General features: G+C 72.2%; 52 protein-coding genes and 1 tRNA gene (1 of these 53 only partly in view). 31 read left to right on the top strand and 22 right to left on the bottom strand.

Features of this window, described 5'->3' with window-relative positions; all coding sequences use genetic code 11:
• Together AB0I22_RS15710 and AB0I22_RS15705 are read right to left on the bottom strand one after the other, a co-directional pair.
• Positions 1-364, bottom strand: the 5' portion of a protein-coding gene (locus AB0I22_RS15710) for a DUF4190 domain-containing protein (protein ID WP_363131299.1). 2 nt of this gene lie to the left of the window's left edge; the window shows 364 of its 366 coding nt (coding positions 1-364); its start codon is at positions 362-364; only part of the stop codon is in view: it crosses the left edge, with 1 base visible at position 1.
• A gap of 3 nt (positions 365-367) precedes the next feature.
• Positions 368-517 carry a hypothetical protein gene (locus AB0I22_RS15705; RefSeq protein ID WP_363131298.1) on the bottom strand — a complete coding sequence of 50 codons (150 nt, stop codon included), beginning with the start codon at positions 515-517 and terminating at the stop codon, positions 368-370.
• A 141-nt stretch (positions 518-658) separates the two neighbouring features.
• On the opposite strand from AB0I22_RS15705, the gene AB0I22_RS15700 reads away from it, so the two are divergent.
• Positions 659-1,279, top strand: a complete 621-nt coding sequence (locus tag AB0I22_RS15700) for a TetR family transcriptional regulator (RefSeq protein ID WP_363131297.1) — start codon at positions 659-661, stop codon at positions 1,277-1,279.
• Positions 1,280-1,391: 112 nt separating this feature from the next.
• Here the strand turns inward: AB0I22_RS15700 and AB0I22_RS15695 are convergent, their stop codons facing one another.
• On the bottom strand, positions 1,392-2,303 hold the full coding sequence (locus AB0I22_RS15695) for a universal stress protein (RefSeq protein ID WP_363131296.1): 912 nt from the start codon (positions 2,301-2,303) through the stop codon (positions 1,392-1,394).
• Between AB0I22_RS15695 and AB0I22_RS15690 the strand changes: the two genes are divergently transcribed.
• Positions 2,188-2,553 carry a CGNR zinc finger domain-containing protein gene (locus tag AB0I22_RS15690; protein ID WP_363131295.1) on the top strand — a complete coding sequence of 122 codons (366 nt, stop codon included), beginning with the start codon at positions 2,188-2,190 and terminating at the stop codon, positions 2,551-2,553. The two genes, AB0I22_RS15695 and AB0I22_RS15690, sit on opposite strands and share 116 nt — an antisense overlap.
• A gap of 24 nt (positions 2,554-2,577) precedes the next feature.
• Here AB0I22_RS15690 and AB0I22_RS15685 read toward each other — a convergent pair whose 3' ends face one another.
• Positions 2,578-3,900: a M6 family metalloprotease domain-containing protein gene (locus AB0I22_RS15685; RefSeq protein WP_363131294.1), complete on the bottom strand. Its 1,323-nt coding sequence runs from the start codon at positions 3,898-3,900 to the stop codon at positions 2,578-2,580.
• A gap of 127 nt (positions 3,901-4,027) precedes the next feature.
• On the bottom strand, positions 4,028-5,293 hold the full coding sequence (locus tag AB0I22_RS15680) for a M6 family metalloprotease domain-containing protein (protein WP_363131293.1): 1,266 nt from the start codon (positions 5,291-5,293) through the stop codon (positions 4,028-4,030).
• 730 nt (positions 5,294-6,023) lie between these two features.
• On the opposite strand from AB0I22_RS15680, the gene AB0I22_RS15675 reads away from it, so the two are divergent.
• Both AB0I22_RS15675 and AB0I22_RS15670 read left to right on the top strand, forming a co-directional pair.
• On the top strand, positions 6,024-6,680 hold the full coding sequence (locus AB0I22_RS15675; protein ID WP_363131292.1) for a helix-turn-helix domain-containing protein: 657 nt from the start codon (positions 6,024-6,026) through the stop codon (positions 6,678-6,680).
• Between the two features lie 181 nt (positions 6,681-6,861).
• Positions 6,862-8,379, top strand: coding sequence for an MFS transporter (locus AB0I22_RS15670; RefSeq protein ID WP_363131291.1), 1,518 nt, complete (start codon positions 6,862-6,864; stop codon positions 8,377-8,379).
• A 430-nt stretch (positions 8,380-8,809) separates the two neighbouring features.
• Here the strand turns inward: AB0I22_RS15670 and AB0I22_RS15665 are convergent, their stop codons facing one another.
• Positions 8,810-9,307 carry a MarR family transcriptional regulator gene (locus AB0I22_RS15665; RefSeq protein ID WP_363131290.1) on the bottom strand — a complete coding sequence of 166 codons (498 nt, stop codon included), beginning with the start codon at positions 9,305-9,307 and terminating at the stop codon, positions 8,810-8,812.
• Positions 9,308-9,478: 171 nt separating this feature from the next.
• Between AB0I22_RS15665 and AB0I22_RS15660 the strand changes: the two genes are divergently transcribed.
• Complete coding sequence (locus AB0I22_RS15660; RefSeq protein ID WP_363131333.1) at positions 9,479-10,246, top strand: class III extradiol ring-cleavage dioxygenase; 768 nt, start codon at positions 9,479-9,481, stop codon at positions 10,244-10,246.
• A gap of 136 nt (positions 10,247-10,382) precedes the next feature.
• On the opposite strand, the gene AB0I22_RS15655 is transcribed toward AB0I22_RS15660, so the two are convergent.
• The 3 genes from AB0I22_RS15655 to AB0I22_RS15645 form a co-directional block, all read right to left on the bottom strand.
• Entirely contained in the window at positions 10,383-11,453 is a 1,071-nt protein-coding gene (locus AB0I22_RS15655; RefSeq protein ID WP_363131289.1) for a hypothetical protein, read from the bottom strand.
• A 149-nt stretch (positions 11,454-11,602) separates the two neighbouring features.
• Positions 11,603-12,016, bottom strand: coding sequence for a hypothetical protein (locus tag AB0I22_RS15650; RefSeq protein ID WP_363131288.1), 414 nt, complete (start codon positions 12,014-12,016; stop codon positions 11,603-11,605).
• 127 nt (positions 12,017-12,143) lie between these two features.
• Positions 12,144-12,674 (bottom strand): N-acetyltransferase family protein, encoded by a 531-nt coding sequence (locus AB0I22_RS15645; protein WP_363131332.1) that lies wholly within the window; start codon positions 12,672-12,674, stop codon positions 12,144-12,146.
• A gap of 163 nt (positions 12,675-12,837) precedes the next feature.
• On the opposite strand from AB0I22_RS15645, the gene AB0I22_RS15640 reads away from it, so the two are divergent.
• Positions 12,838-13,839: a sigma-70 family RNA polymerase sigma factor gene (locus AB0I22_RS15640; RefSeq protein ID WP_363131286.1), complete on the top strand. Its 1,002-nt coding sequence runs from the start codon at positions 12,838-12,840 to the stop codon at positions 13,837-13,839.
• Between the two features lie 133 nt (positions 13,840-13,972).
• Here the strand turns inward: AB0I22_RS15640 and AB0I22_RS15635 are convergent, their stop codons facing one another.
• Positions 13,973-14,902 carry a YafY family protein gene (locus AB0I22_RS15635; protein ID WP_363131285.1) on the bottom strand — a complete coding sequence of 310 codons (930 nt, stop codon included), beginning with the start codon at positions 14,900-14,902 and terminating at the stop codon, positions 13,973-13,975.
• A gap of 108 nt (positions 14,903-15,010) precedes the next feature.
• Entirely contained in the window at positions 15,011-15,799 is a 789-nt protein-coding gene (locus AB0I22_RS15630; protein WP_363131284.1) for a VWA domain-containing protein, read from the bottom strand.
• A 318-nt stretch (positions 15,800-16,117) separates the two neighbouring features.
• Between AB0I22_RS15630 and AB0I22_RS15625 the strand changes: the two genes are divergently transcribed.
• The 5 genes from AB0I22_RS15625 (at position 16,118) to AB0I22_RS15605 (ending at position 19,916) form a co-directional block, all read left to right on the top strand.
• A complete protein-coding gene (locus tag AB0I22_RS15625) occupies positions 16,118-16,426 on the top strand; it encodes a hypothetical protein (protein ID WP_363131283.1) in 309 nt (102 codons plus the stop codon).
• A gap of 268 nt (positions 16,427-16,694) precedes the next feature.
• Positions 16,695-17,162 carry a GntR family transcriptional regulator gene (locus AB0I22_RS15620; RefSeq protein WP_363131282.1) on the top strand — a complete coding sequence of 156 codons (468 nt, stop codon included), beginning with the start codon at positions 16,695-16,697 and terminating at the stop codon, positions 17,160-17,162.
• Between the two features lie 17 nt (positions 17,163-17,179).
• Entirely contained in the window at positions 17,180-18,085 is a 906-nt protein-coding gene (locus AB0I22_RS15615) for an ABC transporter ATP-binding protein (protein ID WP_363131331.1), read from the top strand.
• On the top strand, positions 18,082-19,032 hold the full coding sequence (locus AB0I22_RS15610; RefSeq protein ID WP_363131281.1) for a transporter: 951 nt from the start codon (positions 18,082-18,084) through the stop codon (positions 19,030-19,032). The genes AB0I22_RS15615 and AB0I22_RS15610 overlap by 4 nt, the downstream gene beginning before the upstream one ends.
• A 122-nt stretch (positions 19,033-19,154) precedes the next feature.
• Positions 19,155-19,916: a class I SAM-dependent methyltransferase gene (locus AB0I22_RS15605; RefSeq protein ID WP_363131330.1), complete on the top strand. Its 762-nt coding sequence runs from the start codon at positions 19,155-19,157 to the stop codon at positions 19,914-19,916.
• A gap of 39 nt (positions 19,917-19,955) precedes the next feature.
• Here the strand turns inward: AB0I22_RS15605 and AB0I22_RS15600 are convergent, their stop codons facing one another.
• Positions 19,956-21,041 (bottom strand): P1 family peptidase, encoded by a 1,086-nt coding sequence (locus tag AB0I22_RS15600; protein ID WP_363131280.1) that lies wholly within the window; start codon positions 21,039-21,041, stop codon positions 19,956-19,958.
• A 59-nt stretch (positions 21,042-21,100) separates the two neighbouring features.
• A complete protein-coding gene (locus tag AB0I22_RS15595; RefSeq protein ID WP_363131278.1) occupies positions 21,101-22,243 on the bottom strand; it encodes a low temperature requirement protein A in 1,143 nt (380 codons plus the stop codon).
• Positions 22,244-22,553: 310 nt separating this feature from the next.
• Here AB0I22_RS15595 and AB0I22_RS15590 point away from each other — a divergent pair, with 310 nt between their 5' ends.
• Positions 22,554-22,739 carry a hypothetical protein gene (locus tag AB0I22_RS15590; RefSeq protein WP_363131277.1) on the top strand — a complete coding sequence of 62 codons (186 nt, stop codon included), beginning with the start codon at positions 22,554-22,556 and terminating at the stop codon, positions 22,737-22,739.
• Positions 22,740-22,837: 98 nt separating this feature from the next.
• On the opposite strand, the gene mscL is transcribed toward AB0I22_RS15590, so the two are convergent.
• The 6 genes from mscL to AB0I22_RS15560 form a co-directional block, all read right to left on the bottom strand.
• A complete protein-coding gene (mscL, locus tag AB0I22_RS15585; RefSeq protein WP_363131276.1) occupies positions 22,838-23,359 on the bottom strand; it encodes a large conductance mechanosensitive channel protein MscL in 522 nt (173 codons plus the stop codon).
• A gap of 230 nt (positions 23,360-23,589) precedes the next feature.
• A complete protein-coding gene (locus AB0I22_RS15580) occupies positions 23,590-23,832 on the bottom strand; it encodes a hypothetical protein (protein WP_363131275.1) in 243 nt (80 codons plus the stop codon).
• Between the two features lie 125 nt (positions 23,833-23,957).
• Positions 23,958-24,791 (bottom strand): S-methyl-5'-thioadenosine phosphorylase, encoded by an 834-nt coding sequence (locus AB0I22_RS15575; RefSeq protein WP_363131274.1) that lies wholly within the window; start codon positions 24,789-24,791, stop codon positions 23,958-23,960.
• Positions 24,792-24,876: 85 nt separating this feature from the next.
• Entirely contained in the window at positions 24,877-25,233 is a 357-nt protein-coding gene (locus tag AB0I22_RS15570; protein WP_363131273.1) for an FmdB family zinc ribbon protein, read from the bottom strand.
• A 66-nt stretch (positions 25,234-25,299) separates the two neighbouring features.
• Complete coding sequence (locus tag AB0I22_RS15565; protein ID WP_363131272.1) at positions 25,300-26,613, bottom strand: MFS transporter; 1,314 nt, start codon at positions 26,611-26,613, stop codon at positions 25,300-25,302.
• Positions 26,614-26,790: 177 nt separating this feature from the next.
• Positions 26,791-28,557, bottom strand: coding sequence for a potassium/proton antiporter (locus tag AB0I22_RS15560; RefSeq protein WP_363131329.1), 1,767 nt, complete (start codon positions 28,555-28,557; stop codon positions 26,791-26,793).
• Positions 28,558-28,921: 364 nt separating this feature from the next.
• Between AB0I22_RS15560 and AB0I22_RS15555 the strand changes: the two genes are divergently transcribed.
• Positions 28,922-31,726 carry a penicillin acylase family protein gene (locus AB0I22_RS15555; RefSeq protein ID WP_363131271.1) on the top strand — a complete coding sequence of 935 codons (2,805 nt, stop codon included), beginning with the start codon at positions 28,922-28,924 and terminating at the stop codon, positions 31,724-31,726.
• Positions 31,727-31,774: 48 nt separating this feature from the next.
• Here AB0I22_RS15555 and AB0I22_RS15550 read toward each other — a convergent pair whose 3' ends face one another.
• A complete protein-coding gene (locus AB0I22_RS15550; protein WP_363131270.1) occupies positions 31,775-32,377 on the bottom strand; it encodes a 5-formyltetrahydrofolate cyclo-ligase in 603 nt (200 codons plus the stop codon).
• Positions 32,378-32,458: 81 nt separating this feature from the next.
• Here AB0I22_RS15550 and galU point away from each other — a divergent pair, with 81 nt between their 5' ends.
• The 14 genes from galU to AB0I22_RS15480 all read left to right on the top strand — a co-directional run bounded on the left by galU (position 32,459) and on the right by AB0I22_RS15480 (position 45,892).
• Positions 32,459-33,361, top strand: a complete 903-nt coding sequence (gene galU, locus AB0I22_RS15545; RefSeq protein WP_363131269.1) for a UTP--glucose-1-phosphate uridylyltransferase GalU — start codon at positions 32,459-32,461, stop codon at positions 33,359-33,361.
• Between the two features lie 115 nt (positions 33,362-33,476).
• Positions 33,477-34,760 (top strand): gephyrin-like molybdotransferase Glp, encoded by a 1,284-nt coding sequence (gene glp, locus AB0I22_RS15540; RefSeq protein WP_363131328.1) that lies wholly within the window; start codon positions 33,477-33,479, stop codon positions 34,758-34,760.
• Positions 34,761-34,835: 75 nt separating this feature from the next.
• Positions 34,836-35,363 carry a cyclic pyranopterin monophosphate synthase MoaC gene (gene moaC / locus AB0I22_RS15535; RefSeq protein ID WP_363131327.1) on the top strand — a complete coding sequence of 176 codons (528 nt, stop codon included), beginning with the start codon at positions 34,836-34,838 and terminating at the stop codon, positions 35,361-35,363.
• Complete coding sequence (locus tag AB0I22_RS15530) at positions 35,360-35,872, top strand: MogA/MoaB family molybdenum cofactor biosynthesis protein (protein WP_363131268.1); 513 nt, start codon at positions 35,360-35,362, stop codon at positions 35,870-35,872. Before moaC ends, AB0I22_RS15530 begins: the two co-directional genes overlap by 4 nt.
• Complete coding sequence (locus AB0I22_RS15525; protein WP_363131326.1) at positions 35,869-36,492, top strand: GNAT family protein; 624 nt, start codon at positions 35,869-35,871, stop codon at positions 36,490-36,492. The genes AB0I22_RS15530 and AB0I22_RS15525 overlap by 4 nt, the downstream gene beginning before the upstream one ends.
• A gap of 151 nt (positions 36,493-36,643) precedes the next feature.
• On the top strand, positions 36,644-37,708 hold the full coding sequence (locus AB0I22_RS15520) for a hypothetical protein (protein ID WP_363131267.1): 1,065 nt from the start codon (positions 36,644-36,646) through the stop codon (positions 37,706-37,708).
• Positions 37,709-37,797: 89 nt separating this feature from the next.
• A tRNA-Ala gene (locus tag AB0I22_RS15515) sits at positions 37,798-37,871 on the top strand.
• 423 nt (positions 37,872-38,294) lie between these two features.
• Positions 38,295-39,707: a family 2B encapsulin nanocompartment shell protein gene (locus AB0I22_RS15510; protein WP_363131266.1), complete on the top strand. Its 1,413-nt coding sequence runs from the start codon at positions 38,295-38,297 to the stop codon at positions 39,705-39,707.
• A gap of 245 nt (positions 39,708-39,952) precedes the next feature.
• Entirely contained in the window at positions 39,953-41,191 is a 1,239-nt protein-coding gene (locus tag AB0I22_RS15505) for a family 2 encapsulin nanocompartment cargo protein terpene cyclase (protein ID WP_363131265.1), read from the top strand.
• A gap of 3 nt (positions 41,192-41,194) precedes the next feature.
• Positions 41,195-42,091, top strand: coding sequence for a geranyl diphosphate 2-C-methyltransferase (locus AB0I22_RS15500; protein ID WP_363131264.1), 897 nt, complete (start codon positions 41,195-41,197; stop codon positions 42,089-42,091).
• 336 nt (positions 42,092-42,427) lie between these two features.
• A complete protein-coding gene (locus AB0I22_RS15495) occupies positions 42,428-43,162 on the top strand; it encodes an SDR family oxidoreductase (RefSeq protein ID WP_363131263.1) in 735 nt (244 codons plus the stop codon).
• A 54-nt stretch (positions 43,163-43,216) separates the two neighbouring features.
• The gene (locus AB0I22_RS15490) at positions 43,217-43,921 is read left to right on the top strand and encodes an SDR family NAD(P)-dependent oxidoreductase (RefSeq protein WP_363131262.1); all 705 of its coding nucleotides are present in this window, start codon (positions 43,217-43,219) and stop codon (positions 43,919-43,921) included.
• A 316-nt stretch (positions 43,922-44,237) separates the two neighbouring features.
• Positions 44,238-44,645: a MarR family transcriptional regulator gene (locus tag AB0I22_RS15485; RefSeq protein ID WP_363131261.1), complete on the top strand. Its 408-nt coding sequence runs from the start codon at positions 44,238-44,240 to the stop codon at positions 44,643-44,645.
• Positions 44,646-44,959: 314 nt separating this feature from the next.
• Complete coding sequence (locus tag AB0I22_RS15480) at positions 44,960-45,892, top strand: LysR family transcriptional regulator (RefSeq protein WP_363131260.1); 933 nt, start codon at positions 44,960-44,962, stop codon at positions 45,890-45,892.
• 77 nt (positions 45,893-45,969) lie between these two features.
• Here AB0I22_RS15480 and AB0I22_RS15475 read toward each other — a convergent pair whose 3' ends face one another.
• Positions 45,970-47,574 carry a FadD7 family fatty acid--CoA ligase gene (locus AB0I22_RS15475; RefSeq protein ID WP_363131259.1) on the bottom strand — a complete coding sequence of 535 codons (1,605 nt, stop codon included), beginning with the start codon at positions 47,572-47,574 and terminating at the stop codon, positions 45,970-45,972.
• Positions 47,575-47,956: 382 nt separating this feature from the next.
• Between AB0I22_RS15475 and oxc the strand changes: the two genes are divergently transcribed.
• The 4 genes from oxc to AB0I22_RS15455 all read left to right on the top strand — a co-directional run bounded on the left by oxc (position 47,957) and on the right by AB0I22_RS15455 (position 54,015).
• The gene (gene oxc, locus AB0I22_RS15470; protein ID WP_363131258.1) at positions 47,957-49,732 is read left to right on the top strand and encodes an oxalyl-CoA decarboxylase; all 1,776 of its coding nucleotides are present in this window, start codon (positions 47,957-47,959) and stop codon (positions 49,730-49,732) included.
• Between the two features lie 92 nt (positions 49,733-49,824).
• On the top strand, positions 49,825-51,081 hold the full coding sequence (gene frc / locus AB0I22_RS15465) for a formyl-CoA transferase (RefSeq protein ID WP_363131257.1): 1,257 nt from the start codon (positions 49,825-49,827) through the stop codon (positions 51,079-51,081).
• 226 nt (positions 51,082-51,307) lie between these two features.
• A complete protein-coding gene (locus AB0I22_RS15460) occupies positions 51,308-51,772 on the top strand; it encodes a hypothetical protein (protein ID WP_363131256.1) in 465 nt (154 codons plus the stop codon).
• Positions 51,769-54,015: an NB-ARC domain-containing protein gene (locus AB0I22_RS15455; protein ID WP_363131255.1), complete on the top strand. Its 2,247-nt coding sequence runs from the start codon at positions 51,769-51,771 to the stop codon at positions 54,013-54,015. Before AB0I22_RS15460 ends, AB0I22_RS15455 begins: the two co-directional genes overlap by 4 nt.
• Here the strand turns inward: AB0I22_RS15455 and AB0I22_RS15450 are convergent.
• Positions 54,003-55,727, bottom strand: coding sequence for a hypothetical protein (locus AB0I22_RS15450; RefSeq protein ID WP_363131254.1), 1,725 nt, complete (start codon positions 55,725-55,727; stop codon positions 54,003-54,005). The two genes, AB0I22_RS15455 and AB0I22_RS15450, sit on opposite strands and share 13 nt — an antisense overlap.
• Between the last annotated feature and the right edge of the window lie 20 nt (positions 55,728-55,747).

The following is a 55,747-nucleotide window of genomic DNA, read 5'->3' as shown; positions in this document are numbered from 1 at the left end:
AGCCGCCGATGCTCCACGAGACGGTGCCGTCGGCTATGACCAGGGCCGCGAGGACGATCAGGTCGGCGGCGCCGAGGGAGAGGCCCAGCCAGGCTCGGCCGCGCCGCTTGGTGGAGCGGGCCAGCGCGAGGGTTCCGAGGACCAGGGCGCAGGGGCCGAGGACGATGTTGAAGACCAGCAGGCCGACGAGGCCGAGGACGAAGGACGCCACCGCCATGCCGTCGGCGTCGGTGCGGCGTGGGCGGCGGCCGGTCGGCTGGGGGGTCGCCCGCGCGGTGCTCTCGGTGCTCTCGGCGTTCGCTGTGCTGTCGACGTCCGTGGTGCGGTCCGGGTTCGTGGTGCGTACCGGTGCGGAGACGGTCATGGGTCAGCGCTCCTTCGTACGTTCGCGGACGGTGAAGACGAGCAGCCATAGGGCGATGGCGGCCGCGGCGGGGAGCAGGAAGTGCAGGGGGGTGTGCGCCGCCGCGCCCACGAGAACCCCCAACAGGAGGAATGCTGCGACGAGGAAGATCATGTCCGGCCTTTCCGAGTAGGGGGCCTTGATCGACCCGGTGTCGAGTGGACAGTCTTGGGTGAACAATTGGAATGACAACTGTTCACTGACTTCCTCAGTCTAGCGTTGCCCAATCCGGAGAACGGTTGTTTACTGAATGATATGAGTCACACGACCGGGGTCCGGCAGGCCCAGAAGCAGAAGACCCGTCAGGCGCTTCTCGACGCGGGACTGCGCCTCCTGGAGGACCAGAGCCTCAGCAGCCTCGGGCTGCGCGAGGTCACCCGCGTCGTCGGCGTCGCCCCGGCCGCCTTCTACCGGCACTTCCGGGACATGGCCGACCTCGGCGTCGCCCTGGTCGAGGAGGCGCTCGGCAGCCTGCACACGATGATCCGCGCGGTCCTCGCCGACCAGGCCGGCGCCGAGGAGCGCATCGACCGCACCGTCGAGGTGGTCGCCGAGCACGTACGCGCGTACCCCGCCCAGGTCCGCTTCGTCGCGCGCGAACGGCACGGCGGCGTACGGGCCGTGCGCGAGGCGATAGGCGAACAGCTGGCGCGGTTCGCCGACGAGGTGGCCGAGGCACTGGGCGCCGATTCGGAGCTGGAGGGCTGGAGCGAGCGGGACGCGCACATGCTCGCCGCGCTCTACGTCGACCACCTGGTGATGACGGCGTCCGCCTTCCTGGAGGCGACGCCGGAGGAGTCGGAGCGCATCGCGGGCACGGCGCGGCGGCAGCTGAGGCTGATCAGCCTCGGCCGCCGCCACTGGCTCGACGCGTAGGACGCGTAGGCGGGTCGTGGGGCCTGTGCGGCCCTTGGGGGCCATGAAGCCCTCGGGGCTCCCGGGGCCTTGGGGGTCTCGCCCTGTACGCGCCCGCCTCCCCGCCCGCCCGTCAGTCCGAGTCGGGCACCACCGCCACCGGGCACGCCGAGTGCAGCAGCACCGCGTGCGCCACCGAGCCCAGGTGGTGACCGATCGTCAGCCTCCGGCGGCGCCGGGCGACCACGACGAGGTCGGCGTCCCGCGACGCGTCGACCAGCTGCCCCGCCGCGTCGCCCGGCTCGACGCGGACCTCCACCTCGACCTCGGGGTGGCGTTCGCGGTGCGGCGCGAGGTGCACGCTCACCTCGTGCTTGAGCGACGCGGCGAACTCCGCCGTCTCCCGCTCGTACGGCAGCACGAACTCGTACGCGCTCGCCAGCGTCACCGGCTCCGGATAGCCCGAGACCACCTGGAGCACGGAGCCCGACCGCGCCGCCGCCTCGAAGGCGTAACCGGTCGCCGCGTGCGCCTCGGGGGAGGGTACGAGGCCGAGCGTGACGCGCCCGTACGGGCGGCCGTCGGCGTCGGCGGCGCCGCCCTCCTCGTCGCCCGGCCGCGGCACGACCACCACCGGGCTCGCGGCGCGCGCCGCGCAGGCCAGGCCGTTGGAGCCGAGCAGCAGACTGGCGAACCCGCCGCGCCCGCGCGAGCCGAGCACCAGCAGCGCGGCCTCCGCGCCCAGTTCCGGCAGGTCGTGGCCGGGGTCGCCGCCGATGGTGCGCAGGCGCAGCTCGGGCGGGCCGTCGGGGAGCCCTTCCAGGAACTCCCGGGCGGCGTTGAGGACCGGGTCCTCGCCCTCCTTCGGCACGGAGACCGGCACGACGGCGTCGGGCGTCACGGGCTGCATCTTGGTGACGTACGGCCAGATGTGCACGACCTCCAGCGGCACCCCCCGCCGCCGGGCCTCGCCCGCGGCCCAGCGCAGGGCCCGGTCGCTGTCGGGGGAGCCGTCCGCCGCCGCGATCACCGGCAAGGTGCTCATCCGCGTCTCCAGTTCAGTCGATTCGGACTTGATCACTCCGTCTTCGGCACACCTGCCCACTGCCGAGAGGGGTAAAAGGGGCGAAAGTCCCGGCGCGTTCAGTACCTGTCGTGAGAGCGGTGGGTGCGGGGCCGCCCCGGAGCCTGGCGTCGATCACAGCCGCCCCGGAACCGCCCGCTGGTGCTCCAAGGCGGCCTGCGGAAACCGGATGAAGGCGCGGACCCACGCGCGCAAGCGGCACCTGGGGTAGGGCCCGGCCGCCCCGCCGGCAGGCTCAGCGACGGACGATCCGGACCTGGTAGTTCCGTTGCTCCTCCCCGTGCCGCTCCCCGCCCGAGACCTCGATCCGGACCCCCAGCCTCCGGTCCGTGAACGCCTGGCCGGGCGTGAACGCCGCGTCCGACAGCTCCGCGTCGACATTGGGCGAGCGGCTGCAACCGCCGCTGTGCGGCGTGGAGTCCACGACCGTCACCGGCCCGCCGCCGGTGTCCACCGACGCGTCCACCCAGGACACGAGCACGCCCGGCCGGCACACCGACTCGTCGTTGCCCTCGCGGCGGCGGACCTCCACCGCGTACCCGCTGTGCCGGGTCACCGGCACGAACACCAGCCGTACGCCGCCGCCGGGCGCGTTCAGCGACGTGAGCCGCTCGGTGTGCGCGCCGCGCCCGGTGACGCAGCGGACCTGCCGCCCGGTGAGCCAGCCCAGCTTCCACTTGTGCCAGGCCATGACGTCGTTGCCCGGCCCCCAGTCCTCCGACATCAGGTCCCAGTGCCCGGCCAGGCTCCCGCCCCCGGCGTCCGTATAGAGGTCGGGCAGGCCGAAGACGTGCCCGTTCTCGTGGCTCAGGACGCGGAAGGCGCTCGGGCCGGTCTGCCGTCCGTAGATGAAGGAGACATTGGCGAGCGGCACGCCGTCGGCGCTGGGCGCGTCGGCGTTGCCGCTGAAGGTGACGGACAGCACGGTGTCGGTGGCGGGCGGCCCGGCGTTCGGTGTGACCAGGACGTTCACCAGGTCGTACGGGCCGAAGTCCACGGCCGGGCGGGCCGCCGCGGCGGCGCGGGCGAGGTCGCGCAGCAGCCGCCGGTACCCCGGCTCGAAGGTGGAGCCGCGCTCGATGCCGTACGAGCGGAAGGAGTGCGGCATCCGCAACCAGTGCGTCAGCGGCAGCGCGGGGCGGTAGTCGAGCCGCCCGTACGAGGCGGTCCGGAACCACTGCCGGACCTGCGGGAAGAACTCCGCGTACCGCTGCCGCGCCGTGCCCCGCCCGGGGGCGTCCGGGAAGTCGATCGCGAGGGTGAGTGCGCGGACCGTGCCCGTGCCGCGCACATAGCCGGGCGCGGTGGGCAGCCCCTCGGACATCTGCGCCCCGGCGCCGGGGGACAGGGCGCAGGACCCGCCCTCGGACGGGTCGGCGGTGCCGGGGCGCGGGTCGGCCCCCAGCCGGTGCCCCGTGGCGGACGCGCCCGGCGCGGCGGGGGCGGTGGCTGTGGGGGAGGAGCCCGCGGCGGCCGCGGCGACGACGGCGAGGAGCGCGGTCGCGGCGAGGGCGCTGCCGCGGCGCGGCGCGCGTATTCGGGGGCGGCTGGGGTCCATGACGGTTCCCTTCCGGTCCGAGGGTCCGAGGCTGCGAGGGTGCGAGGGCCTGGTGATCCGGGGGCGTGGTGGCCCGGGGGCCTGGTGGTCCGGGGGCGCGGCGTTCCTAGGGCCTGGGGGCGCCCGCTCAGCGCTCCGAGGTGACGCGCACGCGCCAGCGGCCGGCGTCGTCCCGGCCGAGTACGTCGACGGTCACGCCGTCGGCCGCGAAGGTCTGGCCCGCCGTGTACGTGGCGTCGCTCAGCCGCGGGCTCACGTTCGGGGTCCCGTCGGCGCAGCCCGCGCTGCCGGGCGTGGCGTCCGCGACGCGGACCGGGCCGGTGCCGCCGGCCGCGGTGGTGTCGACCGTGGCGACGAGCACGCCGGGACGGCAGACGGCCGCGTCGACCGGGCCCCGGTCGCGGGCCTCGACGGTGATGGCGCGGTGGCCGGAGAGCGGGACGGCGATGAGCTTGGTGCCGTCGGCGGTCGTGGTGGGGGTCAGCGTGTGGGTGCTGGTGCCGGCGTGCGGCACGCAGTGCACCTGGTCGGCGCCGAGCCAGCCCATCTTCCACTTGTGCCAGGCGAGGAAGTCGTTGTTCGGCCCCCAGTCCTCGTCCATGGGGTCCCAGTGGCCGACGGCCGGGGGCCGCCCGGACCCGTCGGTGTAGTAGAGGTCCGGCAGGCCGAAAGCGTGCCCGACCTCGTGGTCGAGGACCCGGAAGGCGCTGTCGCCGGTCTGCCGGCTCCAGATGAAGGAGGCGTTGGTGAAGGGGACGCCGTCGTCGGTGTCGAGCCCCAGCGGGCCGCCGCCGAAGGTGACGGACAGGACGGTCTCGGTGGCGGGCGGCCCGGCGTTCGGGGCGGCCAGGACGTTGATGACGTCGTACCGGCTGAAGTCGACGTCCCGGTCGACGGCCGCGAGTATCTCCTTGGACACGGCGTAGTAACCGCTGTCGGAAGCGGGGTCGAAGGGCGTGCCGCGCTTGATGCCGTACGCGGCGAACGGCCGGGACATCCGGATCCAGCGGGCGTGCGCCGTGGCGCGGTAGTCCAGCCGCCCGTACGAGGCCGCCCGGAAGAACTCCGAAGCCCGTGGGAAGAACTCGCCGTAGCGCTCGGCCACGGTGCCGTCGGCCGGCGCGTCGGGGAAGTCGACGAAGAGGGTGATGGCCCGCACCGTCCCGCTCGATCTGGCGTACCCCCGCGGCGTGTGCGCGGTCTCGGAGACCAGGTCCTGGATCCCGGTGAGCGCGCACGGGCCGTACGGGCGGTCGGCGGCGGCCACGGCCGCAGCCGCGGGCGGCGCCGAGCGGGCGCCGGGCCGGGCCGTGGCGGGCTCGGGCGCGGTGAGCGGGAGGGCGAGCGCCGTCGTCACCGTCGTGGCCACGAGCGCGGTGGCTATGTGGGACATGCCGATCACCTCGGGGTGCGGGAGCGGCCGCCTGAGCGCGGACGCCCTCTGTGTTCACCCTGTTCCGGAGCGTGTCCGGGCGCTCTCCCGGCTACGGCATACGGGTGTCGGGCGGAGGTGGGTCAGGGAGGGGTTTTCGGGCTGTGATGGCGCTGAATGCGCGGCTCCGTGCCGGATTCGCCGCATGTGCCACAGGTCACACGCGCCTCGTGAAATATCCGGGGAGCCCCTCCCCGTTTACAGATACGTCCCGCACAACCGGGGAATCAGTCCCCGGTTCCAGGGGGCGAAGTTACCGATACGTACGGATATCCCGCACCGAACCGCACCGCACCGGCCCGGATCGCGTCCGCAGACCGAACCGCGGACCGAACCGCAGGCCACCCCGCAGACCGAACCGCGGACCGACTCGCAGACCGGCGAACAGGCCGGCACGCGAACCGGCCGGCGGTCAGGTCGGCGGGTACATCCGCGGACGTCCGGGTCCGCGGCCGTACGCATCGGACATACGCATCGGACATACGCATCAGACATACGCATCAGACATACGCATCCGCGAGGGTCCGAGGACGCACCCGCGCAGACGCACCCACAGCCGTATCCGCAGCCGTATCCGCAGATGAACCCGCGGCCGTATCGCGGATGTACCCGCAGATGTACGTGCGGGCGTATCCGCGGGCGTAGCCGCAGCCGCACCCGCGGCCGTATCCGCAGTGAAAGGAGTGCCCTGATGGCAGCCACCGCCGCCGCCCCCGCCGCGAAGCCCGCGCACCCCCGGCTCCGCGCCGACGCCGTGCGCAATCGCGAGCGGCTCGTCGCGGCGGCCCGCGAGACGCTCGTCGAACACGGGGTCGAGGTCCCGCTCGATGAAATCGCTCGACGGGCCGGGGTGGGCAATGCCACTCTGTACCGGCACTTCGCGGATCGGTCCGAACTGATCCACCACGTAACCCTCTCGGTCATGTCCCGCATCGCGGACCAGGCCGAGCGCGCACGAGCTGAGGAGCCCGATGCTTTCCTGGCGCTGAGGCGCTTCGTGCACGCCGCGGCGGACGAGCGGATCGGGGCCCTGTGCCCGCTGCTCGCCGAAGGCGTCGAGCGCGACCACCCGGAGCTGACCGCGGCGCGCGACCGCCTGGAGCGGGCGATCGAGGCGCTGATGGCCGCCGCCCGCGACGTGGGCCGGCTCCGCGCGGACATCGCCGTCGGCGACCTGATGGTGGCCCTCACCCAGCTCACCCGCCCGCTGCCCGGCAGCGGCTGCGTGAACTTCGACCAATTCGTGCACCGGCACCTCCAGCTGTTCCTGGACGGCCTGATGACCCCGGCCCGCTCCGAACTCAGCGGGGCCGCCGCGACCCTGGAGGACCTGCGCCGCACGCCATGACCGGGCCGCTTTCCCGCCCGCGCCGTATCCGTCCTGTCCGTCCTGTCCGACCCGTCCGATGTCCATAGCGTTCAACTGATCCGTCGTACGCCGCACGTCCCGTGTCACGCCCGGCACCCGGTCGTACGTCGTGTCCTGTGTCCCGCTTTTCCGCCCTCCGCACCGCTAGGTGGCTACCGCCATGCCAGATACCGTCCGTCAACTCGATCCCCGGCGCTGGAAAGCGCTCATATTCATCGCGCTGGCCCAGCTGATGGTCGTCCTCGACGCCACCATCGTGAACATCGCGCTGCCCTCCGCCCAGGCCGACCTCGGCATCTCGGACGGCAACCGGCAGTGGGTCATCACCGCCTACGCCCTCGCCTTCGGCGGGCTGCTGCTCTTCGGCGGCCGCGTCGCCGACCTGTGGGGCCGCAAGCGGGCCTTCCTGATCGGCCTCGTCGGCTTCGCCGTCGCCTCCGCCCTCGGCGGCATCGCGAACAACACCGGGACGCTGCTCGGCGCCCGCGCGCTCCAGGGCGTCTTCGGCGCCCTGCTCGCGCCCGCCGCCCTGTCGCTGCTCGCGGTGCTGTTCACGGAGGCCAAGGAGCGCGCGAAGGCGTTCGGCATCTTCGGCGCCATCGCCGGCGGCGGCGCGGCCATCGGCCTCTTCCTCGGCGGCGTGCTCACCGAGTACCTGGACTGGCGCTGGACGTTCTTCGTGAACATCCCCTTCGCCGCCGTCGCCGCGGCCGGCGCGATCTTCGTGATCCGGGAGCCCGCGGGCAGCCGCAACCCCTCCAAGCTCGACATCCCCGGCGTCCTCCTGGCCAGCCTCGGCCTGGTCTCGCTGGTCTACGGCTTCACCCGCGCCGAGTCCGACGGCTGGGGCGCAGGGATCACCGTCGGCCTGTTCGTCGCGGCCGTCGTGCTGCTCGCCGCCTTCGCGGTCGTCGAGTCGCGGGTGAAGAGCCCGCTGCTGCCGCTGCGCGTCGTGCTCGACCGCAACCGCGGCGGCGTCTACCTCGCGCTCGGCCTCGCCGTCATCGGCATGTTCGGCCTGTTCCTCTTCCTGACCTACTACCTCCAGGTCGTGAAGGGCTACACCCCGGTCACCACCGGTCTGGCGTTCCTCCCGATGGTCGCGGGCATGATCACCGGCTCTACGCAGATCGGCGCCCGGCTGATGACCCGCGTCCCGGCGCGGCTGCTGATGGGGCCGGGCTTCCTGGTCGCCTCCATCGGCCTGCTGATCCTGACCCAGCTCAGCGCGGGCAGCTCCTACCCGGGGCTGATCCTGCCCGGCCTGGTCCTGATGGGCCTCGGCATGGGCACGGCCTTCATGCCGGCCATGAGCCTGGCCACGTACGGCGTGCAGCCGCGCGACGCCGGTGTCGCCTCCGCGATGGTCAACACCTCGCAGCAGGTCGGCGGCGCGATCGGCACCGCGCTCCTGAACACCGTGGCGGCCAGCGCCACCACCGCGTACGCGACGTCGCACGTGGCCTCGGCCACGACGCCCGCGTCCGTCCAGGCGCTCAAGCTCAACGCCATGATGCACGGCACCTCGACCGCCATCTGGTGGGCGTTCGGCATCCTCCTGGTGTCCTCGGCCATCGCGTTCGTCTTCGTCAACGCCGGCCACCAGGGCGGCGCCCAGTCCGGCTCCGGCGACGGCGAGGTCGCGCTGGAGGACGCCATTCCGGTGATGGCGCACTGACCCGACCCGTACGGGGGCGAGGCTCGCTCGTACACACGTGAAAGGCCCCTGCCGTGCAGGGGCCTTCTGCGTGCCCGCGCCGCTGATCGATACGGGCGTGCGCCGGGTCGCGGGACGCGCGTACCGGGTTACGGGCGTGCGCTGAGTTACGGGCGCGGGCCGGGGTGTGGGCGCGAGCCGAGTTACGGGCGCGGGCGCTGAGGGCGCGCGGGTGCAGCGGTGCTACGGGCGTACGCCGGGGGTGGGGCATACGGCGCCGTCACGGGCGTACGCCGGGGGTACGGGCGTACGTCGACGTCTCGGGCGTACGGCGGCGGTCACGGGCATGCGGGGGTGTCACGCCCGTACGGCGCCGGGGTCCCGCGCTCGCGCGGCGGCCGGCACGCGTCCGTCAGCGCGGCCAGGGCAGGTCAGCGCAGGTCAGCGCAGGTCAGCGCAGCCAGGGCAGGTCGGCGCCCTCCGGTTGGAGGCCCTCGGCCATCACCCGGCAGATCTCGCCGAGCGATCTGGCCTGCTCGGGGGTGAGCCGGTCGAAGATGGCCGCGCGCACCGCCGCGACATGGCCCGGCGCGCTCGCCTTGAGGACCTCGAACCCCTCGTCGGTGAGGACGGCGAGCTGGCCGCGCTTGTCGTCGGGTACGTTCTCGCGCCGGACCCAGCCGTTCTTCTCCAGCCGGGAGACGGCGTGCGAGAGGCGGGACCGGGTGATCTTGGCGTTCTGGGCGAGATCGGTCATGCGCATCCGGCGCCGCGGGGCGTCGGAGAGCAGGACGAGGAGGCCGTAGTAGATGTGCGGCATCCCGGCGTCGCGTTGCAGCTGGCGGTCGAGGTGGTCTTCGAGGAGGGTCCAGGCGTGGTGGTACGCGCGCCAGATGCTCTGCTCCTCGTCGTTGAGCCAGCGAGTCTCTGTCGCGGGTTGGTTCGTCATGGCGTCCACTGTTTCATTCGAAGCTGGATTCTTGAAGTTTAAACAATTTCGGGTTAGGGTGCGCTTACTAGCTTGAGAGTTCAAGTACCCGGAATCATGGAGAGGCACGTGTCCGCCACCGTTCCCGCATCCGAGGCCGCCGCCGCGTTCGCGCCCGCGACCGGCGGGCGTATGCCCGCCCTCTATCTCTCGCACGGTGCGCCGCCGCTCGCCGACGACGCGCTGTGGCCCGGCCAGCTCGCCGCTTGGTCCGCCGGACTGCCCCGGCCCACCGCGATACTGATGATCTCAGCGCACTGGGAGGAAGCGCCCCTCGCCCTCGGCGCCACCGAGACCGTGCCGCTGGTCCACGACTTCTGGGGCTTCCCCGAGCACTACTACCGGGTGCGGTACGCCGCGCCGGGCGCGCCGCGGCTCGCGGACCGGGTGCGCGCCACGCTGCGCGCGGCCGGCACGCCCGTACAGGACATCCCCGACCGGGGCCTGGACCATGGCGCGTACGTCCCGCTCGTCGAGATGTACCCGGACGCCGACATCCCCGTGCTCCAGGTCTCCATGCCCTCCCTCGACCCGCGCCGCCTGATGGACATCGGCCGCCGCCTCGCGCCGCTGCGCGACGAGGGCGTGCTGATCGTCGGGAGCGGCTTCTTCACCCACAACCTCGCCGCGCTGCGGCACACGGGGCCGAAGCCGCCCTCATGGTCGGCCGAGTTCGACGACTGGGGGAGCCGGGCGCTGGCGGACGGGGACGTGGACGCCCTCCTGGACTTCGAGCACAAGGCCCCGGCGGGCCGCCTGGCGCACCCGCGCACCGAGCACTTCGCGCCCCTGTTCGTCACGCTCGGAGCCGCCGACGCCGCCGGCGACCTCGACGGGGGTCGCAGCGTCATCGACGGCTTCTGGATGGGGTTGGCGAAGCGGTCGCTCCAGTTCGGGTGAGGCGGGGCGGGGTGGGGCGGTCAGCGGCTGAATTCGTCGGCTGTGAGCTGTGAGCTGCGAAATGTCAGCAGTCGGCTGGGAATTGTCGGCTGTCAGCCGGTGGGGCCTTCAGGCGTTGCCCGTCGGCCTTCGACTGTCAGCCGTCCTCCGGATCGATCAGCCGCATGGCGTTCAGGGCGGCCGACAGGGCGCGGGTGTCGCCGTCCTCGGCCCCGGCCGCCACGTCCAGCGCGGTGTCCGCGAACTTGATCGCGTGCTCGTCGCCGTGCGTGACCGCCTGCTCGAAGACCTCCTCGGGCGTGAGCGAGGAAGCGTCGGGGGAGGGGCGCGGAGTGTCGGCGGCGTAGATGGCGGTGACCGCGGCGGTGGCCGCCCAGGCCGTTGCGAGCGAGGCGCCCCACAGCTCCTCGGGGAGAGCGGGCAGGGTGCGCAGCACGGCGTTCGGGGCGGTGGCGGCGTGCACCAGCATGATGCCGTTGCCGTGCCCGTAGTCGGCGTAGTTGAGGGTGGCGGCCCGTACGAGCGCGGTCAGCTGCTCGCGCACCGCCTCGGGGTCCTCGGGCACGCGCAGCGAATCGACGGTCGCGAGCCAGCCGGAGGTGGTCGGGAGCTGCGCGTAGCCGTCCTTGACCGTCACGTTCCGCTTGGCGATGCGGGGGAGCGCGGCCAGGGCCGCGGTGGGCGACGCGCCGCCCGAGGGGCGCACGGCGACGGGCAGCATCAGCTGACGGGCGGCCCAGTAGCCGAGGGCGTGCGCCAGCTCCGCGCGGCGCGGCGCGTCCTCGCCCTCCTCCAGGAGGGTGCGCACCGCGTGCCCCACCCGGATCACCGGGTGGGTCGCGGCGCCCGCGATGCCGGGCAGCAGCCGCGGCCACCACTCGGCCAGCACCGCGCGCCAGGGCCGCTCGGCGAGCTGCTCGCCGATGTACGTGTTCCAGTCGGCGACCCGGCCGACGTCGCCCAGCGCCTCGCGCCAGTCGGCGTCCGTGATCCGGTACCGCGTGCCCGGGGCCTCGTCCAGCTTCGTCTCGTACGCGTCGAGCCAGCCGTGCACGACGGCGGACTTGCCGTGCCGGGCCATCGCCTCCACGGCCATCGGGCCGTGGTTGCTGAGGTATCCGTTGAACTCCGGCCCCGAGGCGTGCAGCCGCTCAAGGGCCTCGTCGAGTGCGCCGTTCCCGTTCCCATTCCCGTTCGTGATCTCCATGCGCCGAGGCTAGGTCGGCGAGCACCGGGTCCGTAACGGTCCGCGGCCCTACTCCCTGGGGCGCTCCGAGCCGTCCGAGGCCCTACGTCCTTGGTCGGAGGGAATCCTGTCCGGCCCTCCTCCCGCTCAGCGCGTCACATGCGGCCGCCTCAACGCGTCACATGCGGCTCGTGGGCGCGGAAGACGTACAGGGAGACCAGGGCCAGCGCGCCGCCGAGCACCACCCCCATCGTGACGGACCGCAGCACGGACGGGCCCGTCAGGCTGTACAGGAAGCCCATGGCGCAGCCGAAGAGCGCGCCGAACGCGAGCGCCCGCACCTCGGTCGTCAGGGCCGCGCGGCGGCGGACCAGCAGCAGCCCGAGCGCGCCGGTGACCACGGCCGCCACCAGCGCGAGGAGCGCGGCGCGCCCCCAGGAGCCGCCGTTGCTGTGGTCGAGGAAGAGGACGTACAGACCGTAGACCACGGCCGCGGTGACCGGCAGGGCCATCCCGGCCGAGACATGCGGCCGGTGCTGCGGGCGGGCCGCGGTGGCGCCGTGGTGGTGGGCGGGTGTCTGCATGGCGGGCTCCTTTCGCCGGCCCCTCCTCATGTCCTCACGTGCGCACGTACTCATGTCCAGAGCACACCCGCCCGGGGGAACCGTCAACTGGATCAGGGGGCGGTCGCGTGAGGAGGTCCGGCGCCGGTCAGCGCGCGCCCCCGGGCAGGTCCTTCTCGTACCAGGTCACGTCCCAGTAGCGGCCGAACTTCCGCCCGACCTCGCGGTACGTGCCGAGCGGCTCGAAGCCGAAGCGCAGGTGCAGCCGGTGCGAGGGCTCGTTCGGCTGGGCGATCCCCGCGTAGGCGCGGTGCACGTCCTCCTGGGCCAGGGCCTCGAAGAGCGCCTTGTACAGCAGCGTCCCGACGCCGCGCCCGCCCGCCCCGGCGGCGCAGTAGACGGTGGTCTCCACCGAAGTGGCATAGGCGGCTTTCGCGCGGAAAGGACTGCTGGTGGCGTAACCCAGAATCCGACCGCCCGGCGCCTCCTGCGCAACCAGAAGGCGGTATGGGCCGTCTTCAGGGTGGGAGAGCAGCCAAGGACGGCGCCCTTCCGGTGTGAACGGGGCGGTGTCGAACGTGATCGCCGTCTCACGGACGTAGTGGTTGTAGAGGTCGGTGAGTGCGTCGAGGTCTCCGGCGACGCCCGGCCTGACCTGCACTTCCTGTGGTTCCGGCAGCACGGGACCCCCCTCTGTGGCGGCACAGGGTACTGCATGATCACAAAAATATGAGCGCGGCTTGGGAATTCTGTCCGGATTCCAGTCGTTCTTTCCATCGGACGGGGCACCCGGTAGGGAGTTCCACCCCATCCCGCGACCGACTCATCGCAAGGGAGCACGCATGGCAACCCGTGCCGTCGCCCGTCGTCAGACCGCTGCCAAGGGTACTGACGGGGTAAGCAGTGTTCGCGCTGTAGGCGGAGAGATCGCCGACCGCGACCTGGTCGGCATGTACCTCGACGAGATAGCGCGTACGCCCCTGCTCGACGCCGCCAAGGAAGTCGAGCTTTCCCAGACCATCGAGGCGGGCGTCTACGCCCAGCAGATCCTGGACGGCCAGGTCGAAGAGGACAGCGCCGTCAAGGCGAAGCGCTCGGAGCTGGAGGCCCTCGCCGCCGAGGGCGCCCGCGCGAAGGACGTCTTCATCAAGTCCAACCTGCGCCTCGTCGTCGCCGTCGCCCGCCGGTATCCGCGCAGCGGGCTGCCCCTGCTGGACCTGATCCAGGAGGGCAACGCCGGTCTGGTCCGCGCGGTCGAGAAGTTCGACTACGCGAAGGGCTTCAAGTTCTCCACGTACGCGACGTGGTGGATCAGGCAGGCCATCACGCGGTCCATCGCCGACCAGTCCCGTACGATCCGGCTGCCCGTGCACCTCGTCGAGGAGCTGGGCCGCATCCGGCGCGTACAGCGCGAGTTCAACCGGGAGAACGGTCGCGACCCCGAGCACACGGAGATCGCCGCCGAGCTGGGCACCAAGCCGGAGCGCGTCTCGGACGTGCTCGACTGGGCCCGCGACCCGGTCAGCCTGAACATGTCGGTGGACGACGAGGGCGAGACGCAGTTCGGCGACCTACTGGAGGACACCTCCGCGGTCTCGCCGGAGCAGTCCGTGCTGACGCTGCTGCGCAGCGAGGAGCTGGAAGACCTCATCGGCCGGCTCGACCACCGCACCGCGTCCATCATCAAGGCGCGGTACGGCATCGAGGACGGGCGCGAGCGCACGCTCACCGAGGTCGGCAAGCAGCACGGCCTGACGCGCGAGCGCATCCGGCAGATCGAGAAGCACGCGCTGCTGGAGCTGAAGAAGATGGCCCGCGACACCGGCTTCGACGCGGCGGCGTAAGCGGCGTCCTCCGTACGCTCGTACGTGCCGCCATCGGCCGGCCCCCGCGGGGCCGGCCCCACGAACGAGCCCCGGCGCTCTCCCCCCCCTGCGCCGGGGCTCCCCCTTTTCTCCCGTTGCGTCCTGCGCCGGTTCAGGTGGTCTCCGAGCCCACCGCCCGGCCTATCCGCGCCCCCAGCTCCCGCAGCAGCTCGATCAGTTCCGGCGGCTCGTGCACCTCGAAGTCGCAGCCGAGCAGCATCAGCCGCAGCGCCTGCCAGTCGAGGCTCGCGTCGTGGGTCCGCAGCAGGCAGCTGTGCTCGTCGAGCGGGGTCAGGCCGAACGACTTCGGCAGCCGCCCCGCCAACGCGTCGGCGGACTCGTGCAGCGTCACCACGGCCCCGACGCCCTGACGCACCCCCGCCAGCGACCGGGCGACGAACGCGGCGGCGTCGGCGGCGGGCAGCTCGCGCGGCGCGAACCGGGCGCCCGTCGCCCGCGGCTCCCGCAGCCGGTCGACGCGGAAGGTGCGCCAGTCCGTACGGTCGGTGTCGTACGCGACGAGGTACCAGCGGCGCCCGGTGCACACCAGCCGGTACGGCTCGACGTGCCGCTTCGTCTCGGCCCCGTCGCCCGCCCGGTAGCCGAACCGCAGCCGCTCCTGGTTGATCGCGGCGGCGGCCATGACGGTCAGGGCGTGCGGGTCGGCCGCCGCCCCGCTGTCGTGGACGAGCGGGACCGTCGCCGCCTGGAGGTTGCCGACCCGGTGGCGCAGCCGGGCGGGCAGCACCTGTTCCAGCTTGGCCAGGGCCCGTACGGACGCCTCCTCGATGCCTTCGACGGCATGGCTCGCGCCCGTACGCAGCCCCACCGCGATGGCCACCGCCTCCTCGTCGTCGAGGACGAGGGGCGGCATGGCGGCCCCGGCGACCAGCCGGTAACCCAGCTCGCGCAGCCGGTCGATGTCGCGGCGGATGGTGCGCACGCTGACCCGGAGCCGTTCGGCGAGCTCGCTGCCCGGCCACTCCCGCGGCGTCTGGAGCAGCGAGAGCAGGTTGAGCAGGCGGCCAGGGGTGTCGGTCATGACGCCCAGCATGCCCGGCAATGGGGACAGGGGGTGTCCTAGGCGGTGCTGGGGCGGTGGCCAGGGCCGGTGGCCGAGTGGTCGGGTGGCCGGGTGGCCGTGGCCGGGTCAGTGGATGATGCCGGCCTCCGTCGCGTCGGATATCCAGGAGGAGAACTCCCGTGTCAGCCGGTGGTACAGGTCGGCGTCCGACAGCGAGTGCGGGTCCGCGCCGGCGGCGAAGAAGCCCGCGTTGTCGATGACGCGCTTGTCGGGTACGGGCAGGTCGTCCAGGCGGCGCAGGAAGTCGAACTGCTTGTCGTCGGGGTTCCCGAACGCGACGAACTGCCAGAAGATCGGCAGCTTGGCGGCCGTGCACAGGACGTGTTCGGCGGCGGCGCGGGAGGTGGGGCCGCCGTCGGTCTGGAAGATGACGAACGCGGGGTCCGCGGCGCCGGATTCGGCGTAGTGGTCGATGACGGCCTGCATGGCCAGGTGGTAGTTGGTGCGGCCCATGTGCCCGTAGCCGTCGTGCAGCGCGTTGACGCGCCCTTCGTAGTCGCTCAGGCCGAGTTCGGCGACGCCGTCGACCTCGGTGGAGAAGAACACCACCGGTACGGTGCCGTCGTCGTCGAGGTTCGCGGACAGGCCCAGCGCGCGTTCCGCGAGGTGCTGGACGCTGCCGTCCTTGTAGTAACCGCGCATGCTGCCGGAGCGGTCCAGGACCAGATAGACCGCGGCCCGCCGGCCCGCCATCCCGGCCTTCTCCAGGGAGACGCGGGCGGACTTGTAGAGATCGACCAGCCGGGGCGCCGCGGACTCGACCTTCGTCAGGTCGATCGCCGGGGCGGGATCGGCACGGCGCTTGGTGTAGTCGATCGTGGGCGCGGTGGGGCGCTCGGTGTAGTCGATGGTCATGAGACTCCCCTTGGGCATGCTGCGGACGGATCACCCGCTGCGGGCACGTTACGTCCAACTGGAGCGGCCTGTGGGGGCGGTGGGACGTACGGCAGGTGCGGCTGCCGGGCGAGGTCGTACGTACGGCTGGCGCGGCTGCCGGGGCCAGCCGTGCGTGCGACCGGTGCGGCTGCCGCCGGGTGCGGGGGGTCGCCTGGCGCGGGCTCAAGGCGCAGGGCGCGGCTGACCGCGGCCCGGCCGCAGGGCGAGGCCGGATGCTGCCGATTCCGGTCCCCTGGGCCCCTCCCGAAAGTCCTGGGGCTGGTGTTAACTGGCGATATGTTCGCCGCTGACGCGCTTCCTCAGCAGATCGGCCTGGCCGTGCTGCTCGCCGCCATCGTCTTCCTGGTGGTGGGGCTGGTCCGCAACGCCCGGCGGGGCACCGCTTCGCCGCTGCCCTGGGCGAGCCCGCAACCGCCCGCCGAGGCGCCTGGAGCCGAACCGTCGGCACTCGCCACGCCCGCGACACCCGCGGCATCGGCGATGCCCGCGACGCCGCATCCGATGGAGAGCGTGGAGCTGACGCCCGCCGAACGCGAGGCGTTCGCCGGGCTCGTACGCCAGTGGAAGACTCCCTTCCGCCGCTGACCACCCGCGCCGCTGACCGTGGCGTTCACCGACCCCGGAGCCCCGGGCCGCCTGTCCGACAGGTGGCCCGGGGCTCGTCGCGTTCCGCCGCCACCCTGTTGTCCTCCCGCCGCGTTCTCGCTCGCCGACGACCGGATTTGACGAGTTCGATCTACGTCAGCATCATTCCACTAACAGGTTAGTGAAACGACGTTGGCGTAGTGATGCGGCGGCGTGGCGTCGTAGCAGCGTAGTGACGTAGTGCGGCACGAGAGGCGAGGCGGGACATATGGAGACGATCGCCTTCCGCATCGACCGGCACAGCGGCGTCGCCGCCTATCAGCAACTCGTCCAGCAGGTACGGCAGGCGCTGCGGCTGGGCACGCTGGAACCCGGCGACCGGCTGCCCACGGCCAAGGACGTGGTCGCCGCCCTCGCGATCAACCCGCACACCGTGCTCAAGGCGTACCGCGAACTGGAACGCGAGGGCCTCGTCGAACCCCGGCCCGGCCGGGGCACGTTCATCAGACGCTCGCTCTCCCGCCCCGAGGCCGCGGCCGACGCCCCGCTCAGCACGGAACTCGCCGACTGGACCGCTCGGGCCCGCGAGGCCGGACTCGACCGCGACGACATCGCCGCGATGACCGAGGCCGCCCTGGACGAGAGCTACGGACCGCGCCCGCTCCCGCCCGTGCCCGTACTCCTGGCAGGCGCGAGAACCACCCCGAACCCGGCGTCTTTGGAGGAAGACACGTGACCGATCCGACCGCCCCCATGGCGCTGCGGGCGACGAGGCTCGGCCGGAGATTCCGGAACGGCTGGGCGCTGCGCGACTGCGAGTTCGAGCTGCCCGCGGGCCGTATCACCGCCCTGGTCGGCCCCAACGGGGCAGGCAAGTCCACCCTGCTCCACCTGGCGACCGACCTGCTCCGGCCGACCGCCGGCGAACTGCGGATCTTCGGCGCGGCCCCCGGCACCGCCGAGGCCCGCGACCGCACGGCCTTCCTCGCCCAGGACAAGCCGCTCTACCCGCGCTTCACCGTCGCCGACACGCTCCGCTTCGGCCGCGAGTTCAACCGCACCTGGGACCAGGCGACCGCCGAACGCATCGTCCGCGCGGGCGGCATCGGCCTCTCCACCCAGGTCGGCACCCTCTCCCAGGGCCAGTGCACCCGCATCGCCCTGGCCCTCGCCCTCGGCAAGCGGCCCGAGCTGCTGCTGCTCGATGAGCCGCTCGCCGACCTGGACCCGCTCGTACGCCACGAGGTCATGGGCCTGCTGATGGTCGAGGCCGCCGAGCGCGGCATCACCGTCGTCATGTCCTCGCACGTCCTCTCCGAACTGGAGAACGTCTGCGACCACGTGCTGCTCCTCAAACACGGCGGCGTCCGGCTCGCGGGCGACGCCCAGGCACTGCGCGACTCCCACGCCCTGATCACCGGCCGCGCCCACGAGGGCGCGGACGACGGGCTGCCGCCCGAGGTGGACCGGGCCACGGTCGTCGAGACCGCCCTCACCGGCCGGCAGGTGACGGCCCTGGTCCGGGAGCCCGACCTCGTCGACCGGCGGTGGGTCACCGAAACCCCCTCCCTGGAAGACCTGCTGCTCGGCTACCTCCGCGCCGAAGCCTGGCCCGCGCCCCGCACCGCCCCCGGCGACCCGGCCGAGGAGGCGGCATGAGGGGAGCCCACTGGCTCGCCTGGCGTCAGCAGCGCACCCTGATCCTCACCGCGGCCCTCGTCCTGCTCGCCTGCGCGGCGTATGTCTGGTTCCGGCGCACGGAGATGCTGGCGTTCATCGACGAGCGCCACATCACCATCTGCAAAGGCTGGAACGGCGGCTGCGGCTCCCAGGCCACCGAGCGGCTGCTGCGCGACAACAGCGACCCCATCCGCGCGCTCGCCACGCTGAGCATCGCCTTCCCCGTGCTCATCGGAGCCTTCTGGGGCGCGCCCCTGATCGGCCGTGAACTGGAGAGCGGCACCTTCAAACTCGCGCTCACCCAGGGCATCAACCCCCTTCGCTGGTTCGCCGCCCGCTTCGGCCTCGCCGCCCTGTGCTCGGTCATCGGCTCCGCCGTCCTCGCGGCGCTCGTCGCCTGGTGGTGGTCGCCGATCTCCAACATGCTCGACGGCCCGTACTGGTACGACGGCTACATCTTCAACGCCACCGGCCCCGCCGCCATCGCCTGCGCCCTCTTCGGCCTCGCGGCCGGCACCGCCGCCGGCCTGCTGACGCGCCGCACGCTGCCCGCCATGGGGGTGGCCCTGGCCGCGGTCGCCGTGGTGCGCCTCGCACTGACCTTCGTCCGCCGGGACTGGCTGTCGCCCACGGCCCGGGTCACCCCCGGCATCGTCCCGAAGATCCCGGTCGGCAGCGCCTGGTCCACGGGGCAGTTCGGCTACATCAAACCGTCCGGCGCGGAGGAAGGGGTCATGAACTGCGCCACCTCCGGAGCCGAACTGAAGCAGTGCATGGCCGAACACGGCTATGTGGCCCGCTTCCACAAGGTGCACCCCAGCAGTGACTTCTGGCCCCTCCAGTGGATCGAGACGGCCGTCCTGCTGAGCCTGGCGGCGGCGCTGATCGCCCTCACCGTCCACCGGCTCCGCGCCCGACACATGTAATCCGCCGCCCCTAAATCCGCCCCCGAACGATCCATACCCCCTTCCCGCATCTCTCCGCCCCGTTTCCCACCGTTCCCCACCGTCCCCCTACGGAGGTCCGACCCGTGGCGTCTTCGAAAGCCATGCTCAAGAACCGCACGAGCCTGACGCACAAGGTGCGTTACGCGGTGAGCAACCCGGCCCGCATCGCCCCCTACCTCAAGCGCACCGCCCGCGACAGCTGGCTCCGCGTCAAGCACCCCAACCACGTCGACTACTACCGCGCGGTCATGGCCTCCGACACCGGCCGCAACCCCGAGGCCGCCGTCGGCAGCCAGACCCACGACCGGTGGCTGGCGCTGGGCAAGATGCAGTTCGACTACCTCAGCGAGCACGGACTGACCCCGGGCCACCGCATGCTCGACATCGGCTGCGGCAACCTCCGCGCGGGCTGGCGCTTCATCGACTTCCTCGACTCGGGCCACTACTACGGCATCGACATCTCCCCCGACATCCTCATATCCGCCAAGCAGACCCTCACCACGTACGGGCTCCAGGGCAAGCTCCCGCACCTGACCATCACCCAGAACCTGACGCTGGACTTCCTCCCCGACGACCACTTCGACGTCGTCCACGCGCACAGCGTCTTCTCCCACTCGCCGATCTCCGTCATCGACGAGTGCTTCGCCCACGTGGGCCGCATCCTCGCCCCCGGCGGCTTCTTCGACTTCACCTTCGACCGCACCGAAGGCGCCGAGCACCAGGTACTGCGCGAGGACTTCTACTACCGCACCGAAACGCTCATCGCCCTGGCCGAGAAGCACGGACTCCGCGGCCGCTTCATGGACGACTGGGAAACCCGCAAGCACGGCCAGTCGAAGATCCGGGTCGACCAGCCCAAGTGACGGTCGAGCGCTGACGGGCCCGGATACGGAGCGCCCTCCTCAGGACCCGTACAACTCCTGGTAGGAGGGGAAGCGTCCACCAGGCCCGTCCACGCTCTCCGCCGCGAGCGCCGCCTTCGCCACCGAACGCGTCAGGACGTCCGCGCCCGCCGCGAGGATGTCGTTGAGCGCGCCCGCCTCCAGATGGACGCCGAACGCCGGATCGGTGCCCTCCGGCAGCAGCGGCCGCTCGCCCGTCGCCAGGGCGAAGACCGTGTCCCCGTCGGACAGCAGATGTACGGGCCGTACCGCGCGCGCGAGCCCGTCATGGGCGGTGCCCGCGAGCTTCTGGGCCTGGGCGCGGGTCAGGACGGCGTCGGTGGCGACGACGGCGAGGGTGGTGTTGAGCGGCGGGTGCACGGACGCCGCCGAACGCCGCGCCGACTCCTCCTTCGCCTCGGCCAGCGCGCGGTGCGCGGCGGCCAGCCGCTCCTCGGGCGGGTAGGCGACATGGCCGTCGTAGAGCTGCGCGTACAACACCCCCGTCAGCGGATCGACCAGCGAACCGGCCGCGTTGGCCACCGCCAGCGCGGCCACCGTCACCCCCGACGGCAGCACCGTGCTCGCCGACCCGACGCCGCCTTTGAGCCCACCGGCCACCGCACCCGTGCCCGCGCCGACGCACCCCTGGGCGACGGGCGCGCCCAGCTCCGTACGGGCCGCCGCCTCGACGGCCTCCCGCCCGAACCCGGCGTCCGGCCGGGCCCGCCAGTCGCCGCCGCGCCCCAGATCGAAGAGGGCGGCGGCCGGAACGACCGGCACCACCTGCGCCGGGTCCGGGCCGACCCGGAAGCCGCGGCCCTGCTCCTCCAGCCAGGCCGCCACCCCGGACGCGGCGTCCAGCCCGAAGGCACTGCCACCGCTCAGCACGATCGCCTCGACGCGCTGGACGAGATTGCGCGGATCGAGCGCGTCGGTCTCCCGGGTCCCCGGCCCGCCGCCGCGTACGTCCACGGCGGCCACGGCCCCGCCCTCGGGGGCGAGCACCACCGTGCTGCCGGTCAGCCATCCGTCGCCGGTCCGCTGCGCGTGCCCGACCCGCAGGCCGCGCACATCCGTGAGGGCAGCCGTCAGAGCGTCAGTCATGGCAGCCATCCGTATCACGCGGGCCCCGCCCGCCGTAGTGGGCGAAGGGCAGAATGTCCTTACTCGGCCAGGGCCGGATTCCGCTCGTTGAGCAGCAGCCCGACCGCCACCGTCAGCGCGCACACCACACCCGCCAGCAGCACCGCCGCCGCCCCCGCGAAGGTGCACAGGAGGACCAGCAGCGCCGCCACGGGCAGTACGAGCTGCTGGGCGAAAGTGACCTTGTAGTGGCGGGAGTGCAGCAGCCAGACCGTGATCATGAAGATCGCGGCGGGCACCGTCACCGCGGCGGACGCGGCCGCCGTCGAGATGTGCGCCTTGCCCACCGCCTCCTCCACCGCGACCTCGATGCCCGCGCCGATCGCCGCCGCCGACCCGAAGACGAAGAAGTGGCCGTAGCCCCAGGGGAGTGCTTCGCGGTTGGTGTTCAGATGGCTGTGGATGGGCACGGCGAAGTAGATCCACCAGGCCGCGAAGACGATGAGCAGCCCACCGACCGCGATGGGCAGCAGCTCGCCGAGCGCGTCGTTCTCGTCGACGGCCGACTGCACGGCGATCGTTCCGGCCGAGATCGTCTCGCCGAGGACGATGATGGTGAACAGGCCGTACCGCTCGGCGATGTGGTGCGGGTGCCAGGCCGTCCGATGGCGCCGCTCGGCGACGACCGGCACCGCCAGCTCGCCCACGACCAGCACCAGGAACAGCCACTTCTTCCACTCGTCGGGCGCGAACAGCAGCGCCACCCAACCGACTTGACAGATCGTCAGCCCCGTCGCGTAGAGCCGCGCGGTGCGCCGTGACTCCCCGGTCTCCGAGTGCGCCGCCCGCAGCCACTGCGAGGTGAGCGCCAGCCGCATCGCGATATAGCCGATGACGGCGACCGTCCAGTCGTTGTCGTCGAAGGCGCGCGGCACCCCGGCGGCATAGACCTGCACGCCCGCCATCTGCACCAGGGTCAGCACCCGGTACGGGACGTCGTCGCAGTCGTAGGCGGAGGCGAACCAGGAGAAGTTCATCCAGGCCCACCAGATGCCGAAGAAGACGAAGAGGTACGCCACGACCCCCGTCCCCGTGTGCCCCTCGGCGAGAGCGTGCACCAGCCGGGTACCCGCCTGGGCCACCGCGACCACGAAACAGAGGTCGAAGAGCAGCTCCAGATTGGTGGCGGCGCGGTGCTCCTCGTCGCGGCTGCGCGCCGTCATGCGCCGGAGAAGGCCGGAGGCGTGGCCGACCGGCGACGCCGGCCGGGTGGGCGGACCGTCGCGTGTGGGGGAGTGTTCGCTCATCGGATGCGGCCCTCGTGAGTCGTACGGCGGGGACAGGCGGCTCGTGCCGCGGAATCAGCCTGTCATGCACATCCGCTGTATCCCGTGACCCGGGCGCGCCGCACCGTGACCCGGGCGCGTCAGGCGCGCGCCGTGCTCCTCGCGCCAGCCGAGTCAGCCGCGCCAGCCGAGTCAGCCGCGTCAGACGCCCGCCGCCGTACGCGGGGCCCGGCCGTACCCTGGAACCATGAGTACCGCCCCCGCCCCCGAACCGCGCGATCCGAATCCCGCCCTGGTCTTCGACGACCCGCTGGCGCAGCAGTCCTCGGACGATACGGACCAGGGGTGGGGCGAGCGGACTCCGGCCGGCAGCGGCGACAGCGCCGCCGACCTGGCCCGCTTCCTCGACGAGAAGCCGCCCCACCATCTGTGAGGCCGTAGAGGCCGTAGAGGCCGTAGAGGCCGTAGAAGCTTGTGAGCTCCCAGCCGCCGCCCCGCCGGGCGGCGGCTGCACTGCTTCCGCGGCACCCGCTAGTTCTGCGAGCTCTGCGAGTTCTGTGACGTAGACGTAGACGTATGCGTCTTCTGCGGCGCGATGTGCTCCGCGGCGGAGCCGTTGCGCTGCGCGATGAGGGCGTCCCGGATCTCCGTCAGCAGCTCTACCTCGGTCGCCTCCAGCGGCGTGTCGTCCACCGGCTTCTTGGCGTCCTGCCGCGCCTTCCACTTGTTCATCGGAAGGATCATGAGGAAGTAGACGACGCCCGCCGTGATCAGGAAGGTGATCGCGGCGCTGATCACCGAGCCCCACAGGATGTACACGCCGTCCGTGTACTCGCCGCCCTTCTTCACGCAGGTGGTGAGGCAGGTCGAGTACTGATCCAGATTCTGGGTGCCGAAAGCGCCGATGATCGGGTTGATAACGCCCTTGACCACGGCATTGACGATGTTGGTGAACGCTGCCCCGACGACGACGGCGACCGCGAGTTCGATCACGTTGCCGCGCATCAGGAATTCCTTGAAGCCGCCAAGGACTCCTGTCTTGTTCTCGCTCACCGAGCAGCCTCTCTTTGCACGCGTCATTTCCGGAACAATCCGCTCCGCAACATAGGACAGGGTGAGGGAGGGCTGTCCACTCGGGCAACTCGAAGCGGTTACCCGACAGCGCATGCGTACGGATACGCGCGGTGTTCCTGCTATACGCGCTATCTGCCGCGCGGTCCGCGATGGCGGCCGTGATGCCGTGCGCGGCGGCGTCGAGCGCGATGCCCTGGCCGGTCACGACGTCACCGCCCCGCCGCGTCGGACGGCACGCAGGAGCCCGCCGCCCCGGCGCCCGGGTCGAGGCCGGTGACCGCCAGCGCGGCGACGGAAGCCGCCATCGCCAGCCCGGCGGCCACGGCCCGCCGCCGGCGCCGCAGAGCCCGCCGCAGCCGATGGCCGCCGCGCCCCATTCGCACCGGGGCGAAGGCGGGCACCGCGCACGGCGGGGGAGTGGAAGGGAAAGTGAGCGACGAGGCGAACGACATGGCAACCACCGCCTGACCTGGGGAACTGATCCCGAACACGCACCACGATGACGTGTTCCGCCGAATTCCGCTCAGGCCTGTGGACTACTGGCCGGTTGTGGAAAACCTCACCACTCGCCCGGGTGTTACGGCAGCCGAATTCCAGGTTCCAGACCGTCGAGCGACGTCGCGCACAGGCAGTCGCGCTCCTCGGTCGCCGGCAGCGCGCTCACGGCGTCGAAGAGCACCTCGCGCAGCCGCCCCACGTTCTTCCCGAAGACCCGCAGTACTTCCTCGTGCGAGACGCCCTCGCCCGTCTCGGCCCCCGCGTCCAGGTCCGTGACCAGCGTCAGCGAGGTGTAGCAGAGCTCCAGCTCGCGGGCGAGCACGGCCTCGGGGTGCCCGGTCATGCCGACCACCGACCAGCCCTGCCCCGCGTACCAGCGCGATTCGGCCCGGGTGGAGAAGCGGGGCCCCTCGATCACGCAGAGCGTGCCGCCGTCCACCGGCTCCCAGCTCCGGCCGCGCGCCGCGGCGATGGCCGCCTGCCGCCCGGCGGGGCAGTACGGGTCGGCGAAGGAGAGGTGCACGACGTTCGGCGCGGTGCCGTCGGCCAGCGGCTCGCCGTCGTAATAGGTCTGGGTTCGCGCCTGCGTGCGGTCCACGAGCTGGTCCGGTATGAGCAGCGTTCCCGGCCCGTACTCCGGGCGCAGCCCGCCCACCGCGCACGGACCGAGCACCTGGCGCGCGCCGACGGAACGCAGGGCCCACAGGTTGGCGCGGTAGTTGATGCGGTGCGGCGGCAAATGGTGCTCGCGCCCGTGCCGTGGCAGGAAGGCCACCTTCCGGCCCGCGATGTCGCCGAGGAAGAGCGAGTCGCTCGGCGGTCCGTAGGGGGTTTCGACCGTGATCTCGGTCACGTCGTCCAGGAAGGAGTAGAAGCCCGACCCGCCGATGACCCCGATTTCTGCGTTCGCCATGGCGATCACAGTAGCCGGAGCCGGGCACGCCGAGGGCCCCGTCGGGGGAAACCGACGGGGCCCTGGGGAGATTCGAACGCGGGCGTCAGGCCGCGGAACTGCTCGTCGAGCCGCTCGACGACTTCGACGCGGAAGACCCCGACGACGAGGAGGACGAGTCCGAGGACGAAGAAGAGGAAGCGGAGGAGCCGCTGTCACTCTTGCCCGAGGAGTCCGCGGAGCCGGACGACGCGCCCGCCTTCGCCGGGGTGCTGCTGGACGACGAGCCGCGGCTGTCGTTCCGGTAGAAGCCGGATCCCTTGAAGACGATGCCGACCGCCGAGAACACCTTCTTCAGGCGTCCCTCGCAGTTCGGGCACACGGTAAGGGCGTCGTCGGTGAATTTCTGCACCGCCTCAAGGCCCTCGCCGCACTCGGTGCACTGGTACTGATAGGTCGGCACTTGCTCCTCCTGGCACTCTCACTCGATGAGTGCTAACGACGCTCCATAGTGCAGTATTCCGGCCGTTCAGTCCACTGAGACGGCCTCGCGGTGACCCACCCCACGTTCCGACCCGGCGACGACGCGCGCCGCGGAGTCCTTCGGCGCCAGGTGCCGGCGCAGTGCGAACAACACCAGAACCGCCAGCCCCGTGCCCCCCAGAGGCACCAGGAATCCGGCCTTGGAACCGCCCGCGTCCACGAGCTGGCCGCCGACCGTCGCCGCCAGCGCCTGCCCCAGCGCCACCGCGCCGGTCAGCCAGGTGAACGCCTCGGTACGGGCGGTCGCCGGAACCAGGGACTCCACCAGGGTGTAGCCGGTGATCAGCGCGGGCGCGATGCACAACCCGGCCAGCAGCCCGAACCCGCCGAGCAGCGGCGCCGAGTGCAGCGCCCACAGCGGGGACGTCGCCAGCACCAGCAGCGGATAGGCCGTCAGCAGCCGCCGCTGCGGGGTGACCTTCCAGGCGATGGCGCCGCAGACCACCCCCGCGATCATGTTGCCGGCCGCGAACGTCCCGTACAGCAGGCCGTTGATGCCCGGCTGCCCGATCTCCTGCGTGAACGCGGTCAGCGAGACCTGCATGCCGCCGAAGACCGACCCGATACCGAGGAAGATGATCACGAGCACCCGCACGCCCGGCACGGAGAGCGCCGACACGTGGCCCTCCGCCTCGCCGGAGCCGCGCCGGTTGGGCGCGGGCTGGGTGCGCCGCTGGAAGGCGAAGAGCAGCCCGCCGACCAGCGTCAGGGACGCCTCCGCGACGAGCCCGGCGGCCGGGTGCAGCCCGGTGCACAGCGCCGTCGCCAGCACCGGCCCGATCACGAAGGTGAACTCGTCGGTGACCGACTCGAAGGCCGCGGCCGTCGGCATCAGGGGCGAGCCGTCCAGCTTCGCCGCCCACCGGGCCCGCACCATGGGGCCTATCTGCGGTACGGACGCGCCGGCCGGCACGGCGGCGACGTACAGCGCCCACAGGGGTGCGCCGAGCAGCGCCAGCGCCGTCAGCAGGGCGATCGCCGACGCGTGCACGACCACTCCGGGCAGCAGCACCGCCCGCTGCCCGAAGCGGTCCGCGAGCTTGCCGCTCTGCGGGGCGAACAGCGCCATGGCGACGCCCGCGGTGGCGGACACGGTGCCCGCCAGGAAGTACGAGCCGTTGGTGTGCTCGACCAGCAGCAGGATGCCGATGGTGAGCATCGCGAACGGCTGCCGGGCCAGGAACCCGGGCAGCAGGAACGTCCAGGCGCCGCGGGTGCGCAGCAGCTGTCCGTATCCGGGACGGGGCGGTGGACCTGTGTCAGGCCGCTCCGGGGAGCGGTCGGTGACCGTGGATGCCACGGTCCGGGCCTTTCTGCCGCCTGGTAGCGCGCCGCACACGGAGGGGTCTCCACGGAGCGCGCCGAGAGCTGTCCTCTCGCGCGGGACCGTGGTAGATGCCGGTTCGGCCGCCTTGTGGTGCGCGGCCGCGGCCGCCGTGCGGTCGCGCCAGCCCTGCTTCAGGCAGAGTTGGGTTGGTTATTGCCGTTTCATGTTACCCATGGCTTTCCCGGGTGGCTCTCCGGACGGCTCTGTGCCCGGTTTCGCCGCTGATGCGCCTCCCGGTCCGGTCGGTTCGTCCCCTGACACTGTCGCTTTGCCTCCCGGTCCGGTCGGTTTGCCCTCCGGCGCTTTCACCTTGTCCCCTGCTCCGGGCGGCTTCCCGGCGGGGCGCGTCGATTTGCCTCCCGAGGCGGGCGGTCTGCCTCCCGAAGCGGGCGGCCTGCCTCCCGAAGGCGGCGCCTTGCCGCCCGTTCCGGATGGCTTTCCGGCCGCTCCCGACGGCTTCCGCGCCGCGTTCCCCGCGAGGCCGCGGCCCGGTCCGCCCGTGGTGCCGAGCCAGCCGGCCAGCTTGCCGCCCTCGCCGACGGCCCGCAGCCGCAGCTCGGCCTTGTCCCGTACCGGGTCGGTGGCCACGACCAGCAGTTCGTCGCCGCGCCGCAGCACCGTCGAGGGCAGCGGCACGAAGCTGGTGCCGTCCCGTACGACCAGGGTGACCGCGGCTCCGGCGGGCAGCCGCAGCTCGGCGACCTCCACGCCGTGCATCCGGGAGTTCTCCGGGATGGTCATCGACAGCAGATGGCCGCGCAGCCGTTCCAGCGGCGCGGACTCGATGCCCAGGTCCTTGGCCTCGTCGTCGCGGAGTTTCAGGTGCCGGGCGAGCCAGGGCAGCGTCGGCCCCTGCACCAAGGTGTAGATGATCACCAGGATGAAGACGATGTTGAACATCCGGCGGCTGTCGGGGACCCCCGCCACCATGGGGATGGTGGCGAGCACGATGGGCACCGCACCGCGCAGCCCGGCCCAGGAGAGCAGTGCTTTCTCCGGCCAGGGTGTACGGAACGGCGTCGTGCTCAGGAACACCGACACGGGTCGTGCCACCATCGTCAGCACCAGCCCCACCACCACCGCGGGCAGGATGTCGTCGCCCAGTTCGTGCGGGGTGACGAGCAGGCCGAGCAGGACGAACATGCCGATCTGCGCTATCCAGCCGAGCCCCTCGGCGAAGCCGCGGGTGGCGGGCGAGTGCGGCAGTTTGGCGTTGCCGAGGACCAGCGCCGCGAGATAGACGGCGAGGAAGCCGGAGCCGTGCGCGAGCGCGCCGCCCGCGTAGGCGGTGAACGCGATGGCCATGACCGCGATCGGATAGAGGCCGGAGGCGGGCAGCGCCACGTGCCGCAGGCCGTACGCGCCGAGCCAGCCGACCGCGAGGCCGATGGCCGCGCCGATGGCGAGTTCCAGGGCGATATGGCCGATCAGCACGTACCAGTGCTCGACCGGTCCGGCCGCGGAGAACGCCACGACCAGGATCACCACGGGCGCGTCGTTGAAGCCGGACTCGGCCTCCAGCACACCGGTGAGACGGGAGGGGAGCGGGACGTTCCGCAGGACGGAGAAGACGGCCGCCGCGTCGGTGGAGGACACGACCGCGCCGATGATCAGCGCCTGCCGCCACTCCATGCCGGCCAGGTAGTGGGCCGCGGTCGCGGTGACGCCGACGCTGATCGCGACGCCGAGGGTGGAGAGCACGGCGGCGGCCGGCAGCGCGGGCTTGATCTGCTTCCACTTCGTGCCGAGACCGCCCTCGGCGAGGATCACCACGAGGGCCGCGTAGCCGATGACCTGGGTCAGACCGACGTCATTGAAGACGACGCCGATGCCGTCCTGGCCTATCGCGACGCCGATGCCCAGATAGATGAGCAGGCTGGGGAGCCCGCTGCGGGATGAGACCCGGACCGCTGCCACGGCTGAGAGCAGCACGAGGGAGCAGATCAGCAGGAGTTCGTTGAGGTGGTTGACAGTCAGGGGCCGGACCTTTCTCGTGCTTTTCACGCCATATCGGCCGGAACTACTCCCCGGACGACCGGTAACTTCATTGCCTTACCTAATATTTTACGGGTTCTTAACGCCTGCTCGTCGCTGCGGCGGCTCGAAGAGGGGTGCCGCACGCGGTAAAGGGGCGCTTCGCGCGCGGAGATGAGGCATCGAAGAAGGGCGCCGAGAAGATGAAGAAGACGCCCTGCGGCGACTCCGCGTAGGGACGTGACAGGGGGTGCGCCTATGGTTGCTCCAGCACTCCAGGACCACCCTGCCCCCTCGAAGGACAGCGATGCCCGCCAACAAGACCGGCGCTTCCGCCAAGGAGACCGGCCCGAAGTCCGGCAAGAAGAAGGGCCGACGCGCCCGTCTGCTCGTGATCACCCTCGTGCTGCTGCTCGTGGCGGGCGTCGGCTATGGCGCGTACTGGGGTGTCGACACCGTGCGCGCCTCCTTCCCGAAGACCTCGGGCACCCTTCAGCTCAAGGGGCTGTCCGGGCAGGTACAGGTCAAGCGGGACGACAAGGGCATCCCGCAGATCTACGCCGACAACGCCGACGACCTCTTCCGGGCGCAGGGCTTCGTGCAGGCCCAGGACCGGTTCTGGGAGATGGACGTCCGCCGCCATATGACGTCCGGCCGGCTCTCGGAGATGTTCGGCGAGGGCCAGGTGAAGACGGACGCCTTCCTGCGGACCATGGGCTGGCGACAGGTCGCGCAGAAGGAGTACGACACCAAGCTCTCGGCGGACACCAAGAAGAACCTCCAGGCGTACTCCGACGGTGTCAACGCCTACCTCAAGGACCACAAGGGCAAGGCGCTGTCCGCCGAATACGCCGCCCTGGGCTTCCAGAACGACTACAAGCCCCAGAAGTGGGACCCGGTCGACTCCGTGGCCTGGCTCAAGGCCATGGCCTGGGACCTGCGCGGCAACATGCAGGACGAGATCGACCGCTCGCTCGCCTCGACGCGGCTGTCGGCCAAGCAGATCGAGCAGCTCTACCCGGCATACCCGTACGGCCGCAACAAGCCGATCGTCGAGGGCGGCGCGGTCAACTCCCTCACCAAGCAGTTCGACCCCAAGGCGACGCCCGGCTCCGGCTCCACCTCCTCGACCAACGGTGTGCAGGGGAGCGGCAAGGGCGCGACCCATGGGCTGCACAACGGCCTGAACACGCTCTCCGCGAAGATCAGCTCCGTCCCCGCGCTGCTCGGTCCGAGCGGCAACGGCATCGGCTCCAACTCCTGGGTCGTCTCCGGCAAGTACACGACCACCGGCAAGCCGCTGCTCGCCAACGACCCGCACCTCGCGCCGCAGATGCCGTCCCTCTGGTACCAGATGGGCCTGCACTGCAACAAGGTCAGCGCGGCCTGCCCGTACGACGTGGCCGGGTACACCTTCTCCGGCATGCCCGGCGTCGTCATCGGCCACAACCAGGACATCGCCTGGGGCATGACCAACCTGGGCGCGGACGTCTCCGACCTCTACCTGGAGAAGGTCACCGCCGACACGTACCTCTTCGACGGCAAGCAGAAGCCCTTCACCACCCGCAAGGAGACCATCAAGGTCGCGGGCGGCAGGGACCGCGTCATCACGGTCCGTACGACCAACAACGGGCCGATCGTCTCCGACCGTGACGACGAACTCGTCAAGGTCGGCCAGAACGCGCCCGTCAAGGACCCCGCGCCGGACCGCGCCGACGGCTACGCGATGGCGCTGCGCTGGACCGCCCTGAACCCCGGCAAGTCCATGGACGCCGTCTTCGAGCTGAACCGGGCCACGGACTTCGACTCGTTCCGCAAGGCGGCACGCGACTTCCAGGTGCCCTCGCAGAACCTCATCTACGCCGACACCAAGGGCAACATCGGCTACCAGGCCCCGGGGCAGATCCCGGTCCGCGGCGAGGGCGGCAGCAAGAACGACGGCCGTCTTCCGGCGCCCGGCTGGGACCCCGCCTACCAGTGGAAGGGGTACATCCCGCAGGCCGAGCTGCCCTGGGAGAAGAACCCCAAGTCCGGCTACATCGTCACCGCCAACCAGGCGGTCGTCGACAAGGACAAGTATCCGTACCCGCTGACCGACGACTGGGGCTACGGCGCGCGCAGCCAGCGCATCAACGACCTCATCCAGTCGAAGATCAAGGACGGCGGCAAGATCTCGACGGACGACATGCAGAAGATGCAGATGGACAGCAGCAGCGAGATCGCCAAGCTGCTGACGCCCTATCTGCTCAACATCGACCTCGGCTCGCTGCACCTGAAGGCCAAGGAGACGCAGTACATCCGCGACGCGCAGAAGCTCCTGGAGGGCTGGGACTACACCCAGGAGCCCGACTCGGCCGCCGCCGCGTACTTCAACGCCGTCTGGCGCAACACCCTCAAGCTCGCCTTCGGCAACAAGCTGCCCAAGGAGCTGCGGGTCGAGGGCCAGTGCCTGCGCGTGAAGCCCACCAACGACTCCGGGCCGTCCGAGGACCTCAACGGCAACACCAGGCTCGTCACCGAATGCGGCCAGCGCGAACCCGACCAGGCGCAGCCCGACGGCGGCGACCGCTGGTTCGAGGTGGTCCGCGACATCATCAAGAAGCCCGGCAGCGAGTGGTGGAAGACCAGCGGCACCCGCACCAACCCGGGCGCCCGCAACCGCGACGACCTGCTGGCCCACGCCATGAAGGACGCCCGCTGGGAGCTGACCTCCAAGCTCGGCAAGGACGTCAACTCCTGGAGCTGGGGCCGGCTGCACCAGCTGACGCTGAAGAACCAGACGCTCGGCAAGGAAGGCCCCGGATTCGTCCAGTTCCTGCTGAACCGCGGCCCCTGGAACCTCGGCGGCGGCGAGGCGGCGGTCGACGCCAGCGGCTGGAACGCGGCAGGCGGCTACGACGTCGTATGGGTGCCGTCGATGCGGATGGTCGTCAACCTCGCGGATCTCGACAAGTCCCGCTGGATCAACCTCACCGGCGCCTCCGGACACGCCTACAACGCGCACTACTACGACCAGACGGACATGTGGGCCAGGGGCGAACTGCTCCCCTGGGCCTACAGTCCCGACGCCGTGAAGAAGGCCACCAAGGACGAGCTGGTCCTCAAGCCTTAGCGGCCGTCCCTTAGCGGCCCGCGGGGGAGTAAACCTCCAAGCCGGGCCCTAACGGCCGGCGGCCGCGAAACGGCGGACGGCCGACGGCGTCACCGCCGCGTGCACGAGGTGGTCGTGCGGTTCCTCCGGGACCCGCGCGACCACCTCGTCGTCGTAGAGGAGCACCACCAGCGCCGGATCGGCGCCCGCCCGTGCCAGCCGGGCGAGCACCCGGTCGTACGAGCCGCCGCCGCGTCCGAGCCGCATGCCGCGCCCGTCCACCGCGAGGCCCGGCAGCAGCACCGCGTCGGCCCCGGTGACCGCGCCGGGCCCCAGCCGCCCGCCGGCGGGCTCCAGCAGCCCCCGGCCGGCCCGTACGAGCCCGTCCGCGCCCGTGTACTCCGCCCAGTCCAGGTCGTTGTCCGGAAGCAGTACGGGCAGCAGTACGCGGACGCCCCGCGCGCGCAGCGCGTCCAGCAGCGGGCGGGTCCCCGGCTCGCGTCCCACCGACACATACGCGGCGACGGTGCGCGCCTCCGCGAGCTCCGGCAGGTCCAGGGCGCGCCGCGCCAGCGCCTCGCCCGCCCCCGTCACGTCACCGGCGGTCAACCCGGCCCTCACCGCCAGGAGGGCCTGTCGCAACTCGGCTTTGTTACCTTCATATTTGGTCACTGTGCACACAATTCCGCTCTCTCAGTTCATATTCACCGGACCATCATCTTCCCCTCAATGCCAGCCGATATGGTTCGCCCCATGACTTCCTCGCACTCAAGGATCACCAAGGCTGTCATCCCGGCCGCAGGCCTCGGAACCCGCTTTCTTCCGGCCACCAAAGCCACCCCCAAGGAAATGCTGCCGGTCGTGGACAAGCCGGCGATCCAGTACGTGGTGGAAGAGGCGGTAACCGCCGGCCTGTCCGACGTCCTCATGGTGACCGGGCGCAATAAGCGCCCCCTGGAAGACCACTTCGACCGCAATTACGAGCTCGAAGAAGCCCTTCGCCGCAAAGGCGACGAGTCGCGACTCGCCCGCGTACAGGAATCCAGCGACCTGGCGACCATGCACTACGTCCGCCAGGGCGACCCCCGCGGCCTCGGACACGCCGTGCTGTGCGCCGCGCCGCACGTCGGCAGCGAGCCCTTCGCCGTGCTCCTCGGCGACGACCTCATCGACGCCCGCGACCCGCTGCTCGCCCGGATGATCGAGGTGCGCGAGCAGCACGGCGGCAGCGTCATCGCCCTCATGGAGGTCGACCCCGCCCAGATCCACCTCTACGGCTGCGCCGCCGTGAAGCCGGGCGGCGAGGAGGACGTCGTCCAGGTCACCGGCCTGGTGGAGAAGCCCGCCGCCGCCGACGCCCCCAGCAACTACGCCGTCATCGGCCGCTACGTCCTCGACCCGGCCGTCTTCGACGTGCTCCGCAAGACCGAGCCGGGCCGCGGCGGTGAGATCCAGCTCACCGACGCCCTCCAGGACCTCGCCGCCTACCCCGACCTCGGCGGCCCGGTGCACGGCGTGGTCTTCAAGGGCCGCCGCTATGACACCGGGGACCGTGGTGACTATCTGCGTGCCATTGTCAGACTGGCATGCGAACGTGAAGACCTGGGGCCGGACTTCCGGACCTGGCTCCGCAGTTACGTCACCGAGGAGATGTAGCACTTTGACCAGCACCGCCGACAAGGCCGCCGAGCAGGGCAGTGACCGGGGCAGCGAGCAGGGCGGGGGCCGCGCGCGGCCCGACGCCCCGGCCGCCCCGGACCGGGTCTGGTCGGTGGACGAACACCTCGCGGACATCCTCGCCAGGATCCGCCCGCTGGAGCCGATCGAGCTGCAACTGCTGGACGCCCAGGGCTGCGTCCTCGTCGAGGACGTCACCGTCCCCGCCGCCCTGCCGCCCTTCGACAACAGCTCGATGGACGGCTACGCCGTGCGGGTCGCCGATGTCGCGGGGGCGAGCGAGGAGTTCCCGGCGGTGCTGACCGTGGTCGGCGACATCGCCGCGGGCAGCGGCGACCTCCCGGAGATCGGCCCCGGCGAGGCCGCCCGCATCATGACCGGCGCCCCGCTGCCGCCCGGCGCCGAGACCGTCGTCCCCGTCGAGTGGACCGACGGCGGCACGGGCGGCGGCCCCGCCGACACGATGACCGCGCACAGCGCCGCCCCCGGCGGCGCGGCGGGCGAGGTCCGGGTGCACCGCCCGGCCGAGGCCCGCGCCCATGTCCGCGCCCGCGGCAGCGACGTCGCGGCAGGCGACCTCGCCCTGTGCGCCGGCACGGTCCTCGGCCCCGCCCAGATCGGCCTGCTCGCCGCGATCGGCCGGGCAGCCGTGAAGGTCCGCCCGTGCCCCCGGGTGGTCGTCATGTCGACCGGCAGCGAACTGATCCAGCCCGGCGAGCAGTTGGCCCCCGGCCAGATCCACGACTCCAACAGCTTCATGCTCACCGCCTGCGTCCGCGACGCCGGGGCCATCGCCTACCGGGTCGGCGCCGTGGCCGACGACGCCGAGACGCTCCGCTCCACCATCGAGGACCAGCTGATCCGCGCCGACGCCATCGTCACCAGCGGCGGCGTCAGCGTCGGCGCGTACGACGTCGTCAAGGAGACCCTCGCCGGGCTCGGCGGCGACGAGGGCAGCGTCGACTTCCGCAAGCTCGCCATGCAGCCCGGGAAGCCCCAGGGCTTCGGCTTCATCGGCGACGGCCACGGCGGGTCCGCTCGTACCCCGCTGCTCGCCCTGCCGGGCAACCCGGTCAGCTCGTACGTCTCCTTCGAGCTCTTCGTGCGCCCCGCGATCCGTGCCCTGATGGGCCTCGAACCGGTGGACCGCACGACCGTGCGGGCGGTGTGCGTGGACGGCGTGGACGCCTCCCCGAAGGGAAGGCGCCAATTCCTGCGCGGCCGCTACAACGCCGAGGCGGGCGCGGTGACCACCGTCGGCGGCTCCAGCTCCCACCTGGTCAAGGGGCTGGCCGACGCCGACGCCCTGATCGTCGTCCCCGAGGACACCACCTCAGTCGAGCCGGGCGCCGAGGTCGACGTGGTCCTCCTCGACTGACCGACGGCCGCGGCCGGTACGGTATCTGCCCAAAAGGACCGGACCGGGAGAACGATGAGCAGCGCGCAGGACCCGATGGCCACCCCCGAGGGCGGCGCCGCCCCCGGCACCCCGCCCCGCCTCACCCACCTCGACGAGGCCGGCGCGGCCCGTATGGTCGACGTCTCCGCGAAGGACGTCACAGCCCGTACGGCCCGCGCCACCGGCCGCGTGCTGGTCGCACCACGCGTCGTGGAGCTGCTGCGCGGCGCCGGGGTCCCCAAGGGCGACGCCCTCGCCACGGCCCGCATCGCGGGCATCATGGGCGCCAAGCGCACCCCCGAACTGATCCCCCTCTGCCATCCGCTGGCGGTCTCGGGGGTGCGGGTCGACCTGACGGTCGCCGACGACGCCGTGGAGATCGCCGCCACTGTCAAAACCACCGACCGCACGGGCGTCGAGATGGAGGCGCTGACCGCCGTCACCGTCGCCGCGCTGACCGTGATCGACATGGTGAAGGCGGTCGACAAGGGGGCCGTCATCACGGACGTACGGGTCGAGGAGAAGAGCGGCGGCAAGTCCGGGACCTGGACCCGCACCGACCGGGAAGGCGGCGCGGCGTGAGCGCGGGCCCGGCGGCGTACCGCGCGATGGTCGTCACCGCCTCGAACCGGGCGGCGGCCGGCGTCTACCCGGACCGGGGCGGCCCGCTGCTCGCCGAGGGGCTGGCCGCGCTCGGCTTCGAGGTCGGCGAGGTGCGGGTGGTGCCCGACGGGGACCCCGTCGAGGAGGCGCTGCGGGAGGCGGTGGCGGCCTCGTACGACGTGGTGGTGACCACCGGCGGCACGGGCATCTCGCCCATGGACCGCACGGCCGACATGACCCGCCGCGTCCTGGACTACGAGATCCCCGGCATCCCTGAGGCCATCCGGGCGGAGGGGCTGGCGAAGGTCCCCACGGCCGCCCTCTCACGGGGGCTGGCCGGCGTCGCCGGGACGACGCTCATCATCAACCTCCCCGGGTCCACGGGCGGGGTCCGGGACGGCCTGGCCGTGCTGGGGCGGCTGTTGACGCACGCCGTCGACCAGATCCGGGGCGGGGACCACCCCAGACCCTCGGGGAGCACCAACTGAACGCCCCCTGGCCGGCCGAACTGGCGGACGGCGATACGTCACTGCGGCCCATAAGGCTGCGGGACCAGCGGGCGTGGCGGGAGGTCAACCGGCGCAACCGCGAGTGGCTGCGCCCCTGGGAGGCCACCATCCCGCCGCCACCGCCCGGCGGGCCGATGATCCACCGGCCGACGTACCGGCAGATGGTGCGCCATCTGCGCGCCGAGGCGCACGCGGGGCGCATGCTGCCGTTCGTCATCGAGCACCAGGGGCGGCTGGCCGGGCAGTTGACTGTGGCGGGGATCACCTGGGGGTCGATGTGCTCCGCCCATGTCGGCTACTGGGTGGACGAGGCCGTGGCCGGCCGCGGCGTCATGCCGACGGCCGTCGCCCTCGCGGTCGACCACTGCTTCCGAACGGTTGGGCTGCACCGCATCGAGGTATGCATCCGGCCGGAGAACGGACCCAGCCGCCGGGTCGTGGAGAAGCTCGGTTTCCGGGAGGAGGGACTGCGGCCGCGCTATCTCCACATCGACGGCGGCTGGCGGGACCACCTGGTCTATGTGCTGACGGCCGAGGAGGTCCCGGAGGGGCTGCTGACCCGGTGGCACCGCGTGCGGCCCAATGCTTCGCAGAAATAAAATAAGTGTTCGAATTTGACTGCCAAATGACCGCATTCGCGAGGTGCCGAACCAAACAATCACAAAAAAAGTTCGAGATATCGGCCAGATCGTGCGACACACCGCGCCAATTGGCGGATGTGCTTGCGCATGCCCCTCTACGGTGTGAAGCGTGAGCAGCAGCGGCCTCATCTACGCAGTCATCGTCGGGGCCTGGGCCGCCTACTTGGTGCCGATGTGGCTCCGTAGGCAGGACGAGCTCAATGAAGCCCGTCCGACGGAACGCTTCTCCACCGCCATCCGGCTGCTGTCCGGCCGGGCGGGGATGGAGCGCCGTTACGCCAAGGACCAGAAGGACCTGACGGACCTGGAGGGAAGCGCCTCCGACGACGCGGGAGACCCGACCGGGCCCCCCGCCGCCGAGCGGAGCGCGCCCGTGCCGGACGCCGCGACCGACAAGGTCGACGTCCGGTCCTTCGGCGCGCCCGCGCCCACTCCGGCTTCCACGGCCGCCGAGCGCGCCCGGCGCTCGAAGGTGCTCGCGCGCCGCCGGCGCACCACCGTGGTCCTCTTCCTCTGCTTCACCGTCGGCGCGGTCGTCGCCGGCGTCGGCGGCCTCGCCTTCCTGTGGGCCCCCGCCGTACCGGCCGCGCTGCTCAGCGCGTACATCGTCTACCTGCGGGTCCAGGAGAAGCGCCGGTTCGCCTTCACCATGGACCAGCGCCGCGCCGAACTCGCCGCCCAGCGGCTGCGAGAGGGCCGCCCACACCCTCGGCCGGCGGCGGAGTCGCCCACCATCGCCGACGCCCCGGCTGACCCCGCCGCCCAGCCCCGCACCGAACCCGACGCCCCCCCGCCGCCCGCGCCCTCCGTGCACGCGGCCGGGCGGCGCGCCCTCGTGGAGCAGACCGACCACGCCGAGTGGGTGGACCAGCAGCGCGAGCGCGGCCGGGGCGGTGCGGGCGAGAGCTGGGAGCCCGTGCCCGTACCGCTGCCCACGTACGTCACCGCGCCGGTCGCCCCGCGCGCGAGCGGCAGCGTCGACCTCGGCGCCCCGGACACCTGGAGCTCGGCCCGCTCCAGCCCCGCCGAGCCCGCCCCGGAACAGCCCGAGGAGCAGCCGGCCCCCGAGCCGCAGCGCTCGCCCCGCGCCCGCCGCCGCACCCGCGACCGGGGCCGCACCCCGCTCTTCGACCAGTACGCCGACGACGACCGCCCGCGTGCCGCCAACGAGTGAGGCGTCCCTCCTGGCACTCCGTCGCTGACCAGGAGGGGAGCGGATTTCCGCGTACGCCGATCGGGGTGCTAGAGTTTCACTCGTTGCAAGGGCCTGTGGCGCAGTCTGGTAGCGCACCTCGTTCGCATCGAGGGGGTCTGGGGTTCAAATCCCCACAGGTCCACCGCAATGACCGTTCCCGAGTTCGCTCGGGGGTGGTTGACGGAATCCCGTCCGATCTGATTGATCGGGCGGGATTTCTTCGTTTTCGGTCCGGGCGAGAGGCTTGGTTTCGGAGCTTGGGACGCTGGTGGCCGGTGTGAGCGTGAGTAGGGCCACAGGTGAACGCCTCCGGCTGAGGCGGGGCGTCCCTCGGGTCTCGGCTGGAGCGCTCAAAACTGGTCACCTATTCGGATAAACAATTTGCAGGGCAACATCACTGCATCGAGGTAATCCCACGGGCTCTCCCGGCCGATCGGCCGTGGCGGCCACTACGGTTCCCCGAGGTCGGCACGGATTCTCCGGGCAACTCGCCCCCTGTGCCCTCGCCCGAGCCGTCGCCGTGTGCGTACGCCCGGCCCCACCTCCATGAAGGGGAGCCCGCCCGATGTCCACTGAGACCAGCCCGGAACCGCGGCTGGACGCGCCCCGGCAGTCCAGCCTGAGCACCGAGGCCGCCCGCAACCTCGCCACCACGACCAAGACCGTCCCGCAGATGCAGGGGATCAGCTCCCGGTGGCTGCTGCGGGCGCTTCCTTGGGTCGAGGTCGGGGGCGGCACGTACCGGGTGAACCGGCGGCTGAGTTACACCGTCGGCGACGGGCGGATCGAGTTCGTCCAGGACGGCGCCGACGTCCGGGTGATCCCCCGGGAGCTCGGCGAACTGGCCCTGCTGCGCGGCTTCGAGGACGTCGAGGTGCTGACCGCGATCGCGGACCGGTGCGTGCGGCGCGACTTCCGCGCCGGTGAGGTGCTGGTCGAGCGCGGCGCCTCCGCCGAGCAGATCCACCTGATCGCCCACGGCCGCGTCCGCCTGACCTCCGCCGGCGAGTACGACGACGAGGTGCGCGTCGCGGTGGTCGCCGACGGCGACCGGTTCGGCGAGAGCGCCCTTCTGGACGACGACGCCGGCTGGGACCACACGGCCACCGCCGAGACCGCCGGCACCCTTCTGACCCTCTCCCGGGCCGACTTCGCCGCCGTGCTGGCCGGGGCGCCGGGCCTACAGGCGCACATCGAGCGGTTCCGCGCGCTTGCCGGGCAGCCGCAGAATCGTCACGGCGAGGCCGATATCGCGATGTCGGCCGGCCACGCCGGGGAGGTGGCGCTGCCGAGCACCTTCGTCGACTACGAGCTCAAGCCGCGCGAGTACGAACTCTCCGTGGCGCAAACGGTTCTCCGGGTCCACACGCGGGTCGCCGATCTCTACAACGACCCGATGAACCAGACCGAGGAACAGCTCAGGCTCACCATCGAGGCGCTGCGCGAGCGCCAGGAGCACGAGATGATCAACAACCGGGAGTTCGGGCTGCTCCACAACGCCGACTTCAAGCAGCGGATTCAGCCGCACTCCGGCCCGCCCACCCCCGACGACCTCGACGAACTGCTCAGCCGCCGCCGCGGTACCAAGGTCTTCCTCGCCCACCCCAAGGCGATCGCCGCGATCGGGCGCGAGTTCAACGCCCGCGGGCTCTACCCGGCCCATGTCGACCTCGGTGGGCAGCAGGTCCCGGCCTGGCGCGGGGTCCCGATCCTGCCGTGCAACAAGATCCCCGTCAGCGAGGAGGGGACCAGCTCGATCCTGGCCATGCGTACCGGCGAGGACGACCAAGGCGTCGTCGGACTGCACCAGACGGGGCTGCCGGAGGAGTACGAGCCGGGCCTCTCGGTGCGCTTCATGGGCATCAGCGAGCAGGCGATCATCTCGTACTTGGTCAGCGCCTACTACTCCGCCGCCATTCTCGTGCCCGACGCACTCGGCGTGCTGGAGAACGTCCAGACCGCCCGCCGGGGCGACTAGCGGGCCCGTACGACGGCCGACGACGAACCCGAGCCCGGGCCGGGCCAGCATGCCCGGGGCCGGGGTCGCCCATCCACCTCATCAAGGAGCCATGGATGCCCGTTCCTGGGGTTTCCCTTCCTCCGCCGAGGCCGCCTGCCACCGCGGCCGGGCTCGGCGTCCGTTCCCAATCCCATACCGGCGGCGGCGAGGCCGGTGTCCCGGCCGCGGGCGCCGCTCGGGCCGCCCTGACCTCCCGGCCCTCCTTGCCAGGACCGCCCGTCGGACCTCTCCGCAAGGGCGCTCCCGTGCCCGCCGGCGGTTCGGGGGGAGGGGCGCCGGTTCAGTCCGTGAGGGAGAGCGCTGCCGGGGCGAGTCCGTCGCGGCCCACCGTGGAGCGGCTGCTGGGCGGCCCCAGCGGTCTGGGCACGGCAGGGCTGCGCCTGGCCCGACTGGTCCGGAGCGAAGAGCCGTTGGCAGCCGGCGCGCGCCCGGAGAGTGCGCGGCCGGAGGGCGCGCCGGCGGCGGGTGATCCGGTCCCGGGGCTCTACCACCACCCGGTGCCGGAGCCCGATCCGGTGCGGGTCGAGGAGGTCAGCCGCAGGATCAGGGCGTGGGCCGTGGACGAGGTCCAGGCGGTGCCCCCGGAGTGGCAGGACCAGTTCGACGGCTTCTCCGTCGGCCGGTACATGGTCGCCTGCCATCCGGACGCCCCCACCGTCGACCACCTGATGATCGCCACCCGGCTGATGGTCGCCGAGAACGCGGTCGACGACTGCTACTGCGAGGACCACGGCGGCTCGCCCGTCGGTCTCGGCAGCCGCCTGCTGCTGGCCCACACGGCGCTCGACCCGCTGCACACGACGGCGGAGTACGGGCAGGCGTGGGAGGAGTCGCTCCAGTCGGACGCCCCCCGGCGCGCCTACCGCTCCGCCATGGACTACTTCCTCCGGCAGTCCAGCCCCTCGCAGGCCGACCGGTACCGGCACGACATGGCCCGGCTGCACATGGGGTACCTGGCGGAGGCCGCCTGGGGTCAGACGGGGCACATGCCCGAGGTGTGGGAGTACCTGGCGATGCGTCAGTTCAACAACTTCCGCCCCTGCCCCACGATCACCGACACCGTCGGCGGCTACGAGCTCCCGGCGGACCTGCACGCCCAGCCGGCCATGCAGCGGGTCATCGCGCTCGCCGGGAACGCGACCACGATCGTCAACGACCTGTACTCGTACACCAAGGAGCTCAAGAGTCCGGGCACGCACCTCAACCTGCCCGTGGTGATCGCACAGCGCGAGAACCTCTCCGACCGGGACGCCTATCTGAAGGCGGTCGAGGTCCACAACGACCTCATGCGCGCCTTCGAAGCCGAGGCCGCCGGCCTGGCCGCCGCCTGTCCCGTATCGACCGTGCTGCGGTTCCTGCGGGGCGTGGCCGTCTGGGTCGACGGCAACCACTACTGGCACCGGTCCAACACCTATCGCTACAGCCTGCCCGACTTCTGGTAAGGAATGGATACACGCGTGACCAGCATCGAGCACACCACCGCCCAGGGCACCACCGCATTCGTCCCCTCCCCGGCGTCGCCCTACCAGGGCGACATCGCCCGCTACTGGGACCAGGAGGCCAGGCCCGTGAACCTGCGCCTCGGCGACGTCGACGGGCTGTACCACCACCACTACGGCATCGGCGACATCGACCGCGCCGCCCTCGGGGACGCCGCCGACAGCGCGTACGAGAAGAAGCTGATCGCCGAGCTCCACCGGCTGGAGTCGGCGCAGGCCGAAGTCCTCATGGACCACCTCGGCTCCATCGGGAGCGGGGCCACGCTCGTCGACGCCGGCTGCGGCCGGGGCGGTTCGATGGTGATGGCCCACCAGCGGTTCGGCTGCCACGTCGAGGGCGTCACCCTGTCGGCCAAGCAGGCCGACTTCGCCAACCGGCGCGCCCGCGAACTCCGCGTCGACAGCCATGTGCAGGCGCGCGTGTGCAACATGCTCGACATGCCCTTCGGCACCGGGCAGGTCAGCGGCTCGTGGAACAACGAGTCGACCATGTACGTCGATCTGCACGACCTCTTCGCCGAGCACTCCCGCATCCTGGAGGTCGGCGGGCGCTACGTGACCATCACGGGCTGCTGGAACCCGCGCTACGGCCAGCCCTCGAAGTGGGTCTCCCAGATCAACGCGCACTTCGAGTGCAACATCCACTCCCGCCGCGAGTACATGCGCGCCATGGCCGACAACCGTCTCGTACCGCAGACCGTCGTCGACCTGACGGCCGCGACGCTGCCCTACTGGGAGCTGCGCGCCACGTCCTCCCTGGTCACCGGCATCGAGGAGGCGTTCATCAACTCCTACCGGGACGGCTCCTTCCAGTACCTCCTGATCGCGGCCGACCGGGTCTGACCCGGCACCGCTCGCTCTGAGGGGCCGGGCCCGTCACGTCATTCCGACGGGTCCGGCCCTTTCCGCGGCATCGCGCCGTCGGGGGCCGCGGTCGCGGAGCCGCTCCGTGTGTGCGGGTTCCGCGGCAGCGGAACTGCTCCGTGTGTGCGGGGGCTCTCTCCGGCGGTCGTCGGTCATGCGGCCGTGGCCGGAGCACGGGGACGCGCGCGCTGCCCGGGTGCCTCGTACCCAGGCGGCATACGCCCTGGTCGGCCGGGTGCGGTCGGCCCAGACTCGGTGGCGGATCGGAGCGATCCGCCACGGGCACTTCGTGCCTCACCGGGAGGAAGAGCGGGCATGACAGACGCAGCCAAGGTCGTACTGGTCACCGGGGCGAGCAGCGGGATCGGCGAGGCGACCGCGCGTCGGCTCGCCGCCGACGGCCACCGCCTGTTCCTCGGCGCGCGGCGCACCGATCGTCTCGCGGCGCTGGCCGAGGAGATCGCCGGCGCGGGCGGTGCCGCGGCGTTCCAGCGGCTCGATGTCACGGACGCCGACGACGTCCGGTCCTTCGTGTCCGCCGCCCGCGAGCGGTACGGCCGCGTGGACGCGCTGGTCGGCAACGCGGGAGTGATGCCGCTCTCGCCGCTCGCGGAGCTGAGGGTCGACGAGTGGGACCGGATGATCGACGTGAACGTGCGGGGGATTCTGCACGGTATCGCCGCCGCCCTGCCCGTTATGCGGGCTCAAGGCGGCGGGCACATCGTGAACGTCGCCTCCGTCGGCGCGTACGAGGTCACCCCTACGGCGGCCGTCTACTGCGCCACCAAGTCCGCTGTCCGCGCGATCTCCGAAGGGCTTCGCCAGGAGTCCGCGGGCGATGTCCGGGTCACCCTCGTCTCCCCGGGGGTGACGGAGTCGGAGCTGGCCGACAGCATCTCCGACCCTGCCGCCAGGGAGGCCATGAAGACCTACCGGGCCGTGGCGCTGCCCGCTTCCGCCGTCGCGGACGCCATCGCCTACGCCCTGTCCCAGCCTGCCGGGGTCGACGTCAACGAGATCGTGGTCCGGCCTGCCGCGAGCGCCCAGTAGCGGGGCGCCGGGCGTGCCTTGACGGAATTAGTTGTACGCCACACAATCGTTGTTATGAGTACAAGTAATTGTGGGGAAGTGCTTCTGATCGGCGCCTCTCGTGGGCTCGGGCTCGCGCTGGCTCGTGAGTGGGTCCGCCGTGGATGGCATGTCGTGGCCACCGTGCGCGGTTCCGCCCGTACCGCTCTGCACGACCTCGCCGACGAAAAGGCCGGGCGGATCGAGATCGAGACCGTCGACATCACCGAACCCGCGCAGGTCGCGGCGTTGGACACGCGCCTGGCGGGCCGGATGTTCGATCTGCTCTTCGTGAACGCCGGCGTCACCAATCAGCCCGAGGGCACGGTGGCGGAGACGTCCACCGAGGAGTTCAACCGGGTCATGGTCACCAACGCGCTGAGTCCGCTGCGCGTCGTCGAGGCGTTGCAGGACCGGGTGGCCGAGCCCGGGGGCACGATCGCGGTGATGTCCTCGGGGCAGGGCAGCGTGGCCGACAACGAGCGCGGCGGTCACGAGGTGTACCGGGGCAGCAAGGCCGCGCTCAACACGTTCATGCGCAGCTATGCGGCCCGGCACGGCGAGGACCGCCGGACCCTGGTCCTCATGGCGCCGGGCTGGGTGCGTACGGACATGGGCGGCCCGGACGCCCGGTACGGCATCGACGAGAGCATTCCGAACGTGGTCAGGACGCTCGACGGGCTGCGGGGCGAACCCGGGCTGCACTACGTCGACTTTCTCGGCCGGGCGGTAGCGTGGTGAGTGCGGCGCGTCGAGCGCCGTGCACCTGACATGGCGCCTTGGGCCGCCGAGGTACCGAGGGACACGGGAGAGACGACCGATGGCAGCCACCTCGTCGGGGTCAGCGGGATCGGTGGGGTTGCCGGGATCTTCGGGGCCTGGGGGGACTGGGGGTCCTTCGGGGGCGGAGGGTTCTTCGGGATCGGGGGGTTCCCCGGGGTCGCCGGATTCTTCGGGAGCGCCGGGATCTTCGGAAGTGCAGGGATCTTCGGGAGCGCCGGGCTCTTCAGGGCCGGCGGGGCGGGCGGCTGACCCCGTTCAGCAGGCGTGGGCGCTCATGCAGCGGTTCGTCGAGGCCCACAGCCGGCGGGGCGAGCTCGCCAAGGCGCTCGGGTTCCGCCTCGGCGGCGGCCGGGGCAAGATCCTCCTTCAGCTCCGGAACGGGCCGGTGACGCTCAGCCAGCTCGCGGAGGCGAACGGGCTCGACGCCCCGTACACGACCCTCATCGTCGACAAGCTGGAAGCCCACGACCTGGTCGAACGCCGTCCGCACCCCGGCGACCGGCGGCGCAAGCTGGTCACGCTCACGCCCGCCGGGCACCAGGCCATCGCGACCATCGACGCCATCCTGCTGCGCCCGCCCCCGGCCGTCGGCACCCTGTCCGGCGACGAACTCGATCAGCTCTCCCGGATCTTCTCCCGCCTCCTCGACGCGGACGGCGGCGACGGCGGGCCCTGCCGCTAGGCGTATTTGGCGTTTCGGTCGTTTCTGGTTCACCCCGGAGGTGAGCTCCCCGAGAACAGCTGTCATCGGAAACCCGCCGACCTGCGGGTCGTGACAGGGCGTGGCGGGCCGTGGCGTGGTGGATGCGCGGGATGGCCCGCCCCGGACCCGCGGCGGGCGCCGGCGCCGTCCCCCGGGGATAATTCGGCGACGATGCTTTACGGCCGGTGAAGCCGATGAGGTCGATCAAGCCGATGAGGTCGATCAAGCCGACGAGGTCGATCAAGCCGATGAAGCCGACGAGGCCGATGAAGCCGATGAGGGAGGAGCCGCTGATGCTGTTCCGGCAGCTGGAGTATTTCGTGGCGGTGGCCAAGGAGCGGCATTTCGCCCGTGCGGCCGAAGCCTGTTTCGTCTCGCAGCCCGCGCTGTCGGCGGCCATCGCGAAGCTGGAGCGCGAGCTGAACGTGACCCTGATCAACCGGGGGCACAACTACGAGGGGCTCACCCCCGAGGGCGAGCGGCTCGTCGTGTGGGCGAAGCGGATTCTCGCCGAGCAGGACGCGTTCAAGGCCGAGGTGGCCGCCGTGCAGTCGGGTATCACCGGGACGCTGCGGCTGGGTACGGACCCCACGGCGTCCACGACCCTGGCGCTCCCCGTGGCCGCGTTCCGGGCGGCGCACCCGCTGGCCAAGGTGCAGGTCAGTTCGCGGCTGTCGGCGAAGGAGCTGCACCGGCAGCTGCGCGAGTTCGAGCTGGACGCCGCCATCGCGCACTTCGGGCCCGAGGACCGGGAGGGCCTTCAGGTGCTGCCGCTCTACCAGGAGCGGTATGTGCTGCTGGCCTCCGAGGAGCAGCTGACGCCCCAGACCCACTCCATGACCTGGGCGGAGGCGGCGCAGTTGCCGCTCGCCCTGCTCACCCCGGATATGAGGGTCCGTCAGCTCATCGACGGGGTGTTCGCGGACAACGGGGTCGTGGTGACCCCGCAGCTGGAGACGGACTCGGTCGCCTCCCTCTACGCGACCGTCGGCGTCGGCGAGTGGGCGAGCATCGTGCCGCACACCTGGATGCGCGCGATGCCGGTGAGCGGCCGGACGCGGGCCGTACGTCTGGTCGACCCGGACGCCAGCGCGCAGGTCTCCGTCGCGATACACGCCGCGACCCCCGGTTCGGTGGTCGCCCGGGCGTTCATGAACGCCGCTACGGGCCTGTCCCTGGACGAGGTCTTCGAGCAGCCGCTGCCTTCGGAGCACCGGGGCAGGTGACGGGGAGGGATCGCTTGAAGACTCCGGCGATCCCTCCCCTCAGTGCGCGTACCGGCTCCAGCGCGCGGGGATCGGGCTCAGCCCGCGTACCGGGCCTCCACCGCCGAACGGTCCAGGCCGCCCTTGGCCGTGTGCGGCAGCTCCGGGACGATCTTCAGCCGCTCCGGCACCTCGAAGGCGGACAGCCGGTCCCGGCAGTACCGCAGGATCTGCTCGGCGCCGGCGCTCTCGCCGCCGCGCGGGCCCCCGCGTACGACCACGGCGGCGCCGACCCGCTGCCCGTAATGCGCGTCGGGCACGGCGAACACGGCCGCCTCGGCGACGCCGGGGCAGCCGGCCAGGATGTCCTCGACGTGCTCGGGCGAGATCTTCTCGCCGCCGCGGTTGATGAGGTTCTTGATGCGTCCGGTGAGGAACAGGTATCCGTCCTCGTCCAGCGAGCCCAGGTCGCCGGTGCGCAGCCATCCGTCGGCGAAAGCGTGCGACGTCTCGGCCGGATCGGCGAGGTAGCCGCGGGCCACGGTCGGGCCCTGCACCTGGACCTCGCCCTGGACGCCCGCCGGGCACGGCTGCCCGTCGCGGTCGAGGACGCGGAGGGCGACCCCGGTCGGCCGGCCGACGGAACCGTGCTTCAAGGTGCCGCGCCGCGGCAGCGGTTCGCTGGCCGCCTGGTGCGCGGACTCGGTCATTCCGTACGCGGAGAGCAGCGGCGCGCCGAGGGTGCGTTCCAGCGCCCGCTGCGTGGCCGTGTTCAGCGGGGCGCTGCAACTGCGTACGAACCTCAGCGGCGCGAGCTCCGGGCCCGGGTATTCGGTCGCCGCCCGGTCCAGCAGGATCTCGTGGATGGTCGGGACGGCGGTGAACCACGTGGCGGACACCGATCGCACGTCGCTCCAGAACGTACGGGCCGAGAACCGACCCCGTTCCGGCAGCAGCACCCGGCCGCCGCCGGCCAGGGAGGACAGGAGCGCCGCGAACAGCCCGTGGCCGTGGAAGAACGGCATCACGGCGACCGTCGCGTCGGCCGGCCCCAGTTCGTACGTGGCGCAGATGCCCCGTATGGAAGCGGCCACGTTGGCGCGGGACAGTGGCACCATCTTGGCCCGGTCCGTGGTCCCCGCCGTGAACAGGACGAGGGCGTCGTCGGCCGTCAGCTCGCGCGACGCGCCCGTGCCCGCGGGGGCCGGGGGAGCGGTGGTGTCGAGGGCGGCCGTCGCCGTACCCGTGGCGGAGACGGTCACGCGCAGCGGCCAGACGGGCGTGTCGACCCGGGCGACGGGCGCGGCGCCGGTCGCGGGCGGGCCGAGCAGGACCGTCCGCGCCCCCAGCGCGTCGAGCCGGGCGGAGAGCTGCGGGCCGGGCAGCGCCGGGTCCATCGGGGCGACCACCAGCCCGGCCCGCGCCGTGCCCAGCAGCCCCACCGCGAACTCGGCGGTGTTGGCGCAGACGAGGGCGACCACGTCACCGCGGCGCAGCCCCGCGGCGGTCAGCCGCGCCGCCACGTCGTCGGCCGACGCGGCCAGGGCCCCGTACGACAGGGGCAGCCGCTCGCCGCCCACGACGAGCGCCGGCGCGCCGGGGTCCTCGCGCGCCGGCCGGTCGAGGAGGTCGTCGAGGCCCGTGAGCGCCGGGGGCCGGTAGCGGTTCGTGTCGGGCGCGGGCGCCGCGGTCGGTACGGCCATGACCACCGCCTCCTCCTGTCGTCGGGTCGTGGAACCGGGGCGGCCTCGGGGGCGGCCCGGTTGTGGGAGCGGAACCTCGAAAGTCGTGGAAGCGGTTCTTCGGCGGCCGGGGCCGGCCCGCCGAACGGTGCTCTCGGATCTTCGGAAGCTCTCCTAAGCGAGCCTGCGCGGGCGCGGCGTGGCCGTCCAATACGCGCTGGTGAACGACCGATAGCGAGCTTCTATCAACGGCCCTGAGAGGCCGCGTCACCCGCCCTGACCAGGGCTCGATAAACGCCGGTTATCGGCTGGTCGCCGATGAATCTTGGACGCGGCCGCACCCGCTGCGGATGGTGGAAGACGAAGCCGAAAAGGCCAGACCGCCCAAGGAGGTCCTCGGACCATGACCGCCCCCACCGCACCGGAGACCGCCGCTGCCGCCGAAGCCGGCGCCGCTGCCGACACCGATGCACAGCCCGAGCTCACCGACGGCTACCACCTGGTCGTCGACGCGCTCAAGCTCAACGACATCGACACCATCTACGGGGTGGTCGGCATCCCGATCACCGATCTGGCCCGCCTCGCGCAGGCGCAGGGCATCCGCTACATCGGCTTCCGGCACGAGAGCAACGCCGGGCACGCGGCGGCCGCCGCCGGGTACCTCACCAAGAAGCCGGGCGTGGCCCTCACGGTCTCCGCGCCGGGCTTCCTCAACGGGCTGGTCGCGCTGGCCAACGCCACCACGAACTGCTTCCCGATGGTGCAGATCTCCGGCTCCAGCGAGCGCCACCTCGTCGACCTCAAGCAGGGCGACTACGAGGAGATGGACCAGCTCGCCGCCGCCCAGCCGTTCTGCAAGGCCGCGTACCGGGTGAGCCGCGTCGAGGACATCGGCCGCGGCATCGCCCGCGCGCTGCGCACCGCGATCTCCGGCCGCCCCGGCGGCGTCTACCTCGACATCCCGGCCGCCGTGCTCGGCTCGGTCCTCGACGCGCGGACGGGCGCGGCCACGCTGAGCCGCCTCGTCGACCCCGCGCCGCGCCAACTGCCCGCGCCCGACGCGGTGGACCGGGCGATCGAGCTCCTGGCGGGCGCCGAGCGGCCGCTGGTGATGCTCGGCAAGGGGGCCGCGTACGCGCAGGCGGACGACCGTATCCGCGAGTTCATCGAGTCCACCGGCATCCCGTACGTGCCGATGTCGATGGCCAAGGGGCTGCTGCCCGACGGCCACCCGCAGTCCGCGGCCACCGCCCGTTCGCTGGCGCTGAAGAAGGCCGACGTCGTGATGCTGGTGGGCGCGCGGCTCAACTGGCTGCTGGGCCACGGCGAGGCGCCGCAGTGGAACCCCGACGCGAAGTTCATCCAGGTGGACATCGAGCCGAAGGAGATGGACAGCAACCAGCCCATCGCCGCCCCGCTCGTCGGGGACATCGGGTCGGTCTTCGAAGCGCTCGCCGAGCGGACCAAGCCCGGTGAGATCACGGCGCCCGCCGCCTGGCGGGAGGAACTGGCCGCGCGCTCGGCGAAGAACGTCGCCAAGATGGCGGACCGGCTGGCGGCCGACCCGCACCCCATGCAGTTCATGGGCGCCCTGAAGGCCGTACGCGACGTGGTGCACGAGCGCCCCGAGACGTACATCGTCAACGAGGGCGCCAACGCGCTGGACATCGCCCGCAATGTGATCGACATGCAGGTGCCGCGGCACCGCCTCGACAGCGGCACCTGGGGCGTCATGGGCATCGGCATGGGCTACGCCATCGCCGCGGCCGTCGAGAGCGGAGCGCCGGTCGTGGCCGTGGAGGGCGACAGCGCCTTCGGGTTCAGCGGCATGGAGCTGGAGACGATCTGCCGCTACAAGCTGCCCGTCGTCACGATCATCCTCAACAACGGCGGCGTCTACCGGGGCGACGACGTCAACCCGCTGGAGACCGACCCGTCGCCGACGACCCTGATGCTCCAGGCGCGCCACGACACGATGATCGAGGCGTTCGGCGGCAAGGGCTACCGCGCGACCACGCCCGCCGAGGTCACCGCCGCCCTCACCGAGGCGCTGGCCTCAGGCGGCCCCGCCCTCATCGACTGCGCGATCGACCCCTCGGCCGGGACCGAGAGCGGGCACATCTCGCACCTCAACCCGAAGGGCATCACCGTCGGCAACATCGCGCCGGCGAAGAAGTGAGCGCCGGGGCCGGAGCCGTACCTCTGCCCCTATACGCACGCCCCCGCACATCCCACCCGCACACCGAGAACACTCACGAGAAGGAAGCCGCCATGAGTGAGAAGCCGCTCGCAGGAATCAAGGTGATCGACTTCACCGGGGTCCAGGCCGGCCCCGCGTGCACCCAGCTGCTCGCCTGGTTCGGCGCCGACGTCATCAAGGTCGAGCGCACCAACGGCGGCGATGTGACCCGCCGTCAGCTGCGGGACATCCCCGACGTGGACGCCCTCTACTTCACCATGCTGAACAGCAACAAGCGCTCGCTGGCCATCAACACCAAGGCCCCCGAGGGCAAGGAGGTCATGGAGAAGCTGATCCGCGGGGCCGACATCCTCGTGGAGAACTTCGCGCCGGGCGCCATGGACCGCATGGGCCTCGGCTGGGACCACATCCACGAGCTCAACCCCCGGCTGATCCTCGGTTCGGTCAAGGGCTTCAACGAGGACTCGCCCTGGTCCGACCTCAAGGTCTACGAGAACGTCGCGCAGGCCGCCGGCGGCGCCGCGTCCACCACCGGGTTCTGGGACGGCCCGCCGACCATCAGCGGCGCGGCCCTCGGCGACAGCAACAGCGGCATGCACCTGATGATCGGCCTGCTCACCGCGGTCATCCAGCGCAACGCGACCGGGGTGGGCCAGAAGGTGTCGGTGTCCATGCAGGACGCCGTGCTCAACCTCTCCCGCGTCAAGCTCCGCGACCAGCAGCGGCTGGAGCGGCTCGGCTACCTGGAGGAGTACCCGCAGTACCCGAACGGCGAGTTCGGCGACGCCGTGCCGCGCGGCGGCAACGCGGGCGGCGGCGGCCAGCCCGGCTGGGTCCTCAAGTGCAAGGGCTGGGAGACCGACCCCAACGCGTACATCTACTTCACCGTCCAGGAGCAGAACTGGGCGCGCACCTGCGAGGCCATCGGCAAGCCCGAGTGGATCGACGACCCGGAGTACGCCACCGCCCTCGCGCGGCAGCCGCACATCTTCGACATCTTCGCCGACATCGAGAAGTGGCTCGCCGACAAGACGAAGTACGAGGCCGTCGACATCCTGCGCACCTTCGAGGTGCCCTGCGCGCCCGTGCTCAGCATGAAGGAGATCGCCGTCGACCCGGCGCTGCGCAAGAGCGGCTCGGTCGTCGAGGTCGAGCAGAAGGACCGCGGCACGTACCTGACCGTGGGCAGCCCGATCAAGTTCTCCGACTTCACGCCGGACATCGCCGGTTCGCCGCTGCTCGGCGAGCACACCGACGAGGTCCTCGCGGATCTCGGCTACGACGCCGACGCCATCGCCAAGCTGCATGACGGGCAGGTCGTCGCCTGACCGAACGGCGGCCCGACCGGGGGTGCCCCGCACGCGTTCCCCGCGTGCGGGGCACGCGTGTGCGTACCGCCACGCCTGTGTGTACCACCGCGTACGCCGTTCGGGTCAGGCCGGACGCCCGCGGGCCGGGGCCGGGCTACCCAAGCCCTTCCGCGCTCTCTACGGTGGCACCGGCGGCTTCATGAACGTCATGACGGCCGTGCGGGCACAGAACAGAGGGGGCACCGTGGAAGCTGAGTTGGCGGCGCTGGCGGCGTCGGGGGCGACCACCGTGGTCGGGCTCATGGCGTCCGACGCGTGGACGCAGGCGAAACAGCGGCTGGCGCGGTTCTTCGCCCGCGACGGGGACGAGAGCGCGGCCGACGGCGAACTGGAGCTCTCCTGCGAGGAACTGACGGCCGCCCGCGACGGGTCGGACGAGCGCACCGCCGCCGACATCGAGGCCGACTGGCGGCAGCGGCTGCGGTACGTGCTCCGTACGGACCCGGCCGCGGCCGACGAGCTGCGAGCCCTGCTGGCCGAGCTGGACCCGGCGGCGGCGGACGGGCGGGGCGGCGGCTCGGTGGCCAACACCGTCAGCGGCGGCGTGCAGCACGGCCCCATCGTCCAGGTGCGGGACGTCTCCGGCGGCATGACCTTCCACATGCCGGGGGCCGTGCAGCCCGGGCCGGACGCGCAGGGGCCGCGGTGAGCGACGTCTCCGACGGGCGCGCCGCGGCGCAGCACGTCACCAACGAGCTGTCCGGGAACGTGTACGGGCCGAGCGTGCAGGCCGGGCAGATCCACGGCGGGATCGCCTACACCATTGTTCAGCCGCCCGGGCCCGAGAGCCGGCCGAAACCGGATCAAGTGCCGCCGCTGACCGCCCGGTTCGTCAACCGGACGCGGGAGCTGACCGCCCTCGACGGGTGGCTGAGCGGCAGCGGCGCAGGGGGCGCGGGGATCGGCCTGGGCCTCCTCACCGGCCTGCCGGGCGTCGGGAAGACGGCCACCGCCTGCCGGTGGGCGCAGCTCTCCCGCGACCTGTTCCCGGACGGGCAGATCTACATCGACTTCTCGGCCCTGCGCGACGGCGAGGGCGCCGACGTCTCCGAGGCGGTCGCGCAGGGCCTTCGGGCCCTCGGGGTCGACAACGCGTTCATGCCGGACTCGCTCGCCGAGCGGACCGCGCTGTTCCGGACGCACTCCGCCGGCCGCCGCGTGCTCGTCGTCCTCGACGACGTGAACCACCCCGCGCAGGTCAGACCCCTCGTGCCGAAGGGGCCGGGCAGCGCGTTGCTCGTCACGAGCAACGCCCGGCTCGGCGAACTCACCCTCGACGGAGCCCGGTTGATGCCGCTCGACCCGCTCGACCACGAGGGCGGCATGCGGCTGCTCGCCGCGCGGTGCGGCGAGGACGCCGTGGCGGCGGAGCCCGCGGCCGCCGAGCGGCTGGTCGAGCTGTGCGGCGGGCTGCCGGTCGCGCTGCGCGTCGTCGCGGCGCGGCTGGTGGCCTCGCCCCGGCTGACCATGACCAGGCTGGCGGACGAACTCGCCGACGAGACGCGGAGGCTGACCGGAATGGCTTTACGAGGAGAGAAGCGGGGAGAGGGACGAGGAGAGCAGCGAGGGGAGCACTCGGTGTCCGCGGTGCTCGGCCCCGCCTACCGGGAGCTGGAGCCGGCCGCCGCCCGCCTGTACCGGCTGCTGGGCTGGCTGCCCGCCCGCACCTTCGACCACGGCACGGCCGCCGTCGCCGCGGACCTCGGCCCGGCGGACGCCGAACCCCTGCTGGACGATCTGGTCGCGGCGAGCCTGCTCGACGTCACCCCCGAGGGCCGCTACCGCCAGCACGACCTCGTACGGCTGCACGCCCGCGAGCGCGCCGCCGAAGAGGAGCCGGAGGCCGGGCGGCGCGCCCTGACGGAACGGGTGGTCACGCATTACCTCGCCCTCACCGCGCTCGCCGACCGCGCCATCCGCGCCGACCGGCTGCGCGTCGCCGATCTCGACGGCTTCCTGAGCGGCGCTCCCGACCCTTTCGCGGACGCGGACGCGGATGCGGATGCGGACACGGACCTGGCCGCCGGCCCGCCGCCGCTGGCCTGGCTGGAGGCCGAGCGCGCCAACATCCTCGCCGTGCTGCGCGAAGCCGCCCGGTACGGGCTGCACACGCCCGTATGGCAGCTGGCGGAAGCCTTCACCGTCCTCTTCCTGCACCACAGGCACCTGGCGGACTGGAAGGAGACCCTGGAGATCGGCGCGGCCGCGGCCACCGAGTCCGTGGCGCCCGCCGCCGAGGCGCGGCTGCGCAGCCTGTTGTCCCGGCCGCTGATGGACCTCGGCGCGTACGACCGGGCGCGTACGGAACTGGAGGCGGCCGTCGCGTGCGCCGACGTCTCCGGGCACACGGTGCTGCGGGCGTCCGTGCAGGAGTTCTCCGGCCGGTACTGGGACCGGTTCGACCCGGCCCGCGCCATGGCCGCGTACCAGCTCTCCCTCGACCTCAACACCGAGGCGGGGGAGGGGCGCGGCGCCGCCATCGCCGCCTACTTCCTGGGATGCGCGCGGGACGCGGGCGGCGATCACCGCGGCGCGCTGGACACCCTGCGCGACGCGTACGAGCGGCTGGCGGAGCGCGGCGACAGCCGCATGGCCGCCCGGGCACTCGCCGCTATGGGCGCGGCCCACGACCACGCGGGCGAGACCGCGGCGGCGGTACGGGCGCTGACCGAGGCGGCGCGGGTGCTGCGCGAGGGGGACGCGACCCACTACGAGGCGCAGGCGCTGGTGCTGCTGGCGGACGTCGAGGAGCGTACGGGCGGCGGGCGGGCGGCCGTACGGGCACACCTGACCAGGGCCTTCGAGATCTACTCGGCGGGCGGCAGCCCGGCGGCGGAGGCGCTGTGGGCGCGGCTGGAGGGGCTGGAGGGGCTGGAGGGTCAGGGGAGCTGAGCGATCGGGCGGAGGCGCAGGGCCACGTCCTCCTCGCGCACCGCCCCTACGCGCAGGGTCACGACCGTGCCGTCCAGCGGGATGCCCGCGCGCAGGCAGGTGTAGATCACGGCGGCGCACAGGCCGGGGTCGGTGTCCGAGCCGGTGGCCGTCGCCTCCACCCTCCGCCCGTCGCGCAGCCCCGCCAGCGCGCCCCCGCCGTCCAGCGCCGCGAGGGCGAGGAAGCCGCCGGTGAACCCGGCCAGCGTCTCGTCGATCCAGCGCAGGGCGGCGACGGCGGACCGCGCGGGGGCGCGGTTGACCAGCACTGACGCGCTCTCCGCCAGCCGCTGGTCCCGCTCTGCCCCCACATCGCTCGCGAGGTGCGCGTAGACGCCCTCCGCCGTTTCCTCGTCGGCCGTGGGGTCTTCGACCGCTGCCGCGGGGCGGCGGCGGACCGTGACCGACCACTGTCCCGACTCGGCGGCGGTGGCGGCGCTGGTGACCACGCGCCACGACGTCACGTCGGCGGCGGGCGAGGCGGCCGGCGCGGGGAGCGCGGTCAGGGGCGGCGCGGAGCGCGGTTCGGGCAGCTTCAGGAGCTCGTACACGGCGGTGCGCAGCCGCGCGACCGCCTGGCCCGGGTCCGCGAACGCCCGCCGCGCGATGTCCGCGTAGCGGTCCGGGGCGTGGGTCCGTACGGCCTCCTCGACCTGCTCGTACAGGTCGCCGTGCGGGTCGAGCCGCGGCGCGGCGCGGCCGAGTCCGGCGGCGGCCGTCTCCGGCACCGCGTCGCTGCCGAAGGCGGCGAGCAGTACGGGCTTGCCGAGCGCGGCCCCGTACAGGGTCACCGAGCCGTGGTCCCCTATGACGACGTCGGCGGCGGTGAGCGCGGGCCGCCAGTCGTGCACCGGCGACATCAGCAGCAGACCGGCGTCCACGGCCGGGGCCAGAATCCGGTGGGTTTCCCAATCGCCGTGCGCCGAGCGCACGTTGGGGTGGGTGATGGCCGCCAGCCGGTACTCGTCGTACGGCAGCGCCGCCAGCAGTCCGCGTACGAGGTCCGGGTCGCGGCCGAGCAGCGATGTGGGGCCCCAGGTGGAGCTGAGCACGGCCAGCCGCCGGCCGCCCGTGACGCCGAGCGCGCGCCGGTGCTCGCTCCGCCGCGGCAGGCCGCGCAGCAACTGGTCGAAGCAGGGGTCGCCGACGAGCAGGGTGCGCCCGGCGGTCTTGGGGTGCGCGGCGGCCAGCTGCTCCTCCTGCTCCGGATGGGAGACGGCCAGCCACGCCCGGCCCGCCTCCAGCAGCGCGTCCGGCACCATGCCGGAGAGGCGGCTGCGCGCGGAGCGGGAGTCCGGCACCAGTTTCTGGAAGCCGACGCCGTGCGGGAGTACGAGCACGGGGCAGTCGCCCGCCGGGACGTCGATGTTCTCGCTGGCGGAGACGATGAGGTCGGGTTCGATGTCGGCCAGCTGGCTCCAGGGCATGACGCGGCACCCGGCGTCGTGGAGCAGGTCGAGGACCCCGTCGCCGAAGGCGGAGGTGGGGTCGTACGCGAAGACGACGGTCAGCCGGTCGTCGCCGCGCAGGAGGTCCGGGAGGGTTTCGAGGACGCGTACGGTCGAGGTGACGGTGCGGGCGGCGGCTACGACGGTCTTGCGGCCGGGGAACGTGCGCCAGCGGTGGGCGTCGGGGCCCACGGGCGTACGGAGCGGGGGCGGGTTACCGCTCACGGCCCCCCTTCCCGGCTACC

It is taken from the genome of Streptomyces sp. NPDC050610, assembly GCF_040654875.1.
Classification (GTDB): domain Bacteria; phylum Actinomycetota; class Actinomycetes; order Streptomycetales; family Streptomycetaceae; genus Streptomyces.
Note: the sequence above shows the minus strand (reverse complement) of the source record. Positions and strands in the feature narration are given on the sequence as shown.

Coding starts and splice junctions, on each gene's coding strand:
- AB0I22_RS15655 (WP_363131289.1), bottom strand. CDS start 11,453: ATGGAGATCACGAACGGGAATGGGAACGGGAACGGCGCACTCGACGAG.
- AB0I22_RS15495 (WP_363131263.1), top strand. CDS start 42,428: ATGACAGACGCAGCCAAGGTCGTACTGGTCACCGGGGCGAGCAGCGGG.
- AB0I22_RS15705 (WP_363131298.1), bottom strand. CDS start 517: ATGATCTTCCTCGTCGCAGCATTCCTCCTGTTGGGGGTTCTCGTGGGC.
- AB0I22_RS15610 (WP_363131281.1), top strand. CDS start 18,082: ATGAGGGGAGCCCACTGGCTCGCCTGGCGTCAGCAGCGCACCCTGATC.
- AB0I22_RS15575 (WP_363131274.1), bottom strand. CDS start 24,791: ATGGCGAACGCAGAAATCGGGGTCATCGGCGGGTCGGGCTTCTACTCC.
- oxc (WP_363131258.1), top strand. CDS start 47,957: ATGACCGCCCCCACCGCACCGGAGACCGCCGCTGCCGCCGAAGCCGGC.
- AB0I22_RS15700 (WP_363131297.1), top strand. CDS start 659: ATGAGTCACACGACCGGGGTCCGGCAGGCCCAGAAGCAGAAGACCCGT.
- AB0I22_RS15590 (WP_363131277.1), top strand. CDS start 22,554: ATGAGTACCGCCCCCGCCCCCGAACCGCGCGATCCGAATCCCGCCCTG.
- AB0I22_RS15475 (WP_363131259.1), bottom strand. CDS start 47,574: ATGGCCGTACCGACCGCGGCGCCCGCGCCCGACACGAACCGCTACCGG.
- AB0I22_RS15555 (WP_363131271.1), top strand. CDS start 28,922: ATGCCCGCCAACAAGACCGGCGCTTCCGCCAAGGAGACCGGCCCGAAG.
- AB0I22_RS15480 (WP_363131260.1), top strand. CDS start 44,960: ATGCTGTTCCGGCAGCTGGAGTATTTCGTGGCGGTGGCCAAGGAGCGG.
- AB0I22_RS15630 (WP_363131284.1), bottom strand. CDS start 15,799: ATGACCATCGACTACACCGAGCGCCCCACCGCGCCCACGATCGACTAC.
- AB0I22_RS15635 (WP_363131285.1), bottom strand. CDS start 14,902: ATGACCGACACCCCTGGCCGCCTGCTCAACCTGCTCTCGCTGCTCCAG.
- AB0I22_RS15490 (WP_363131262.1), top strand. CDS start 43,217: ATGAGTACAAGTAATTGTGGGGAAGTGCTTCTGATCGGCGCCTCTCGT.
- AB0I22_RS15690 (WP_363131295.1), top strand. CDS start 2,188: ATGTGCACGACCTCCAGCGGCACCCCCCGCCGCCGGGCCTCGCCCGCG.
- AB0I22_RS15640 (WP_363131286.1), top strand. CDS start 12,838: ATGGCAACCCGTGCCGTCGCCCGTCGTCAGACCGCTGCCAAGGGTACT.
- AB0I22_RS15660 (WP_363131333.1), top strand. CDS start 9,479: ATGCCCGCCCTCTATCTCTCGCACGGTGCGCCGCCGCTCGCCGACGAC.
- AB0I22_RS15595 (WP_363131278.1), bottom strand. CDS start 22,243: ATGACGGCGCGCAGCCGCGACGAGGAGCACCGCGCCGCCACCAATCTG.
- AB0I22_RS15675 (WP_363131292.1), top strand. CDS start 6,024: ATGGCAGCCACCGCCGCCGCCCCCGCCGCGAAGCCCGCGCACCCCCGG.
- moaC (WP_363131327.1), top strand. CDS start 34,836: ATGGCCACCCCCGAGGGCGGCGCCGCCCCCGGCACCCCGCCCCGCCTC.
- AB0I22_RS15670 (WP_363131291.1), top strand. CDS start 6,862: ATGCCAGATACCGTCCGTCAACTCGATCCCCGGCGCTGGAAAGCGCTC.
- AB0I22_RS15680 (WP_363131293.1), bottom strand. CDS start 5,293: ATGTCCCACATAGCCACCGCGCTCGTGGCCACGACGGTGACGACGGCG.
- AB0I22_RS15580 (WP_363131275.1), bottom strand. CDS start 23,832: ATGTCGTTCGCCTCGTCGCTCACTTTCCCTTCCACTCCCCCGCCGTGC.
- AB0I22_RS15625 (WP_363131283.1), top strand. CDS start 16,118: ATGTTCGCCGCTGACGCGCTTCCTCAGCAGATCGGCCTGGCCGTGCTG.
- AB0I22_RS15650 (WP_363131288.1), bottom strand. CDS start 12,016: ATGCAGACACCCGCCCACCACCACGGCGCCACCGCGGCCCGCCCGCAG.
- frc (WP_363131257.1), top strand. CDS start 49,825: ATGAGTGAGAAGCCGCTCGCAGGAATCAAGGTGATCGACTTCACCGGG.
- AB0I22_RS15620 (WP_363131282.1), top strand. CDS start 16,695: ATGGAGACGATCGCCTTCCGCATCGACCGGCACAGCGGCGTCGCCGCC.
- AB0I22_RS15685 (WP_363131294.1), bottom strand. CDS start 3,900: ATGGACCCCAGCCGCCCCCGAATACGCGCGCCGCGCCGCGGCAGCGCC.
- galU (WP_363131269.1), top strand. CDS start 32,459: ATGACTTCCTCGCACTCAAGGATCACCAAGGCTGTCATCCCGGCCGCA.
- AB0I22_RS15615 (WP_363131331.1), top strand. CDS start 17,180: ATGGCGCTGCGGGCGACGAGGCTCGGCCGGAGATTCCGGAACGGCTGG.
- AB0I22_RS15695 (WP_363131296.1), bottom strand. CDS start 2,303: ATGAGCACCTTGCCGGTGATCGCGGCGGCGGACGGCTCCCCCGACAGC.
- AB0I22_RS15600 (WP_363131280.1), bottom strand. CDS start 21,041: ATGACTGACGCTCTGACGGCTGCCCTCACGGATGTGCGCGGCCTGCGG.
- AB0I22_RS15665 (WP_363131290.1), bottom strand. CDS start 9,307: ATGACGAACCAACCCGCGACAGAGACTCGCTGGCTCAACGACGAGGAG.
- AB0I22_RS15500 (WP_363131264.1), top strand. CDS start 41,195: ATGGATACACGCGTGACCAGCATCGAGCACACCACCGCCCAGGGCACC.
- AB0I22_RS15605 (WP_363131330.1), top strand. CDS start 19,155: ATGCTCAAGAACCGCACGAGCCTGACGCACAAGGTGCGTTACGCGGTG.
- AB0I22_RS15485 (WP_363131261.1), top strand. CDS start 44,238: ATGCAGCGGTTCGTCGAGGCCCACAGCCGGCGGGGCGAGCTCGCCAAG.
- AB0I22_RS15510 (WP_363131266.1), top strand. CDS start 38,295: ATGTCCACTGAGACCAGCCCGGAACCGCGGCTGGACGCGCCCCGGCAG.